Source organism: Gordonia namibiensis NBRC 108229, from assembly GCF_000298235.1.
Lineage (GTDB): Bacteria > Actinomycetota > Actinomycetes > Mycobacteriales > Mycobacteriaceae > Gordonia > Gordonia namibiensis.
Genome location: NZ_BAHE01000002.1, coordinates 230,686 through 287,717, shown reverse-complemented (window position 1 = coordinate 287,717; position 57,032 = coordinate 230,686). Strand labels below are relative to the sequence as shown.

Genomic DNA, 57,032 nt, shown 5'->3' with positions numbered 1-57,032 from the left:
GTACCGCCGTGTGACGACGAGTGGTCTCGTCGCGGCCTCGGTTGCCGCCGCGGTGACCGACGGGGTGCTCGAAGTCGCTGCGGCACAACGAGAGATGGACGCCCGCACACCGTCGGCCGCGGCCCGGAAGGCCTCGCTCGCGCAAGGTCGCGGAATGGTCCGGCTCGCCCGCCGGATGTTCCCCGACCACGACTGGTCGGCACACAAGCCGACGACGCATCTCCCGGTGATCAGCGGATCGATCGGCGCGGCGTCGTCGCTGTCGGGATTCCACACCGCACTGGTCCTCGTGTACACCACGATGAGCGGGTCGGCGACTGCCGGCCAACGCCTGCTCGCGCTCGACCCGGCGGATGTCTCGATCATGATCGCCGAACTCGGCGCCGAGTGTGAACGTGTCGCGGCCGAAGCGGCGGTGGGCCTCGCCGACCTGTCTGACCCGATCCTCGACGTGTTCGCCGAACGTCATGAGCGGCAACCGATGCCGCTCTTCATGTCCTGAAAATCAGGCAGGTACCTTCCTGCACGTCCCGATCAAGAGGAGTCAACGATGCCCCCGCATCTCATCGACGGGCAGCCCCACAGCCACGACCACGACCGGCCCCGGCGTAAACGTGAACCCGGTGAGGCGCTGCGCATCGGCGTCGGCGGTCCCGTCGGCTCCGGCAAGACCGCCCTGGTCGCCGCGCTCTGCCGCCAACTGCGTGACGAACTGTCGGTGGCCGTGCTGACCAACGACATCTACACCACCGAGGACGCGGACTTCCTGCGCCGCAACGCGGTTCTGCCCGACGAGCGGATCACCGCCGTGCAGACCGGCGGATGCCCGCACACCGCGATCCGCGACGACATCACCGCCAACCTCGACGCCATCGACGACCTCGTGGAGGCCAACCCGCCGCTCGACCTCATCCTCGTCGAGTCCGGTGGTGACAACCTCACCGCGACCTTCTCGACGGGTCTGATCGACGTCCAGATCTTCGTGATCGACGTGGCCGGCGGCGACAAGGTCCCGCGTAAGGGCGGTCCGGGCGTCACCTTCTCGGACCTGCTGGTGATCAACAAGACCGACCTGGCCGAGCGCGTCAACGCCGACCTCGGGGTCATGCGGCGCGATGCCGACAACGTCCGCGAGGGACGGCCGACGGCGATGATCTCGCTGACCGACGACCCGGCGGCCACCGACGTGCTCGCCTGGGTTCGCGAGCAGCTCGCCGCGCCCGTGACGACCGGGTAGCGATGCGCACCGACGTCGAGATCATCGCGACCGCCGACCGCGGTGTGCGGCACAGCGCGACCGGTGGTCTCGCCGTCCGGGTGACCTCACCCGGCCACGCCCAGCTGATCGGCACCGCGGCCACGCCGCTGGGTGGCGACGAGATCGTGGTTCGTATCCGGGTGGAGCCCGGTGCGCACCTGAGTATGGGAAGCGTCGCCGCGACGATCGCGCTGCCCGCGCGCGACCGGGCGGACTCCCGTGCGCGATGGGACATCGAGGTGGGTGCGGGTGGCCGCCTGCGCCTCGATCCGCAACCGACCGTGGTCGCCGGCGGCGCGGTCCACACCTCGAACATCGTCGCCGACCTCGACCCGACCGCGGTCCTCGATCTGTACGAACATGTGCAGATCGGCCGGTCGGTGCAGATCGACGGGGCGACCACCACGGATCTCGACCGGATCGAGCGCGACCGCACCGGAGCGTGGACCGGAGGCCTACGGGTCACGGTCGGCGGAGAGGTGTGGCTGGCCCATCGCGTCGCCCTGGGTGCGTCGACACCGGCCGCCGCGATCGGCCATCGTGCGATGAGCAGCGTCTTCCGCTACCCGGACGATCGGGGGGAGGAAGTGCACCCGAGCGAGTTCGCGGCCCGCCTGCGGTTGGCCGGCGAGGCGACCCTCACCAGTGCGCTCGGTTCGTCGGTGACGGCGACGCGCCGCCTCACCGACGCCCTCGACACAACAGCGCTGGTCCCCAACGGATAGGGGACCAGCGCTGTTGTAGGTCTGTCGGGGTCGGCGTCAGCTGGCCGCTTCGGACTCCTTGCCGACGGCGTCCTTGCCCTCGGTCGGTACCGATCCCGACGCGTCGGTGGCCTTCGAGTCGACCGTTCCGGAGTCGGTCTCGGCGGCCTCGGCGTCGGGCCCGCTGCCGTTGCCCTCCGCGGCCTGCTTCTCCAGCGCCGACAACTGTCCGATCGCGGTACGCGCGTACACCTGCTGTTCGGTGACGGCGAGCTGCGAGCGGCCCCGGGTGGTGAAGGCGAAGAACCAGTTGATCAGCGTGTTCAGTCGGTTGCGGAACCCGACGAGGTAGACGAGGTGCAGCGCGAGCCAGCCGAGCCACGCGAAGTATCCCTCGGTCTCGAACGGCTTCTTGAAGCCCGGAACCGGAACCTGCATCACCGCGGAGTACCGCGAGATGGTGGCCATCGACCCCTTGTCCCAGTAGCTGAACGGCTTGCGCTGGTCCGGCGTCTGGCCCTTGAGTTCGGCCTTGATCGCGTCCGCGGCGTACCGACCGCCCTGGATGGCGCCCTGGGCGACACCGGGCACGCCGTCGACGGCCATCATGTCGCCGACGACGAAGACCTCGGGATGACCCGGGATCGTCAGGTCCGGTCCGACCTTCACGCGTCCGGCGCGGTCGAGTTCGACTCCGGACTGTTCGGCGAGCTGCTGGCCGAGCGGGCTGGCCTGGACGCCGGCCGACCACACCTTGCACTGCGACTCGATGCGGCGGGTGGTGCCGTCCTTCTCCTTGACGACCAGGCCGTCGTAGTCGACGTCGACGACCATGGCGTTGAGCTGGATCTCCACGCCCATCTTCTCCAGGCGGGCTGCGGCCTTGCCGCCGAGCTTGGGGCCGAACGGCGGCAGCACTGCCGGCGCGGCGTCGAGGAGGATGACCCGCGCCTCGGTCGGATCGATGTTACGGAACGCACCCTTGAGGGTCTTGTCACTCATCTCGGCGATCTGGCCCGCGAGCTCGACACCCGTCGGACCCGCACCGACGACCACGAAGGTGAGCAGCTTGGCGCGCTCGGCGGGGTCGTGGGACAGCTCGGCCTGCTCGAAGGCGCCGAGGATGCGGCCGCGCAGTTCGAGGGCGTGGTCGATGGTCTTCATACCCGGCGCGTACTCGGCGAAGTGGTCGTTGCCGAAGTACGACTGGTCGGCACCGGCCGCGACGATCAGGTCGTCGTACGGGGTGACCGTGATGCGCTCGAGGAGCCGCGAGGAGACGGTCTTGGCCTCGAGGTCGATGTCGAAGACGTCGCCCATGAGGACCGAGGTGTTCTTCTGCTTGCGCAGGACGACGCGGGTCGCCGGGGCGATCTCACCCTCGGCGACGATGCCCGTCGCGACCTGGTAGAGCATCGGCTGGAAGAGATGGTGGGTGGTCTTGGCGATCAGCGTCACGTCGACGTCGGCCTTCGCCAGACGCTGGGCGGCGAACAATCCGCCGAAGCCGGAGCCGATGATGACCACTTTCCTGCGGTCGGTGGCTGCTACGGCGGGGGCCTGGGCGGCGGGGCTGCTCATCTCCAGACATCTCCTTCTCGCTCGATGGGGGACGGATCGTGCTTCGGTACCGTGCGGGTTCGTGTCGTCACGAGGCCGAACCGCGTGCGACGGGGATCGAGGCAAAACCGTGCTTGCCCACAACGGTAGTCAATGATGCGCGACCGGGCGCGACCAGGACGGCGTGGCGCGACGCCATAAGCGGGGTCACGGCCGGCCGGATGGTGCCGCTCCACGGTCAGGCGGTCAGATCGCTCGCCGATGACCAGCGCAGAGATCGTCGCTGCCATTCGGTCTTGAGGATCTGGTACTCCACCTCGTACCGATCGGGACCGAGATGGAGTGGGTGTGTCGGCATGCCTGTTCCAACGGTTTCGTCGCCCACGTGGATTCCCGACAGTGTCATGCCGAGTTTTTCCATGACCCGCCGCGAGGGCATGTTGCCCGCGACGGTGCTGGCGAAGACGCGTTCGGTGTCGAGATGGTCGAAGGCGAAGGCCATGAGTGCGAAGGCGGCCTCGGTGGCCAAGCCGCGGCCCCAGACCGTCCGACGGATGCGGTAGCTGAGCTCGAGTTCGGGGCGTCGGCTGTGACGCGGAGTCCGCAACGACGCCCAGCCGAGGAATGCTTCGGTGGCGGGATCGCAGAGCACCCAGGTGCCGGTCCCGTACATCCGGCGCTCGGACTCGGCCCGCGGGACCACCCAGTCCTCGATGACCGTTCGGGGGGTCGGGGTGCCGCCGCTGACGAAACGCATGACCTCGGGGTCGCTGTCGAGGTGGACGAGGTCGTCGATGTCCATCGCAGACACCGGGCGCAGACGTGCCCGTGCCGTGTCGATGTTCACCCGAGGCCCCTCACTGCCCGACTCGAGCCCGCGAATCGCGCGGGCACACCCTCTGGCGAGACGCACCCGCGGCGACTGCCTGCCTGCACATCTCTGCCGTTCCCCCGGGGGCGAGTCTACGGTCTCGACACGGTCGGTACCGCAGTACGCGGTGGGCGTGTCCCGCCGTTAAGGTTGCTGCCGTGGCTTCTGAACCCTCTGCACCGGATTACGTCCTCGAGATCCCCGTCCATCTCCGATGGGGTGACATGGACATCAACAATCACATCAACAACGTGCAGATCTCGCGCCTCTTCGAAGAGGCGCGCGTCCGTTCCTTCCACGAGTGGATCTCCGACGGGCCGCGGAACTTCTCCTTCCTCGTGGCGCGCCAGGACATCGAGTTCTCGGCGCCCGTCCACTACTCCACCCACCCGGTGATCATCCGTTCGTGCATCGGGCGGGTCGGTCGTTCGTCGTTCACGATGGCGCTGCGCCTGTTCGACAAGGAGGGTGTCCTCTGCGCGACGGCGGAGACGACGCTGGTGGTCGTCGACCCGGCTGTCGGTCGGCCGACGCCTATCCCGGATCAGCTGCGGGAGGTCCTCCTGAAAAGTCTGGGCGAACCGGTGAAGTTCCACTCGGCACGCGCGAACACCGCGGGCTGATCGCGCCTGGTGCTGATCCTTCATCGCGCCGAGCGCACCGACACCCTCGCCGAAGCGCTCGCCGAGGTCCTGGCCACGCCGCTCGACGACCCGATGCGTACCGAGATCATCTCGGTACCGGCGGCCGGTGTCGAACGCTGGCTCGCCCAGCACCTCGCCCGTCGGCTCGGTTCCGGACCCGCGCTGTCCGACGGCATCGCGGCCAACATCGACTTCACCGGCCCGGGACGGCTGGCGGACGCGATCTCGGCTGCGGTCCTCGCCGGGGACCGCTTCACGGGAGGCACCCCGCTGTCGGCGGTAAACCCCTGGCGCGCTGCCGAATTGACCTGGCCGGTGCTCCGGGTACTCGATGAACGGATCGACGACCCCGAACTGACGGTGATCGCGCGGCACATCGGTGCGGGCGACGACGCGTCACCCCGGATCGGCCGCCGCTACGCGACCGCGCGACATCTGGCCGAACTCTTCGAGCGATACGGACGATCGCGTCCGTCGATGATCGCAGGCTGGGCGGCAGGCGATGATCTCGACGGTGCGGGTGGACCGCTGCGGGACGACCTCGCCTGGCAGGCCGGGTTCTGGCGTGCGGTACGGGCGGAGATCGGACAACCCCATCCGGCGGAGGTCCTGGGCGAGGTGTGCGACCGGCTGCGTTCCGACCCCGGAGTCGCCGACCTTCCCGACCGCCTGTCGGTGTTCGGCCCGACCCGGATCACCGAGTCCTTCCGCAACATCATCTCCGCGGTGAGCGTTCATCACGACGTCCATCTGTTCGTCCCGCACGCGAGTCCCCGGCTGTGGGACGAACTCCGGGCCGCCTCCGGGGGTGAGTCCGCCGGGGGAGCGCCCGGTGTGAGCGTTCCGCCGCGCCGCCGCGACCGTCCGGTTCCCGAACTCCGCAATCCGTTGCTGGCCGGGCTGTCTCGCGACCTGCAGGAACTCCAGTTGCGGTTGGGCGACATCGTCGACCGCGACGTCCACCATCCGCCGCACACGCCACTGCCCGACACGCTGCTCGGTGCCCTCCAGGCGGGTATCCGCGACGACGCGGGGACCGTCAACGGCAGCGGTGCGGCACCGTCGGCCGAGTTCGCCGACGACGGGTCCGTCGAGGTGCACGCGTGCCACGGTCCCGAACGCCAGATCGAGGTGCTCCGCGACCGGTTGCTGCACCTCTTCGCCGACGACCCGACCCTTGAACCCCGCGACGTCCTGATCATGTGCCCCGACGTCGAGACCTTCGCTCCGCTCATCCGGGGTGCCTTCGGACAGGCCGGATTGCCGCACCCCGCCTTCGATCTGCGTGTGCGCCTCGCCGACCGCGGGGTCCGTCACGTCAACCCGGTCATCGACACCGTCGTCGGCGTGGTCGAACTCGCAGCCGGCCGGGTGACGGCGGGTGACGTGCTCGATCTGCTCGGGACCGAACCCGTCCGGACACGATTCGCGATGACCGACGACGACCTGGAGCTGGTCCGGGAATGGCTGGGCCACAGCAATGTCCGCTGGGGACTCGGGACGGCCGAACGCGCCCGGTTCGGTCTCGAGCGCTTCCGCCAGGGCACCTTCGACGCCGGTCTCGACCGCATCGCGCTCGGCGTGGTCGCCGAGGAGACCGACGACGAATGGCTCGGCACCGCACTGCCTCTCGCAGGTGTGGAGAGCACCGGTATCGACCTGGTCGGCCGGCTCGACGAGTTCCTCGATCGCCTGGGACGCGTCCTCGCCGAGCTGACCGCAACCGCACCCGCTCATCGTTGGGCGCAGACCCTCGTCGAGGCGGTCGGCTCGCTCACCGCGACCGCACCCGCAGACGACTGGCAACGCGCGCAGGCCATCCGGATGCTCGAGGACGCCTTCGGCGGCACCGAGGAGGTGCTGCGTCTCGCCGACGTCCGCGACCTGCTGTCCGCGCTGATCGCGGGTCGTCCGACCCGGTCGAACTTCCGGACCGGTGAGCTCACCGTGTGCACCATGGTCCCGATGCGGTCGGTGCCCCACCGCGTCATCGTGTTGCTCGGTATCGACGCCGAGGTGTTCCCGCGTGTGCAGCGTATCGACGGGGACGACGTACTCGGTGTCGATCCGCTGGTGGGAGAACGCAACCCGCGGGACGAGGACCGGCAGTGCTTCCTCGACGCGATCGGTGCCGCGCAGGACAACCTGCTCGTCTTCTACAGCGGCGCCGACCCGGTGTCGGGGCGGCACATCCCGCCCGCCGTGGTGGTCAGCGAACTGATCGACACCCTCGACGGGCTCACCGGGCCGGACCGGCCGACGATCGTGCGTCGACATTCCCTGCACGGCTTCGACGCCCGCAACTTCGTCGACGGCGGTGTCCCCGGCATCACCGGACCGTTCAGCCACGACGCATCGCTGCTCGCCGGTGCCGAGGCACTGCGCCGTCCGGCCGATCCGGTCGTCCCCGCGGCCCGGGAGACCCTTCCCGCACCCGAACCGACGCCCGAGCTCGCCGACATCGACCTCGCGTCGCTCATCGACTTCCACGTCGACCCGATCACCGCGTTCGTGCGACAACGGCTGGGCGCCCGCATCCCCGACGACGAGACACCGCACGACGATCAGCTCGACGTCGAGCTCGACCCGCTCGACAAGTGGGGGATCGGCGACCGTTTCCTCACCCGGATGCTGTCGGGCGTACCGATCGGCGACTGCGAGGCCGCCGAACTCCGACGGGGCACCCTGCCGCCCTTCGCTTTCGGCACCCGGGAGCTCCAGGCCATCTCGCGCGCGGTCACCCGCCTACACGGCGTCGTCGCACCGCTGCGCCCGGGATCGCCGGAGACCCTCGACATCCTCGTCACGCTGCCCGACGGTCGACGCGTGCACGGCACGGTCGGCGACGTCTTCACCGCCGACGACGGACAGGCCCGCCTCGTCCGCGCCACGTACTCGCGACTCAAGGCCAAACAGCAACTGAGCGCCTGGATCACGCTCCTCGCCGTCGCGGCGGCCGCGACCCAGGGCAATGCCGGCGCGGCCCGGGTCGGCTCCGCGGTGTCGGTGGGTCGCGCCGCCCGCGGGGGCGGCACCACCACGCTCACGCTCCGACGCCCGGAGGACCCGGTGCCGCTGCTCGATCAGCTCGTGAGGCTGCGGGACGAGGGTCTGCGCCGCCCGTTGCCGTTGCCCCTGGAACCGGCGTTCACCTTCGTCGACAACGACGGGCCCGGTCGCCGGAGCCACTGGGCCCTGAACAGTGCGCGCAAGGTCTTCGACGACACCTACGGTCCGCGCCACGACCGCTACCTCAAGCTGGCGTTCGGCGGCGATGTCCTGGCCGACGTCGAGTTCGACGTCCTGCTCGAACAGGCGGCACCTGCCGACCGCGTCCTCGGCGGCGTGGAACTCGCTCTGGCAGAGGGCGAACCGCTGTTCATCGGCCTGGCCCGTGCGGTCTGGGCTCCCGTCGGACAACACCGGGAGGGGACATGAGACGCCCGGAACCCTTCGACATCACCGCCGAACTGCCGCAGCACACCACCGTTCTGGAGGCGAGCGCCGGAACGGGTAAGACCTACGCGATCGTCGGGCTCGCGGCGCGATATCTCGCCGACGGGGTACCGATCTCGGAGATGCTGCTCGTAACCTTCAGCCGGGCGGCGACCGCCGAACTGCGGGAACGGATGCGCGCCCGTGTGCGTGAACTGCTCGACGCCCTGGCCGATCCCGCCGAGGTCCTGTCCGGGCCCGCGCAGGCCGATGACGACGCACTGCTGCGACAGCTGGCGAGCGGTACCCCGGAGGAGGTTCGCACGCGCCGGAGGAACCTCGCCCGCGCACTGAGCGACTTCGACGCCTCGACGATCGCCACCACCCACACGTTCTGCAACCGGATGCTGGAGGCACTGGGCTTCCTGGGCGAACGAGAACTCGTCTACTCCATCGTCGAAGAGGTCGACGAACTCACCGAGGAGGTCGCGCTCGACCTCTACCTGCGCGGCTTCTGGGCCAGTGACTCACCGGAGTTCAGCTTCGCCGAGGCGCGGGAGATCGCGCGCGACGCCGTCCGCCAGGCGTCGGTGCGACTCGCCCCGGACGAGAGCGCACTCGCCGACGGCTCACCCGCCGACCATGTCGCGGCCCGGCGGGTGAGCTTCGCCAAGGCCGTGCGGCAGCATGTCGAGACCCGCAAGCGGGACGCCCGGGTGCGCACCTATGACGACCTCCAGGAGATCCTGCACCGGATCGTCGGCGACGAGGTGGTCGGCGACCGTGCGTGCCAACGGATCCGCGACACCTTCTCGGTGGTGCTCGTCGACGAGTTCCAGGACACCGATCCGCTGCAGTGGGACATCCTTCGCCGCTGCTTCCACGGCCATCGCCGGATGATCCTCGTCGGCGACCCGAAGCAGTCGATCTACGGGTTCCGCGGGGCCGAGGTGCTCAGCTACCTCGCCGCGGTGTCGTCCGCCGACACCCTGAAAGCGCTCGATGTCAACCGTCGCTCCGACGGCGCACTCGTGCATGCCCTGGAGCACCTGTATGGCGAGGCGACGCTGGGACATCCCGACATCGTGGCGCGCCCGGTCCAGGCCGCCTTCGCCGGCAACCGGCTCGAAGGACGTCCGCCGTTCCGGCTACGGGCTTTTCTCCGCCGGGATTTCACCTCCCTCAACTCGTTCAACCTCCCCGGCGTCAAGGAGGTGCGGTCACGCATCGCCGCCGACGTCGCCGACGACATCGCGAGCGTCCTGGCCCGGGGCGACCGGATCGACCTGAACGGTGTCTCCCGGGCCGTCGATCCCGGCGACATCGCGATCCTGGTGCGGCTCAACAGCACCATCGAACCGCTGCAGCGAGAGCTCGCCGAGCGCGGCATCAACTCGGTGATCGGGTCGGGTGTCAACGTCTTCTCGACATCGGCTGCCCAGCATTGGCTGTGGGTGCTGCGTGCCGTCGAACAACCGTCACGCTCGGACCGGGTGCGCATCGCTGCCCTGACCACGCTCTTCGGGTGGTCCACCGAACGGGTGGCGACCGCCGCGGAGCCCGAGATCGCCGAACTCGGTGCCGAATTGTCCATGCTCGCGCGGGTTTTCGCACAGGGCGGATTCGCCGCGATGGCCCAGCGCCTGTTCGACGCGCATGAGGTGGCGGCACGGGTTCTCACCGTCGAGAACGGCGAACGCACCCTCACCGACCTCATTCAGGTGTCGGCGCTGTGCAACAAGCACGTCGTCGAAACCGGTGGGGGACTGAGCGCCCTCGTCGAGTGGCTGACCGAACGGGTCACCGACACCTCGTCGCGCCAGCGTTACGAGGACCAGAGCCGACGCCTCGACCGCGACACGCAGGCCGTGCAGATCATGACCGTGCACGCGAGCAAAGGGCTCCAGTTCCCGATCGTCTACGTGCCCTACGGGTGGGACGGCACCTGGATCAACGACCGCGGCAACATCACCTACCACGACGAGACGGGAAACCGCCGGCTCGACGTGGGCGGCCAGCAGGCACCGGACCGCGCCGCACGACGCCGTCGCTACGCCGACGAGGTGGCGGGCGAGGATCTTCGTCTGCTCTACGTCGCGCTCACCCGCGCCCAGTCGCAGGTCGTGGCCTGGTGGGCGCCGTCGCGGAACTCCACGACCGGGCCACTGCACCGGTTGATCTTCGGCCGCGACAATGCCGTTCGATCCTCGCCAGGGGACGCGGAATGGACGGTCGCCGGGGAGGTACCGATCCCTGAGGCCGATGCCGACTGCGTGAGTATCCTGCGCACCCTCACCGCGCGGGATCCGGCGATCTCGGTCGAACCGGCCGGTCGGCTCGACACAGACACCGTGGCTCCGGCCGCAGGTGACGCAGACAACCCTGCCGTGTTGGGTATTGCGCACTTCGACCGCCGGATCGACCAGGACTGGCGCCGCACCTCGTATTCGGCCCTCACCGCCGACGCCGCCCACGGCGCGCACGGTTCACCGGGTGGGCCGTCGACCTCGGTCGTCGAGACCGGCAGCGAACCCGACGACGAGGTGACCGACATCCTCGACGACGAACCCATCGCCCTTCCCGGCGACGTCGCAGAGGAAGCCGGAACCGACTCGGCCGCAACGCGTCCCGGGATGCCATCGCTGATGAACGGTCTGCCGTTCGGCGCCGCCTTCGGAACCCTTGTCCACGAGGTCCTCGAATACGTCGACACCTCGGCGCCGGACATCGACGCCCATGTACGAGAACTCTGTTCGCGAGCACTCGGCGCTCTCGCCGGCGACATCGACCCCGACCGGCTCGTCGCCGCCCTGATCGGCGTGCTCACCACGCCACTCGGATTCGGCGACCTGTGGAGCATCGACCCCCGTGATCGTCTGGCCGAACTCGACTTCGAACTGCCCCTCGGCCCCGCGGACGAGGCGCCATCAGGAGGCGGCACGACCCTGGGCCGTCTCGCCGACCTGATGGAAGAGCATCTGCCGGAGGCGGACCCGCTGCGGGCCTACGCCGACCACCTGCGCGCGGTGCCGGGCCGGCGCCTCCGTGGATTCCTCACCGGCAGTATCGACTCGGTGCTGCGGATCCCCGACGGACGCTACGTGATCGTCGACTACAAGACCAACCGCATCCGTCCAGGCGATCTCGTGGTCGAGGACTTCGATGTCGAGGCCATGGCCGGGGAGATGATCGCCGCCCACTATCCGCTGCAAGCCATGCTGTACTCGGTTGCGCTGCACCGTTATCTGCGCTGGCGGGTTCCGGACTACGACCCGGCTCGGCATCTCGGACCGGTGCAGTACCACTTCGTGCGCGGCATGGCCGGACCGGAAACCCCGCCCGGTTGCGGTGTCTTCGAATGGATGTTGCCCGTCGGGCTCGTCGTCGAACTGTCCGACGCGCTGGCCGGTGCGGATGCCGGTACCGGAGGGAGCGGTCGATGAGCACACCCGATGTTCAGCGCGTGGATTCGGCGACGGGAACGCTCGCCGACTGGAATGCCGCCGGCCTGCTCGCCGCCGCGGATCTGCACATCACCGACCGGCTCGTCCGGATGTGCGGTGAACCGGTGTCCGACGACGCCCGTCTCGGCGCCGCTCTCGCCGTTCGTGCGGTCCGCCTCGGCTCCACCTGCCTCGCTCTCGACCGCATCGGGGAGCTCGCGGCAGGGCAGGAATCCACGGAGGTCGAGATACCCTCGCCCCGTGATCTTCTCGATGCGTTGGCGGTGAGCCCGCTCGTCACCGGCAGTGACGCCGGACCGTTGCGGCCGCTCGTGGTCCGCGATTCGGTCGACGGCCCGCTGGTCTATCTGCAGAAGTACTTCCGGCAGGAGCAGACGATCCGGGAGATCCTCGACGGGCGGTCGCAGACCGCGCCCTCGGTGGACACCGCAGCACTCCGCGAAGCCGTTGCGGCGGTGTACTCCTCGCCCGACGACGGTGCCCTGCAGAAGCTGGCCGCCGCGGTCGCGGCGACCCGCTGGACGACGGTTCTCGCCGGTGGCCCGGGAACGGGCAAGACCTACACCGTCGCCCGCATCCTCGCCGTCCTCGACCGTCTCCAGGGGCCCGGCCTCCGCATCGGACTCTGCGCACCCACCGGGCGCGCTGCCGCACAGCTCCAGGCCTCCGTGGAGGCCGAGTCCACCCTGCCGGTCACCGCCCACGCGGTCACCCTGCACTCGCTGCTCGGCTGGCGCCCCGGCTCGAATCCGCGGTACGGACGGGGGCGCACCCTGCCGCACGACGTCATCGTCGTCGACGAGACGTCGATGCTGTCGATGACCGCCATGAGTCGTCTCCTCGATGCGGTCCGTCCCGACGCGCGGGTCGTGTTCGTCGGCGATCCGCACCAGTTGGCCTCGGTGGAGGCGGGCGCCGTCCTGGCCGACCTGGTCGAACGAACCGACCTCCCGGCAACCGATGGAACAGACGGTCCGCCGGCGACACTGACGCAGGCGTTCGACGCCGTGGGCCTCGACCCGGCCGCCGAGGATCTCGATCCCGACGACGTCGCACGCCTGGCCGACGGCGTCATCACGCTCCGTCGGCAGTTCCGGTTCGGAGGCGGAATCTCGAAGGTCGCGGCCGCCGTCAACGCCGGCGATCCCGAGGCGGTCCTCGAGCTGGTCACCTCACCGGACATCGACGATGTCGAACTGGTCGCCCCCGACGACCTCGACGGAGTGGCCGGCGACATCCTGTCGTGGGGACGCGATCTGCGCAGTGCGGCCCGCACGGGCAACGCGGCGGGAGCCCTGGATGCCCTCGACTCTCACCGGGTCCTGTGCGCGCACCGCGAGGGCTCGTGGGGTGTGCGTGGTTGGACGACGCGCATCACCGACTGGCTGGGCACGACCGAGGCCGAACACATGGGTTGGTATGTGGGACAACCCATCCTGGTGACTGCGAACGATCGCCAGACCGCGACCTTCAACGGCGACACCGGTGTCGTGATCGCCGACCCGGACGCGGATCCGCAGCCCGCGAACCGTCCCGGCTCGTCGGATGCGGTCCGGGTGGCGTTCCGGCGGGGCGGCGAGGTCCGCTTGCTGCACCCCACTCAGCTCGCCGACGTCGTGTCGGTCCACGCCATGACCATCCACCGCAGCCAGGGCAGCCAGTTCGATCAGGTGACCGTCGTCCTGCCGCCGGCCGGTTCCGAGCTGCTGACCCGTGAGCTTCTCTACACCGCGATCACCCGCGCCCGGAGCCGGGTACGCATCGTCGGGACCGCCGACGTGCTCGCCGCAGCCGTCAACCGACGCGTGCAGCGGGCCAGCGGGCTGCGGTCGACGCTCAGCGCGATCTGATTCCACGCTCCCTGAGGTGCGAGCGGAGCTACCCCGGTTCTCGCTCCCTGAGGTGCGAGCGGAGCTACCCCGGTTCTCGCTCCCTGAGGTGCGAGCGAAGCGAGCCTCGAAGGGTCAGACCAGTTCACACCCACCCGGCACGAGGTCGCGGCGTTGATAACACTCGACGCTGAGGAGTTTGTGCTGGATGTCGTCGGGCAGCGACATGAAGCCGGCGATCGCGCGGCTGCGGTCGACCTCCGACCGGTGTGCGGTGACCCCCGCCTTCTTGCGTGCCGCCAGGTCCGACACGTCGACGGTCACGTCGATCTCGGACTCCGGTGTGCCGGGCAGCTGTTCGCGGGGGACCTCGGGAAAGAGGCTGGGGGCGAGCAGGTCCATCATCCACTCGGGGATGGTCGCGAAATACAGCGAGCGGACCCGCCAGGCCGGCCCGGCACGGTGGTAGAGCTTCGTCGACGCGGCGGCGTCGGCCGCGGCACACGCCAACCGGTGAGCATGGATGTGGTCGGGGTGGCCGTAGATGCCGAGCGCGTCGTAGGTGACGACGATGTCGGGCTGGAGGTCGCGGATGTGGGCGGTCAGCGCCCGGACCTGCTCGTCGAACGACGCCGCGCAGAGTCGGGGTGCGTCCGGTGCCGATTCCGGCCGGCGGTCATCGGCGTACCCGAGCATGATCGGCGGTCGCGGCATGCCGAGGATGTCGACGGCGTCGGTCAGTTCCCGGTGGCGGATCGTTCCCTCGGCCCAGGTGCACATGACCAGGTCGGCCTCGCCGCCGGCGTCGACGTGACGGGCGGTGAGTCCGCCGGTCCACAGCGACTCGTCGTCGGGGTGTGCATGCACCAGCAGCAGTCGAGGCGTACCCATCCACCTGGCTTCCTGATCGTTCCCCGCGGGTGGTTCTTCTCGGGCACCATCCGCGACCGGGGTAGTCGGTCCCCGACCCAGGGTAGCCACACCGGCTCTCGGTAAAGTCGGTGTCCGTCACGACGTGTCGCGTCGAAGCTGCGTCCGGCAACGGGCCACGCCCCCGAAACGCCACGTCGACAACCGAACACGCGAGAACAGAACATACGAGAACAGAACATGGAGGTCTGCGATGAGCGCTCAGCCCGAAGTTCATGAGTTCCAGGCGGAGACCCGGCAGCTGCTGGATCTCATGGTGCATTCGATCTACTCCAACAAGGACAGCTTCCTGCGCGAGCTGATCTCGAACGCATCCGATGCGCTCGACAAGCTGCGTCTGGAGTCGTTGCTCGACAAGGACCTCGACGTCGACACCTCCGACCTGCACATCACCCTCATCCCCGATGCGGAGAAGCGCACCCTGGTCGTCGCCGACAACGGCATCGGCATGACCCGAGACGAGGTCGTCGGACTGATCGGCACGCTCGCCCGCTCGGGTACCGCCGAACTACGCCGGTCGCTGGCCGAGGCGCGTGAGAAGGGTGTCTCGGACGCCGCCGCCGAGGAACTGATCGGACAGTTCGGCATCGGCTTCTACTCGACGTTCATGGTCGCCGAGAAGGTCACCCTGGTCACGCGCAAGGCCGGCGAGACCACCGGTACCCGCTGGGAGTCGACCGGCGACGGCACCTACACGATCGACGACGTGCCGGACGCCCCGCAGGGCACCTCGGTCACCCTCGCGCTCAAGCCCGTCGACACCGAGGACCACCTGTACGACTACGCCGACAAGACCAAGCTCCGTCAGCTGGTCAAGCGCTACTCGGACTTCATCGCCTGGCCGATCCGCATGGACGTCGAGAAGACCGTCCCCGTCGAGAAGCCCGAATCGGAGTCCGACGAGGACACGGACAAGGCGCCCGAGACCAAGACGGTCGTCGAGGCCGAGACCATCAACTCGATGAAGGCCCTCTGGGCCAAGTCGCGGTCGGAGGTCTCCGAGGAGGAGTACCACGAGTTCTATCGGCATGTGTCCCATGCCTGGGACGCACCGCTGGAGACCATCACCCTGCAGGCCGAGGGCACCTTCGAGTACCAGGCGCTGCTGTTCATCCCGACGCAGCCGCCGTTCGACCTGTTCATGCGGGACAGCAAGGTCGGCATCCACCTCTACGTCAAGCGCGTGTTCATCATGGACGACTGCGCCGAGCTGATGCCGGAGTACCTGCGCTTCGTCAAGGGTGTCGTCGACGCCGCCGACCTCTCGCTCAACGTGTCCCGCGAGATCCTGCAGCAGGACCGGCAGATCCGCGCGATCCGTCGTCGACTCACCAAGAAGGTCATTTCGACGGTCACCGAGATGCGCGACAGCCGGCCCGACGACTACCGCACCTTCTGGGACGGTTTCGGCCGGGTCTTCAAGGAAGGCCTCGTCAACGACCCGGACAACCGCGACGCGCTGCTCAAGGCGTCGTCCTTCGCGAGCACCCACTCGGAGGAGGAACTCACGACGCTGGCCGACTACATCGGCCGGATGAAGAGCGGTCAGGACACGATCTACTACATGACCGGCGAGTCCCGGCAGCAGATCGTCAACTCCCCGCACATGGAGGCGTTCCGCGCCAAGGGGATCGAGGTCCTCGTCCTGTCCGACCCGGTCGACGAGATGTGGGTCTCGGCCGGTGCCGAGTTCGACGGCAAGACATTCCAGTCGATCGCCAAGGGCGCCGTCGATCTCGACGCCGACGACGAGGACTCCGACGACACGTCGAAGGACGACCAGGAGAAGGCCTACGCCGACCTGCTTTCGTGGCTGACCACCACGCTGTCCGACGATGTCAGCGAGACCCGGCTGTCGTCGCGCCTGACCGAGTCCCCGGCCTGCCTCGTGGGTGACACGTTCTCGATGTCACCGCAGCTGGAGAAGCTGTACCGGGCGTCGGGACAGCAGTTCCCGAAGTCCAAGCGGGCGCTCGAACTCAACCCCGACCACCCGCTGGTCGAGGCGCTGAACAAGGCCTACGCGAACGGCGACCACGACAAGCTGGTCCCGACCGCGAAGCTCGTCTACGGCATGGCCGTGATCGCTGAGGGGGGCGAGCTGGAGGATCCCGCCGAGTTCGCGAAGTTGCTCGCCGGCAGCCTCACCGAGTCGTTCGCGGCCGGATCGGATTCCTGATCGGCTTCGCAACGCCCCGGGCGGGTCGCCCGGAATGAGCCGGCGCAGGTGGACGATCACCGTCGGCGTCGGGGCGTTGATCCTGGCGGTCGTGCTGGTGTCCGCTCTCCTCGTGGGACTGTCCCGCGAGGACGGGCGGGCCCGCACGCCCGCCGACGCTGTCCGGACCTATCTCACCGCGCTCGCCGACGCCGACGCCTCGGCGGCCCTCGCCGTCGTCGCGCCGCGTCCGGACGCCCGGTTCCTCACCGACGGAGTCCTACGCCAGCAGCGCGCCGAGACGCCGATCTCCGACATCGAGGTCGACGATCCGGGAGAGTCCGCTCAGACGGTCCAGACGCGCTATCGACTCGGGTCTCGCGAGGTCGACATGCCCATCAGGGTGACGCGGGCCGGGGACGGCTGGGCCGTCGTCGACGGTGCGGTCAAGGTGCGTATCGAGTCGCTGCTGGTGCCGAGTCCGACGCTGTTCGGAGCCCAGGTGAAGGCCGGGGACACCGTCTTCCTCTTCCCGGGTCCGCAGCGATGGGGTTCGCGGGACCCCGATTTCGTCGGACGCCCGGCCGCTGAACCGCCGACCGGTCCGCGCGCGCCGATGACTGTTGAGGTGATGGCCGAGCTCAGCCCCACCGGGGTGGCAGCGGTCAGCGACGCCGTCTCGGCACAACTCACCCGATGCGCGGCATCGACCCGTGCCGACGCCGGAGCCGACGTGCCCGGCTGTACGCAGCGACTGTTCCGGTCCGCGGTCGAAGGCAGCGTGCGCTGGACCGCCCCCCGGAACCTGTCGGGTCTGCGGTACCTGCTCCGGCGGCCCGACGCCGGATCCGGTTCGACGCCGAGCGAGAAGGACCTCGGCACGGTCGACGTCGCGGGCGCGGTCGAATGGCGGGTGGCCTACACGCCGGACTACGACCGGGACGGACCCCGCGTCGAGACAACCGACATCCAATACCTCATCGGGGAGGTCGATCTCACCGCCGACAACCCGTCGTTCAGCGCCGAGCCGGTTACCTGACCTCGATACGGCCCTCGGGTAGCCCCTCGGACCTACTCGGCCGGCAGGGTCATCTGCTGGTTGCGTGGGCGGGGGTGGCTGCTGGTTGAGTAGGTGAGGAGCTTGCGACGAGCCGTATCGAAACCAGGCGGCCCCAGGCCTACCCGGCCGGCGGTGCGGGGCGGAGTCGGAACACCGGGATCCGGCGGTCGGTGCGCTTCTCGTACAGGTCGAAGTTCGGCCACACCGTGCGCAGCTTCTGCCACGCCGCGTCGCGATCGGCACCCTCGAGTTCGGTCGGGACCGCGACGGACACCACGCCGGCGACGACGATCTCGATCGTGTCGGCGGCTCGGATGTTGTACACCCACGCAGGCATCTTGGGGCCACCGAAATAGGAGCCGGCGATCAGCCAGTCGTCGCCGTCGGGAACCGCGAGGAGCTGGGTGGTCCGGATCGCGCCGGTCTTCCGACCCGCCACCCGGATGGTGATGTTCGGGAGATCGGCGATGTCGAGCAGGGTCATCCGTTGACCGGTGACGGTCTGAATGGCGTTGTCACCCACCACGATCTGTGGGAGAAAACGAGGCATCCAGGGGATCGATCCGATCTTGATCGCGAGGCTGCGCCGCACCTTCATCCGCCTAGTGTGACATGGCATCGTCGCCCCGTCGGCACGGCGCCGGATAGCGTGCACATCATGGGCGGTCACACGACGGGACACATCCTCATCGACGGCGGGCAGACGGGAACTCGGCTGCGCATCGAAACGCTGGCCGGCACCGACGACCGCGAGCTCGGACCGATCCGCACCGACCAGCCGGTGGTCGAACAAATCGCGCAGGCCCTCCACGACGCCGACATACCGGAGGCCTCGTGGTCGATGGCCGCGGGGGTCTCCGGACTGACACCTCAGGCCGCGCGCCCGTCGGCGTTGCTCGCCGCGGTCGCCGACCTCGGGGTGACCTCGGTTGCGCTGGCACACGATTCGGTCACCGCCTACCTCGCCGCGAACCGGGACCGGTTCGGCGTGGTCACCGCGGTCGGAACCGGTGTCGTGACCCTCGGCGTCGGGCCCGCCGGGATCCACCGGGTAGACGGCTGGGGGCATCTGTTCGGTGACGCGGGCAGCGCCTACTGGATCGGCCGCGCCGGGATCGGCGCCGCGCTGCGTGACTTCGACGGACGCGGCACCGCGACGGTTCTACGAGATCGGGCCGCCGAGGCCTTCGGCCCGCTCGACGAGTTGTACATGGTGGTGCAGGGAGATCCGGACCGCGTGGCGCGGGTGGCCGGATTCGCCCGCGCCGTCGACGCGGCCGCCCGGGATGGTGACGCGGTCGCGCAACAGATCGTCGACGCTGCCGCGGACGAACTCGCCGGATCGGCGCTGACCGCACTGGAACGCAGTGGTCACCGACCCGGCGAAGAGGCGCGGATCAGTTGGATGGGCACGGTGATGGCGGCCAACGACCGACTCCGCGGGCGCTTCGTCGACCTGGTCGGGGAAGCCGTGCCCGGCGTCGACATCGGGGCGCCCCACGGGCAACCTCTCGACGGTGTGCGGTTGCTGGCCGGGCTCGACGAAGCTCACCCGCTGAGCGCTGAGGTCCACCGCAGCGGACGGTGAGGTCAGCGCCCCTTGAACTCCGGCTTGCGCTTCTCGAAGACCGCGGTGACGGCCTCGGACAGGTCTTCGCTGGGAAGGAATGCCGAGTTCCAGGCCGCCACGTAGCGCAGGCTGTCGTGCACGGCGGCGCTGCGGGAGTGGTCGAGGACGTCCTTGATGCCGTGGACCACGAGCGGCGGATTGTCGGCGATCTCCCGGGCGGTCGCGCGAGCGAGGGCGAGCACGGCTTCCTGATCGTCGGCGACGTCGTTGACCAGCCCGATCTTCTCGGCGCGTGCAGCGTCGATGTCCTTGCCCGTCAATGCCAGTTCACGCATGTGGCCGTCGCCGATGATGTACGGCAGGCGGGCGAGAGTGCCCACGTCGGCGACCATGCCGACCTTGACCTCGCGGACGCTGAACTTGGCGTCGGCGCTCGCGTAGCGCACGTCGGCGGCACAGATCAGGTCGACGCCGCCTCCGATGCACCACCCCGAGATCGCGGCGACGACCGGCTTGCGGCAGTCCGCGACCGCGGTGATCCCGGCCTGCAGCTTGCGCAGCGACTCCAGGAACTCGGTGCGCGCGGCGGCCTTGGCGTTGTCGGCCAAGACGCCGGCCAGGGTGCCGCCCATCGCGACGAGGTCGAGTCCGAAGGAGAAGTGCTTGCCGGCGCCGGTCAACACGACGGCGCGCACCTCGGGATCGGTGTCGATGTGCCCGAAGAGCTCGGGAAGTTCGCGCCAGAAGTCAGGGCCCATCGCGTTGCCCTTACCGGGGCCGGTGAGCGCTACCTCGGCTATGCGGTCGGCAACGGTGACGTCGAACGCGCTCCAGTCGCGTTCATTCCAGGCTTGCTCTGTCATGCGAGGGAGCTTACTCGGCAGTCAGGACGTCCGATGGGCGGACTGCCGGTGGCGCACTGTTAGATGAAACCCATGAGCGGATACATCCAGGAGGACATCGACCCCGAGGAGCTCGCGTATCGTTCCGAGCTCGCGTCGTCGATCGCCGGGAGCGTGCGCGAACTGATCGACGCAACCGTGCGCACCGAGGTCGGCGAGACCGACATCGCCGAGGCACGCCGGCTCATCGAGACCGCCACCGACATCCTCCGCAAAGACCAGTTGCCCGGTGCCTACGGCATCCGGTTCAACTCCGACGGCACCAAGCGTTCATGGGGCAATGCCGTTCTGGGGCGGCGCAATCCGATCGCACCACCCGTTGAGCTGCACCACGAGCCTGAGTTCACCTGGACCGAGGTCGAACTCGGGGCCGCCTACGAGGGCCCGGCAGGACTCGTCCACGGAGGTGTCCTGGCCCTCATCCTCGATCAGTTGCTCGGCTCGACCGCCGAGTTCCAGGGCGTGCCGGGTATGACCGGCACCCTCAACGTCCGGTATCGCAGCGCGACCCCGCTCGGCAGGATCCGCGGTGAGGCGCGGGTCGACCGGGTCGTAGGTGTGAAAACCTTTGTCACCGGGACGATCACGCGCAACGGCAAGGTGAGCGCCGAGGCGGAGGGGATCTTCATCCTGCCCAAGTGGGCCCGCGGTGAGGTCTCCGATGTGCTGCGAAAGTCGGTGGGAGAGGGCTGATTGCCCTGGTGCTCGGGGAAGATCAGATCTTCGCGAGCGGCTTGCGCGCACCGACGAATGAGTAACGCGCGCAGAGGAATGCCCCGTTGCGGGCGAACTCCTGCAGTTCGAGGTCGTAGCGTCGCGGAAAGAGGGGGCGTCCGGACCCGAGGGTGACCGGCGCGATCGAGACGATCATGTCGTCGAGCATCCCGGCCTCGGCGAACTGGGCGGCGAGATCACCTCCGCCGACGACCCATACGTCCTTGCCGCCTGCTGCTTCCGTCAGCCGGTCGCGGTGGTCGGCGGGGTTCCCGTCGATGACGGAGATGGAGTCGGCCACCGGGGTGATCGTGCGATGTGTGAACACGAAGGACGGGATCTCGTAGGGCCATGGTTTGCCGTCGGCGAGTTCGTTGTCGAGGAGCCACTGGTAGGTGGTGTATCCCATGACCGCGGCCCCGATCCCGGCATAGAAGTCGTTGTAGTTCATCGGCCCGCCTTCTTCGAGTGGCTGGGTCAGAAGCCAGTCGAGGCTGTCGTGGTCGTCGGCGAGGAAGCCGTCGAGGGTGGTCGCGGTGTAGTAGCGGAATGGCATCTAGAAACCTCCGGAGTGCTTGCGGTGCCACATGATCGGGTCGGGGTCGAGCGCGGCCGCCCCGACGTCGACCCCGGTGTCGCGCAGCATCCACCGCGCGAGTTGACGACGATGGGCGGAGAAGGTCAGTACGTGCGCGACGATCTGGGAGAGCAGGAACGACTCGGGTGGATCGCACAGGGCGTCGATGACGCGGTCCTGCCAGGCGTTGCGGCGGTCGATGTCGCGGACCAGGGCCAGCCAGCGGGGTGTCAGATCGCGGTGGAGTTCGACGAGGGCGGGCAGATCCGATGGCGGGTCGGGCGGCATGTCGGCGCCCTCGATGGTCGCCAGCCAGGGTTGTTTGTCGACGACGAGATGCGACATGACCTGCGAGAGCGACTCTTCCGGGCCGTTCCAGTGCAGCGGTTCGTGCCCGGGAAGTCGTCTCCGGGTCCAGTCGTCGTCGTCGACCCCCTTGGCGGCGTCGAGCAGGACCTCGACGTCGTCGAGGTCGTGCCGCACCATGAGCATCAGGACGTCGCCGGCGCTCTCCGTGGTCGGGGTGCCGTTGTCGACGTAGAGCACGGTGGGTGAGTGGAAGTGGATGCCGTTGGGTGCGGGCAGCCAGTGGCTGTGCTCGGCCGGTGTGGCGGTCGACGCTGCGCGTCCGGGACTGTGTCCGAAGGCGCGCGTGAAAGCGCGGGCGAACCCGTCGACGGACTCGTAGCCGGAGTCGAAGGCGACCTCGGTGACCGTTCGGCCGTGTTGCAGCAACCAGGCGGCACGCTCGAGGAGGACCCGTCGACGCAGCGCCACCGGCGACTCGCCTGCACCTCGGCTCACCTGCCGGGAGAAGTGGAACGGGGACGAGAACGCGCCGGTCGCCATCTCGTCCAGGTTCGAGTGATCGTCGGCCAGTACGGCGTCGAGCAACTCGCGCAGACGATCACGTTCGCCGGGAGGCCGATTGCTCGGCGTCGGCTCGTCCGCGGGTCGATCACCAGGTGTGGGGGTCACGCTTCGAGTATGGAACGCCGGGCGCCGATTCGACCCGACCGTTCTTGCTCCGGCCGGGGCCCGGCGTTCAGTCGCGATTCAACAGCGGGATGAGCTCCTCGGTCTTCTCTGGGGTCCAGCCCGGAGGCTGCAGGATCTCGGCCCACGCTGCCGGGATCGCGGCCAGGTAGAAGTGGCCGTGGCCGTCGGGAACCCCGGTCGACACTGCCATGTCTGCACTGACCTGGAGAAAGGTCACGAACGGGATCCAGCTCATCGCCGGGAGGACGTCACGTCCGTTCTGCTCCTTCAGCCAATCGGGCTCGCGCAGGATCAGTCGCGGTGACCACCAGGAGATCGGGTCGGAGGCGTGCTGCAGGTACACCGCACGGCCGGGCACCCACTCGGCCGTGGCGGTGTAGAGATCCGGGGCATCGGCGATGAAGCGGACCTGACGTCCGTCCTCGTAGATCGGCTGCCACTCGGGTGTGCCGTCGTCGCGGTTGCCGGTCGTGTCGACCCACAGCGAGTTGTTGAAGGTCGGACCGACGAACAGCGCACCGTCGGTCCGGGCGTTGAGCGACGGGATCGTGCCGAATGCCGATTCGGCGGCGAACGATCCGAGGCTCTCACCGAAGACCACCAGTTTGGGCCGCTCGGCCTCCGGGATCGCACGAACCTTCTCGGACACGGCCTCGAACAGCGCCTGACCGGCTTTGCGGGCACGCTCCTTGTCGACGAGGAACGACAGCCAACTGGGCAGGTAGGAGTACTGCATGCTCACCGTGGCGGTGTCGCCGTTGTACATGTACTCCAGGGAGTCGACGGTCGCCTGGTTGATCCACCCGGTGCCGGTGGTCGACGCCACGGCAACGACCTCCCGTTGCAGTCCACCGGTGCGTTCGAGTTCTTCGGCGGCGAGTTTCGCGTTGGCGCGCAGGTCGTCTCCCGAACCGAGTCCCACGTAGGCGCGGATCGGCTCCATCGCAGGAGTGCCGTTGAACGCCGACAGTTCCTCGACGGTCGGGCCCACCGAGACGAAGATCCGGCCCTGCCGTCCGAGCGAATCCCAGGTCACCAGCGAACCCGGACCACCGGATCGCAGCGGGGAGGTCGGCGGTGTGGAATCGGCCGTGGTCTCGTCGTTGACCGCGGCGAACGTCGAGTTCAGGGCCTGCATACCGTAGTTCGCGACCACGCCGTTGAGCACGAAGACCGTCACGAGCACGGCGACGGCGATCGCCGCGACCGCGGAGATGCGTGGTGGCGCAACGCGATCGATCTTGCGGACCAGCCAGACAACGCCGTCGCCCCACGCCTGGCCGATCAGGATGAGCAGGAAGAAGACCACGATACAGATGACGGCGATCTGCGGGTAGGCGGTCCAGGACAGCAGATCGACGTCCATCATGGTGCGGATCTGATCCTGCCACCGCTGGAACATCACGAGCATGACGACGGTGCCGGCGATCGCGGCGAGGCCGAGCGCCACCCACACCCGGTGCATCGGGGCGGGCCAGGGCTTGTCGCGCGAGATCATGAAGCGGATCAGCCACGAGAAGAACACTCCGAGTGAGTATCCGAGCGCCGCCGACGCACCGCTGACTATGCCCTGGAACAGAGCGCCGCGGGGGAGCAGCGACGGTGTCATGGACAGCCACAGGAACACGAGCGCAACGCTCAGCCCCACGCAGGAGAAGCGGTCGAGGCGGCGCCGCCACCACGCCGGACGGGCGTCATCGGCAATGTCTTCGGTGGTGTTCGGCGACTCCGCAACCGACCCCGCGGCCTCCTCTGAAGGTTCTGCAGGTTCGGCTGCGGGCTCGATGCCCGGTCCGGTGGCAGGGGTCGACGACGACACGTGGGTTCCTCTTTTCTCGAGAGCCCGGCAAACCTAGCAGCGGATGCCGGTCTGCGACATGGTCTGTGCCCACTTCGGCCCGATACTGCTCCCACACGGTTACCGCCGGCGATTCCGTGTCGCCGGCGGTTGGTCCTGCGTGCCCGATTCGGTCGGGATGTCCTACTTCACCTCGGACCGCATCACGCGGACCAGACCGATGCCGAGGGGGAGCGCGATCCAGATGACGCCGGACACCAGCAGCCGCGCCCACTCGCCGCCGGTGGCCCACTCCCCGGACTGGAAAGGCATGTTGGTCAGCGTCGTGTCGACCCACTGGCCGAGGTTGTCCTTGAACCAGGGGACCAGTTCGCTGACCACCGACAAGGCGGTCGGGAGTGCGAAGTAGGCGACGATGGCTCCCGGGGTGTTGAGGATCAGGGCGGCGAAACCGAATCCGAGCAGCAGTCCGAACGCCTGGATGACAAAGGAATTGACGAATCCGGCCACGCTCAACCCCCAGGCGCCGGCCGGGTCGGCGAAGGCGACGGCGGCGATGCTGTTCCCGATGATCCCGAGGACCAGTGCCACCGCGACCGCGGCCACCGCGGTGATCATCGACGCGACCAGTTTCGCGCCGATGATTCGTTCCCGGCGGGGTTCGAGGGTGAAGGTCGTGAGCGCGGTGCGTTGGCTCCACTCGCCGGTGACCAGCAGGATCGCGAGGATCGGGAGGATGATGGCGGTGGGGATGTTCATCATCCCGAAGAACTCGCCGAGGTTGAGGTTGCCGGGATCGTTCCGGTTGGCGATGAGCATCGCGACCATGATGACCGCGGCGATGACGCCGATCGATGCGGTCAGCCAGAAGCCGGCCCGCGTGTCGACGAGTTTGCGGAGTTCGACCCTGACCAGGCGCGCGAACGGGATTCCGGGACGATCGACGTCGATCCCGCCGCAGGTCGGGAGAGGTGCGCGGAAGTCGGCGACGGTCATCAGAGGGCTCCTTCGAGAGTGGGCTGCTCGCGCTGCGTGTCGGAGGTCAGCTGCAAGAACATGGCTTCGAGTTGTGCACCATCGGCGGGACGCAACTCGGTGAGGACCACGCCGACCGCCGCCGCGGCGCGGCCGACCTCCACCGGGTCCGCGTCGACGTCGAGTCCTCCGGATGCATTGGGGCGAGCCACGATCTGGGCCGCGGTGAGTGCCTGCAGCAGGGTTTCGTCGTCGAGCGAGCGGACGCGCGACCCCGCGCCGGCGAGCAGTTCGGCCTTGGTTCCCTGGGCGACGATCCGGCCGTTGCCGATGACGACGATGTCGTCGGCGATGATCTCGATCTCGTGGAGCAGATGCGAGGACAGCAGAACCGTGCCACCACGATCGGCGTAGTTGCGCAACAGAGTTCGCATCCAGTGGATACCCGCGGGATCGAGGCCGTTGGCCGGTTCGTCGAGGATGAGGATCTTCGGATCGCCGAGCAGCGCGGCGGCGATACCGAGACGCTGGCGCATGCCGAGGGAATAGTTGCGCACCCGACGCCCGGCCTCCTCCGGTGTGAGGCTGACCATCTCGAGCATCTCGTCGACCCGGTCTCCGTTGATCCCCATCGTCATCGCGGCCAATCGGAGGACCTCGGCACCGGTCCGTCCGGCGTGCTGCGCCGACGCGTCGAGCAGGACGCCGACCTGCGTCGCCGGGTTCGGGATGGTCCGGTAGTCGACGCTGTAGAGGTGCGCGACCCCGGAGGTCGCCGGGGTGAGCCCGGCGATGATCCGCATGGTCGTCGACTTGCCGGCGCCGTTCGGACCGAGGAAGCCCGTGACCTGCCCCGGTCGGCAGGTGAAGGACACGTCGTCGACCGCTACGTGGTCGCCATACCTTTTCGTGAGGTTCTGCACAGTGATCATGCGTTCCATGGTCGTCGGAGCAGGTCGTCGTCCACATCGGTCGCCGGTCCACAGGTGCATCAGCCGAAAGTCGTAGACGCGCCGTATCCGATGGTCGGAGGTCACGCATGCACAGTCCGACTAGCGTGAACGGGTGTGAAACCCGAGCAGTACCAACCCCCGCTCACCTGGGCAGGTCACGCGTGGCGACTCGCGCTCATGCTGCTGGTGTCCGCGGCCGTGTTCAGCACTCGTGCCGGATACCTGTGGAATGAGGTGCGCTGGTGGTTCTTCGCCGACCTCGCACTCGGCGTGGCGTCATACGCGGCGGTCTGGTGGCGGCGTCGGTATCCCGTTGCGGTGACCGTGTTCACCAACCTCGCGGGGATCGTGTCGACGACGTCGCTCGGGCCGGCGACTCTCGCTCTGGTGTCGATGGCGACCCGCCGGCGGTGGGTCGAGATCATCCCGCTGTCATTGTTGTGCGTGGTCGCGAATGTGGTTGCGGCACTGTTCTTCTCCACCCCCGCCGAGGAGAACGATCCGGCGATCGTGGTGTACGCCGTCGTCGTCGCCATCACTGCGGCGATGGTGTCCTGGGGCATGTACATCGGCTCGCGGCGCGAACTCCTCGCGAGCTGGCGGGCGAGGGCGCTCGCGTCGGAAGCCGAGCAACAGGCCAAGGTGCAGCAGGCGCGATCGTTGGAACGTGCGCGGATCGCGCGCGAGATGCACGACATTCTCGCCCACCGGATCTCGGCGATGAGCATGTCGGCCGGGGCACTGGCCTACCGGACGGATCTGACCGGTGAGCAGGTGCGCGAGACGGCACGCACGATCCAGGAGACCTCACACCTCGCGCTCACCGAATTACGCGAAGTTCTCGGTGTCCTACGGGAGGGCCCGGGCGACGCCGCGCCGGAGGAGCCGCAGAACACACCCGACCTGATGGCGCTCGTCGACGAGGCGCAGCGGCTGGGGATGCGGGTCGATGCCAGATGTGAGATCGACGTCGCCGCACTGTCTCCGGCGATTGCGCGCACGCTCTATCGATGCGTGCAGGAGGCCCTGACCAACGCCCGCCGTCACTCTCCGAACGCGCCGGTCTCCATGCACATCCGTGGTGGCCCCGACCACGGCGTGGATCTTCTCGTCGAGAACCCGTTGCCGCTCGCGTCCGGATCCGCCCCACCCGCGCCGGGTTACGGCCTGGTCGGGCTCGCCGAGCGCGTCGGCCTCCACGGCGGGCGGCAGTCGGCGACTGTCAGCGACGACAAGAGATTCCTGCTGCACGTCTGGCTACCGTGGCAGTCATGACCGCACGCATCATGATCGTCGACGACGACCCGCTCGTCCGGTCGGGACTCCGGCTCCTCCTCGGGGGTGACGCCGGGCTCGACATCGTCGCCGAGGCAGGCAACGGGCAGGAAGCACTCGACATCCATTGCGACGATCCGGTCGACCTGATCCTGATGGACCTGCGCATGCCCGTTCTCGACGGCATCGAGGCCACCGGACGATTCAAATCACTGCCCTCGCCACCGGCGGTGATCGTGCTGACGACCTTCGACGCCGACGACTTCGTGGTTCGCGCGCTCGCGATGGGTGCCGACGGCTTTCTTCTCAAGGACACCGTGCCCGACCAGATCGTCGCCGCCATCCACAACGTGCTCGCCGGGCAACCCGCGCTGAGTCCGTCGGTCACCGCCGCGTTGATCAAACAGGTCGTCGACGGCGGGGGAGCCCGATCCGCTTCGGCGGTGAGTCGGATCGAATCATTGACGGCGCGTGAGCACGATGTCGCGGTCGAACTCGCCCGCGGGGCGTCGAACGCAGAGATCGCCGACCGGCTCTACATGAGCCTCGCCACGGTCAAGGCGCATATCTCGCACATCTTCACCAAGCTCGACGCCTCGAACCGCGTCCAGGTGGCGATCCTCATGCACGACGCCGGGAAGGTCTGAGACCCCGCAGACGTACCGCACGGGTGAACACCCAGACGAGGATCACCATCCCGATCAGCTCGACGAGCGTCTGGGTGATCACCGTCGCCGCGGCGAGTTCGGCACCGACCGGGAGTGCCAGCGCCAGCGGGAGCACCACGAGCGAGTTGCGGGTGACGCCGGAGAACACGACGGCCGTGCCCGACTCCGCCGAGAATCGGAGGGCACGGGCGACGCCGAGTCCGACGATCGTCATCACGGCCAGGAACAGTGCATAGACCGGTACGACACCGGCGATGTCGTCGAACCGCGAATCGATACGCGGGACCTGGGATCCGACCGCCGCGAACAACACCGCCATCATCAGCGGCACCATCGTCGTCGACACCACGTCACCGGCACGACGCCCCACATCGCTGCGCGCCGCCCATGCCTGCGTGATCCAGGCAGACGCCAGCGGAAGGGCGATGAGAACCGCGAACGCCAACAGGAACGGCTCCGGATCGATCACGTCACGGCCGTCGCCGAGCAGCAACGTCAGATACACGGGGACGACGAGCATCTGGGCGAGCAACAGCAGCGGCGTCGCCGCGAGCAGCCGCTGCCTGTCGCCCCCGGCCAGGCCTGCGAAGACGACGACGTAGTCCACGCACGGACACAACAAGACCAGCAGGGCGCCCACCCGGATCGCGTCGTCGGCCGGCAACAGGGGCGACAACGCGGCGACGACGAGCGGCACGCAGACGAAGTTCACCGCCAGGACCACCGACAGGAATTTCCGGTCACGCAGGGAGGCAACCAGGTCGGTTGCTCTGACCTGGAGGAAGGTGACGTACAGCAGCGCGGCGAGCAGCGGTGTGACCGCCACATCCATGGACTCGGCCGCCGACGGCACCGTCAGCCCGAAGGCCAGTCCCGCACCGATCGCGAGCAGGTACAGCGCTACCTGATGCTGTTCGAGACGTTCGGGGACGTTGACGGTGTCGGGCACTGCACCATTCTGGGTCACCGCGTGGCGTTCGGCGCCAAGGGTCGCGGCACTGCGCGACACTCGACGGGTGACCGCACCGTCCCGACGCCACGACGCGGTGCTGCTCGTAGTGGTCGTCGTGGCCCTGATCGCGGCCAACATCACGGCGCACCGCTCGACCGGCGTGCTTGCGGTGCTGATCATCCCGGTGGCGGCGATCCTGTTGCTGCTCATCGCGCGGCTCGGCGGCCTCGACTGCCGTGAACTGGGACTGAGCCGCACAGAACTGCGCGCGGGTGTCCCGTTCGCCGTCGCCTCGGTGATCGTCGTGGCCGCGATCGTGTCGACCGCCGTCGCGATACCCGCGACCCGCGAGTTCTTCCTCTCGGACCGCTACGACGACACGTCCGAAGCGTTGCTGGCCGCGTTCGTGGTCATTCCGCTGCAGACCGCCCTCCCCGAGGAACTGATGTTCCGCGGCGTCCTGCAGGGAACCCTCGGCCGGTTGTGCAGCCCGACCGCGACCCTGGTCTACGGTGCCGTCGCTTTCGGGCTGTGGCACGTCCTGTCCTCGACCGGCCTCACCGAGGGAAACGAAGGACTCAGTGACACTCTCGGGTCGGGCACCGTCGCGCAGGTCGCGGGCATCGCGGGTGCAGTGGTCGCGACCGGCGTCGCGGGTTTCGTCCTCGGTTGGCTACGGCAGCGCACCACGAGCCTCCTCGCACCCATCGCCCTGCACTGTGCTCTCAACGCCACCGGCGCGATCGGCGCCGCGGTGGCCTGGCAGGTGTCTTAGGTCTGCTTCACGCCGTCCCGAACACCCGATCACCGACGTCGCCCAAGCCGGGCCGGACGAATCCGTTGGCGTCGAGTTCGCGGTCGACCCCGGCTGTGTAGATCGGGACCTCCGGATGGGCCTCGTGCAGGACGTCGATGCCTTCGGGGCAGGCGACGAGGCACACGAACTTGATCGACCGCGGCGAGTACTCCTTGATCCGATCGATCGCCGCGACGGCCGAGAAACCGGTTGCGAGCAGCGGATCGACGATCACCACGTCGCGCTCGTGCAGATCCGAGGGCATCTTGAAGTAGTACTCGACGACCACCATCGTCTTGGGGTCGCGATACAGACCGATGTGGCCGACACGTGCGCCCGGCACCACGCCGAGCATGCCGTCGGCGATCCCGGCGCCGGCACGCAGGACTGCAGCGAACACCAGTTTCTTGCCGTCGATCACGCTCGCCGTGGTGGTCTCCAGGGGTGTGTCGATGGTGACCTCGTGCATGGGGATGTCGCGTAGCACGTCGTAGGCCATGAGGGTGGAGATCTCGTTCAGCAGGCGTCGGAAGTCGTTGGTGGACGTGTCTTTCCGCCGCATCAGGGTGAGCTTGTGCTGTACCAGCGGATGATCGATGACGGAGACGGTGCCCATGGGTTCCCCTATCGTGGTTCTCAGAAGACGGTTCCGGTGCTGCGGATCGACAAGGGCGGCAACCCGTTCCGCAACCGGCCGGCTAGCACCCGACCGGCCGCCCAGGTTCCGCCCTCGAGGACGCAGGCCAACGGCATCGTCGCCGCGTCGGTCCCGAGCCGATCGCGGACGAGTTCGGCGATCTCATCGAGCAGGGCGACGGTGAGGGCGCGCCATTCGATGACGATCTGGTCGCCGACCTCCCATTCGACGTCGGCCCAGTCCGGATCCCGAAGTACGAGCACGCCCGTGTCGAGGAAGAGTCCACCGTTGCGGTATTCGGGGAGACCGGTGAGCTCGTCGAGGCCGGTGACCTCGATCCCGGCCCAGAGGAGCGGTTCGAGCAGCGAGTAGGTCAACCACTGCGACAGCTTGTGGAACGGAACCCATCCGGCGGTGAGGCCTGGTCCGGTCACCGCGCGGTGAGCCCAGCAGTCACCCAGCGGCACGCCGCCGATCCTGTTGTCCGACGGCCAGATCGGGCCGAGGTGGGTCAATACGGCGCTGAGGATCTCGGCGGCGCTCACCGTCGCCCGACCACCCGCTGTCAGGTGATCGAACAGTGCGCCGGGTCGGCCGTCGGGTCCGAACACCGTCGGCTCGTCGGCGAGAACGTCGCCGAGGCGACGGAGCAGTTCGACGCGACCCTCGAGTCCGGTGAGCGCATTGGTGGGGGAGACCTGGAAGGCGCTGCCCAGACTCTCGACCGTCACCGCACGGAGGCCGGCCGCGTCGACCCGAAGTGGTTGCGCCGCATCGTCGGAGAACAACCCGGCGGTGAAGGCTGCCCAACTGGCGACGCCGAGGCCTTCCGAACGGGTGAGGACCTGCCCGGTCGACTCCTCCCGGTAGGACCACTCGGGACCGGCCCCGGCATCCAGCAGCACGCTGACCAGGACGACGTCGATGAGGGCGCGGGTGTGGTCGGGGGAGTCCGCCGGCGGCAGCGCGTCTCGAAGCGATCCGAGCCGATCGACCCCGCCGGCCTCGAAATGGCGCCAGCGGCTGTGGAACGGGATCGCGCCGTCGGGATAGCGACCGCGGGTGGTTTCCACGACGACGTCCGCGGCAGCACCGAGAGCGTCGTAGTGGACCGTGAACCAGGCGGACCGACCGTCGCGGGCGCGGTGGAGGAGCTGGCGCGAACGCTCGCGTACCGCGGTGCTCGTCCGCAGCAGCGCGGCGGCGGCGACGTCGGTGTCGGGTGTCTCGGTGGACCGGTCGGCGGTGTCGTCCCGCGCAGGGCCGTTCACTCGAGCCCCCGGCCCTTGACCTTTCGCAACGCCTCGGCGTCGGGAACCGGCCCGGGCGTGAAGTAGCCGGCGGCCATCTTGGCGTCGATCTCCACGCGCGCATCGGCCGGCACCAGCTCGTCGGGGATGTTGACCCGCTCGCCGACCTCGATACCCGAGCCGGTGATCGCGTCGTACTTCATGTTGCTCATCGAGACGAGCCGGTGGATCTTGGTGATCCCGAACCAGTGCAGCACATCGGGCATGAGTTCCTGGAAGCGCATGTCCTGAACTCCGGCAACACATTCCGTGCGGGCGAAGTACTGGTCGGCGGTGTCACCGCCTTCCTGGCGCTTGCGGGCGTTGTAGACGAGGAACTTCGTCACCTCGCCCAGAGCCCGGCCCTCCTTGCGGGAGTACGCGACCAGGCCCACGCCACCGCGCTGGGTACCGCGGATGCACTCCTCGATCGCGTGCGTGAGGTATGGACGACACGTGCAGATGTCCGAACCGAACACGTCCGACCCGTTGCATTCGTCGTGGACGCGGGCGGTCAGCTCGACCGACGGGTCGGCGAGATCACGTGCGTCGCCGAAGACGTAGACGGTCTGCCCGCCGATCGGCGGCAGGAAGACCTCCAGGTCCGATCGCGTGACGAGCTCGGGATACATGCCCCCGGTCTCCTCGAACAGCACCCGCCGGAGTTCGGCCTCGGAACAGCCGAAGCGTTCGGCGACACCGGGCAGATGCCAGACGGGTTCGACCGCCGCCTTCGTCACCAGGGCGGCGCCGCTCGGGAGCAGCAGCTTGCCGTCGGGGACGAGCCGCCCCTTCTCGATGGCCTCGGCGATCTCGGGGAGGATGACGTGCGCCTTGGTGACCGCGATGGTCGGTCGGATGTCGTAGCCGGCGGCGATCTTGTCGGGGAAGCTCTCCGCGACCGTCGCTCCCCAGGGGTCGAGCGAGACGATCGCCTTCGGGTCTCCCCATTGCGGGTACGGACCGATGTGGTCGGTCGGGGAGGTGTTGGTCAGATCGGCGCGATGGTCGCGGGCCAACGCCCCGGCGGCCACCGCCAGCGCTCGGTAGACGCTGTACGACCCGCTGTGGGTACCGATCACGTTGCGGTGAGCGCGAACTCCGGTCGTCCCGATGACGGGACCGCGCTCGGCCGCGGTGGGTGCACCCCAGTGGATGGGCGGGGCGTCGACTCCGCCGCTGTGCGAGGTCAGCCGGATGTGCCCCAGGGACTTGTGCTCGCCGGACATCGCGATCTCCTTCTGCCACGACGGTCATCCGCCACCTCGAGGAAAGCGCCAGCATAGTTCCGAAATCGCGATCCTGCCGGGCAGAACGAGATCCGTCACCGCAGACGACGATGCGGCGGCACCCGAGGGGTACCGCCGCATCGTGCCCGGCTGAAACTGATCAGCTGCCGTGGGTGATCAGATGTCGAACCGGTCTGAGTTCATGACCTTGTCCCACGCCGCGACGAAGTCCTTGACGAACTTCTCCTTGGCGTCATCGGAGGCATACACCTCCGCCAGGGCGCGCAGCTGGGAGTTCGAGCTGAACGCCAGGTCGACGCGGCTGCCGGTCCAGGTCTGCTCGCCGGTCGCGCGGTCGGTGCCGACGAAGACGTTCTCGTCGTCGGTCTTGGACCACTTGGTGGACATGTCGAGCAGGTTGACGAAGTAATCGTTCGTCAGCACGCCCGGCCTGTCGGTGAGTACTCCCAGTGCCGAGTTCTGGTAGTTCGCACCGAGCACGCGCAGGCCGCCGATGAGGGCGGTCATCTCCGGTGCGCTCACGGTGAGCAGGTTCGCCCGGTCGAGCAGCTTGAATTCGGCGGGCTGAGCGAGGCCCTCACCGACGTAGTTGCGGAAACCGTCGGCGGTGGGCTCGAGGTAGCCGAACGACTCGACGTCGACGTCATCCTGCGCCACGTCGGTGCGGCCCGGCGTGAACGGTACGGAGACCTCGACTCCCGCATCGCGAGCGGCCTTCTCGATGGCGGCGACGCCACCGAGCACGACGAGGTCGGCGAAGGAGATCTTCGCGCCGGCCTCGCCGGTGAACGACTCGGCGATGTGCTCCAGCTTCGCGACGATGTCGGCGAGTTCGGCGGGCTCGTTGGCCTCCCAGCTCGCCTGTGGCTGCAGACGAAGGCGACCACCGTTGGCGCCACCGCGGAAGTCGCTGCCGCGGAACGACGATGCGGCAGCCCATGCGGTCTTCACCAGCTGCGAGACCGAGAGACCCGACTCCAGCAGAGAAGTCTTCAGGGCAGCGATGTCGGCATCGGAGACAAGCGGTCCCTCGTGCACCGGCACGTTGTCCTGCCAGTCGTAGGTGACCTCGGGAACCAGCGGGCCGCGGTAACGGATCGCGGGGCCCATGTCGCGGTGGAGCAGCTTGAACCAGGCCTTGGCGAACTCCTCGGCCAGCTCCTCCGGGTGATCCAGCCAGCGACGGGTGATCTTCCCGTACTCGGGGTCGAAACGAAGTGCGAGATCGCTGGTGAGCATCGACGGGTGGGTCTTGCCGTCACCGAAGGCCAACGGCACGGTGCCGTTGCCGGCGCCGTCCTTGGGACGCCACTGGTTGGCACCCGCAGGGCTCTTGTACAGCTCCCACTCGTAGCCGTAGAGGGTCTCCAGGAAGGCGTTGTCCCACTGGGTCGGGGTCGGGTTCCAGGTGACCTCGAGACCACTCGTGATGGTGTCGGCACCCTTCCCCTCGCCGTGCGAGCTGCGCCAGCCGAGACCGGCGTCCTCGAGAGCGGCGGCCTCCGGCTCGGGGCCGACCTGGCTCGCATCCCCGGCGCCGTGTGTCTTGCCGAAGGTGTGGCCACCGACGATCAATGCCGCGGTCTCGACGTCGTTCATCGCCATCCGGGCGAAGGTGTCCCGGATGTCGGCAGCCGAACCCAGGACGTCCGGATTACCCTCGGGCCCTTCGGGATTGACGTAGATGAGGCCCATCTGCACAGCGGCCAGCGGGTTCTCGAGTTCGCGGTCACCGGAGTACCGCTGATCGGCCAGCCACTCGAGCTCGGGACCCCAGTAGACGTCATCGGGCTCCCACTCGTCGACGCGGCCGAAGGCGAAGCCGGCGGTCTCGAAGCCCATCGACTCGAGCGCGACGTTTCCGGCGAAGACCAGCAGGTCTGCCCACGAGATGGCCTGGCCGTACTTCTTCTTGATCGGCCACAGCAGACGACGCGCCTTGTCGAGGTTGGCGTTGTCCGGCCAGCTGTTCAGGGGTGCGAAGCGCTGCATGCCGGCTCCGGCGCCGCCGCGCCCGTCCTGGACGCGGTAGGTACCCGCCGCGTGCCACGACATGCGCACCATCAGGCCGCCGTAGTGGCCGAAGTCGGCGGGCCACCAGTCCTGCGAATCGGTCATCAGGGCGGTCAGGTCCGCCTTGAGGGCCTCGACGTCGAGGTCCTTGAGTGCCTCGTCGTAGTCGAAGTCGGCGTCGAGGGGATTCACGACATCCGGATTGTGCTGCAGGATCTTGAGATTCATCTGGTTCGGCCACCAGTCACGGTTTCCGCCGCCCTCGGTGGGTTGCTTGGCCTTGCCGTGCATGACCGGGCAGCCGCCGGCGGTGGGTTCGGTGTTGGCCTCGGCGATCGGCGGGTGTTCTTGCGCCATGTCATTCCTTTCGGGAAATGGTGATGGAGGCTGAGCACAGCCGTGATCCCGCCCGGTCCACAGGTGTGGGCCGGCCGGTCAGGTGTGTTCGGATCTTCGGTGGTTCAGGCCTTGCAGTCGGGGCAGAGGCCCCAGTACACGACCTCGGCCTCGTCGATGACGAAACCGTGGTCGTTTGATGCGGTCAGGCACGGGGCTGCGCCGACTGCGCAGTCGACGTCCCCGATCGCACCGCATGAGCGGCAGACCACATGGTGGTGGTTGTCGCCGATACGGGACTCGTAGCGGGCCACGTGTCCCGACGGCTGGATCCGCCGGATGAGACCGGCAGATGTCAACGCGGCCAACACGTCATAGACCGTCTGCTGGGAGACGTCGGCGAGTTCGGCTCTCGTCGAACCGAGCACGGTGTCGGTGTCGGCGTGGGGGTGTGCATGCACCGCGCGCATGACCGCGACCCGCGGACGGGTGACGCGGAGTCGAGCTGCGCGCAGCTGGGTGGCGCAGTCGTCGTCGGTGAGCATGTGGACGAGTATGCACCCTTTTTTGGAATGGTTCAAGTTTAGGCCCAGCTAGGTGCCGGATGGCGGGACGTCGGAGACGTAGGATCGGCTCATGTGGAACCGACATCCTGCCGGTCGCGGGTGATGTGATGTCCCGCTACGACGAGATCGTCGACGAACTCTACGGCCTGACGCCGGACGTGTTCGTGAAGCGGCGAAACGAGATCGCCAAGGAGGTCAAAGCCGACGGTGAAACCTCTCTGGCAAAGGACATCTCGAAATTGCGCAGGCCGACGCAGGCCGCGTGGGCGATCAATCAGTGGGTGCGCGCGAATCCCGATGACTGCGACCAGGTGACCGCGCTGGCCGCGGACCTGTCTGCGGCGCAACGACGTTCGGCGGCCGACACGATGCGTGAGCTGTCCCGCCGCCGCCAGGAGTTGATCAACTCCTCCGTCGACGGGGTGGCCGGCACTGCGTCCTCGCTCGGAGTCGGGCTGTCCGACAGCGCGGTTCGCGAGGTCGCGACGACGCTGCGCGCCGCGATCGCCGACGCCGAGATCCTGACCGACCTCCGACACGGACGCCTCGTCACCTCAGCCGAGTACAGCGGGTTCGGTCCCGCAGGGGTCTTCGTCGTGCCCGACCCGCCGGACGAGTCGAAACGCAAGGACAGTCACGACCACGATGCCGACCCGGAGAACGTCGACACGGATTCGGCCGACGAGAGCGAGGACAGTGACGAGGACGCCGAGGTCAGGCGTGAACTCGAGGCGCGGATCGCCCGGGCCGAGGACGATGAGCAGTCCGCGCGTAAGAGCCTCGGCGACGCGTCTTCGGCGGTGGACGAGGCGTCCTCGGAGGTCGACGAACTCGTCGCCGAGGCACGGGACCTTCGCGAGCAGTTGTCCCGCGTCGAGGACTCACTGCGCTTCGCACGTCAGCGATTGTCGACCGCCGAGGAGGGTCGCTCGGAGGCCAAGGTCGCCCTTCGTGATGCGGTCGCCGAGGCGAACAAGCTGAGAGCGGCGCTCGCCGATCTCTGAGTGTCTAGATCAGCCGCAGCGAGTCATCGCGTCGCAGCACGAAGAAGTACGGTGCCGGTGAGCCCTTGAGATCCATGGCGCCGAGGACCGAATCGTCGGACAGTCGGTGGAAGACATCGTTGATCGGCAGCTGGTCGTAGACCATGGTCGCGGTGTCGGTGCCGCGATAACGCGTGGTGCGCAGCCGTGCGCGTGCCTTCCGGGTCTGGCTGAGCAAGCGGGTGGCGGCGATCGGTGTCGCGAAGGACATCGCCTTCACCTGGGGTGTCTTCTCTGCGACTGAGAGACCACTGAAGGCTATCGCCGGGTTCATCGCCCAGAGCGCGGTGTGGTCGCGGGTGGGGAAGAGGAGCGGGTGGACGGTCTCGGCGTCGACGAACTGCTTGCCCCACCAGCCGCTGGCGGCGAGAAATCCATCGAGGGGATGACCGGTCGGCAGTTCCGCTCCGCGCCAGGTGCCGATCATGAACTCCGGGTCGATCGCGTCGCACGAGTCGAACAGATCGAGTGCCTCGGCGGTGTCGGTGGGGATGGTGGTCAGGATCTCGCGCACGTCCATGGCGCCGATCCTACGGCCAAAGACACAAATAGAGAAGAATGTCGCAATGTCAGGAGGTCGAACCTGCGGGAACTCCGCGCGGGGCGTCGTTGCCGTCGGGTTGGGAGGTGAGCCACGCGACCGCGAAGGCTCCCGCTATCGCCCCGGCGAAACCGACGTAGGCGAGCCACCCGAGTCCGTCGACGGCGCGGTCGCCGAGGAACAGCACGCCGATCACCGACGGAATCCCGACCTCGCCCACCACGAGCACCGCGGTGACGGCGTTGACGGGACCGAGTTGGAGCGCGACGGTCTGCACGTAGAACGCGAGTGCGCCGGCGAGGGCGATGGTCCAGGCCGCCGGGTCGGTCAGCAGGGCTGCGGGGTCGAACGGGTGCACGCCGTCGAGGACGCGCACCGCCACCGCGAGGGCGCCGTACATCGCGCCGGCGAGCGCTCCCGCGAGGATCGCGCCGCGCCGTCCGAGTAGGCGGACGACGATCAGGCCGACGACCGCGACCACCGTCGACACGATGAAGAGAGCCCAGTGAAAGGTCATGTCGTGGGCGGTTCTGGCCTCGTGTGACGCCGACGCGCCGAGCATGCAGAGCGATGCCACGACGACGCCCATCGCGCCCAGGTCTCGGCCTCGGAGCTTCGTACCGAGGAGCGCGCTGCCGAGAAGCGCGGTGACGATCAGATTCCCGGCGACGATCGTCTGCGCCAGGAAGAGTGGGAGCAGTCGGGCGGCGACGGCCCCGCCGGCGAAACCGAGGACCACCATGAGGGTGCCGACGAGGAAGGCGGGGTCGCGGAAGGTGTCGAGAGTCGAGCGCAACGACGGCCCGCCCTCGGCCGTGACCCCTGCGGTATCCGGCCCGGCGGCGTTCCGGGCGCCGAGCGCGCGAAGGACCGTCGACAGTCCGTAGGCCACCGCGGCAAGCGATGCCGCCACTATTCCGATCGTGAACACCGTATGAAGGTATAGGTCCTCGTGGCCCGATGCCCGGTTTCCGCGCCCGGTCCGGTGCGGCCGCCGCGCCGGAATAGTCGCTGACCGCGGGCAGTTGCCCAGATCATGACCACCTCTGAGTACGACCCGCGCGACCTTCTCGCCGAAGCACGTCTCGGCGTTCTCGCCACCATCAAGTCCTCCGGCCTTCCGCAACTGTCGCCGGTGACCCCGTTCTACGACCGCGACGCGGACACCATCTACGTGTCGATGACCGAGGGGCGCGCCAAGACGGTCAACCTACGCCGTGATCCGCGCGCGGCGCTCGAGGTGACCGGGCCCGACCGGTACACCTGGGCGACCGCAGAAGGGGACGTCACGCTGATCGGTCCGAGCGCCGATCCCCGCGGCCCCGAGGTGGAGGCACTCGTCGACTACTACCGGAAGGCCGCCGGCGAGCACCCGGACTGGGACGAGTACCGCAGCGTGATGGTGTCGGATCGTCGCGTGCTGATGGTGATGGCGGTCAGACGCGTGTACGGCGAACGGCTTCGCTGACCGCCGCAGAGTTTCTTTGCGATGAGGACCGTGGCTGTCCTCATCGAGGGCCACAGTGGAGGTATGAGCAGAGAGATCCAGGTGACGTTCGACTGTGCTGATCCCGCGGCCCTCGCCGCGTTCTGGGCCGAGGTGCTCGGCTACCGGATCCAGGCGCCGCCCGCAGGATTCGACACCTGGGACGCTGCGCTGGAGGCGATGGGCGTACCGGAGGAACGCCGGAACGATGCGTCGGCGGTGGTCGACCCCGACGGTCGCGGTCCGCGGATCTTCTTCCAGCGCGTGCCGGAGGGCAAGACCGCGAAGAACCGGGTACACCTCGACATCCGGGCGGCTCCGGGCCTCGCCGGTGACGACCGCATGGCTTCCCACGAGGCCGAGGCGGCACGACTCGTCGCGCTGGGAGCGAGACGGGTCCGGCGCGTCGAGCCCGCACCTCCGCTCGGCGCCGGGCACATCGTCATGCTGGACCCCGAGGGCAACGAATTCTGCTTGGACTGACCGCATTTCGTAGAGAACGACGGCGCTATGTCCCCACGTTCTCTACCGATTCCCGGCCCGTCAGCGGCAGGTCGCTCGCCAGACGAAGGGTGCCGTTCAGATCGGGCTGCTCGAAGGTGACCCGCGCGTCCCGGCCGTCGACGATCAGGGACGCGATGGTGTTGCCGAACAGCGGGCCCACCTCGCTGTGCCATCGGACCGGGAGCTTCGGTGAACCGCGGAAGCTCGCCCAGCGTCGGACGACCCGCGCGATGCGCGGCGACCAGCCGAGGCGGAACACAGATTTCATGTACGGGGGAATGGCGTTGTGCACCGGCGAGCACACCAGTTGGAACACGGTCGCGCTCGTGGGTTCGTCGAATTCGGCTCGTGCGGCGTAGCTGTGGTGGACGTCGCCCGACAAGACACTGACCGTCGCCGGTCCGGTCGTCTCGGTGCCGAGCCGGGCGACATCGCTGATGATCCGACTCAATCGGGTGAAGGAATCGAAGAAGGCCGGCCAGTGTTCCAGATCGGCGCCCTGCCGGACCTTCTCGGCCAGTGTGCCGACCCAGCCGTCGTGCCGGGCCCCGATCTCGTCGAGGGTCTCGACGTCGCTCAGGACGGGCGGGAGCAACCACGGCAACGACGACCCGAGCACCAGGTGGTCCACCGACTCGATGTCGTCGTTCACCTGACGCTCGACCCAGTCGAATTCGTCGTCGCTCACCATCTTTCGTGCGCCGCCGGCGAGGATGCGGCCGTTGCGGGAGTCGATCATCGTCAGTCTGCTCGCACCGAGGTCCCAGCGAAAGCTGAACCGGATCCCCTTGACCCCGTCGGTTTCGGCGTCGGCACGGTCGGCGAGGTCGACCAGATACGGCCAGCAATCCCCGTCGATGTCCTTCACTGCGCGGTAGTCCTCGTAGGCGGCCAGCTCGGCAGGCGACAGGTTGCCCAGGTGCTGGTACACCCAGTACGACGCGAGTCCGGCCCGGATCCGGTCCCGCCACCACGGTTCGCTCTCCATCTCGCGGCGCCAGGTGTCCGAGGTGTTCCAGTCGTCGCGGATGTCGTGATCGTCGAAGATCATCGCGGTGGGGACGGTGGACAGAATCCAACGGATCTCCGGGTCGCCCCAGGTGTGCCGGTAGAGACCTTCGTACTCCTGAAAGCTCACCACCTCGTCGGACGGGCCGTTGGTCGCGGTTCTGGTCGCCTCGAGTTTCTCCTTGACCTGTGGGGTCAGCTCGTCGGCATAGACCTGATCGCCGAGCAGTATGAGCGTGTCCGGCCACGCCGCGACCGGCAGACGGCGCATGCGGACGGCGTAGCAATCCAACGCGTCGACGCCGAGTTTCCGGTCGATCCTGGGGTCCTCGGCCCGGGGGTATCGACAGGACCCGAAGACGAACCGGTGATGATGGGCGGACGCCGGACCCCGGGTGCGGATGACGCTGGGCGGGAAGGTCGAACTCGGCAGGGGCCACGCCCGGGAACCGTCGACGGTCACCGTGTACTCGATCGTCGTGTCCGGAATGAGTCCGGTGATCTCGACCAGGGCGTAGTGGTTTCCGAGCACCTCGAAGGTGCGCGCCCGGCTCCCGAGGATCTCGACCTCGGCCGGGGCCTCGGTCTGGACCCATACCAGCGCAGATGTCTCGTCGACGTGCCGCAGAATCGGTCCGAGTACCAAGGCCATTGCCCCAGCGTATGCCGCGCGGCCCTCGATCGTGGCGGTCTCCGCTGACGTGGACCGGGATCAGGTCCTGAGTGGGCGTCGTAGGCTGACGAACGGACGTACCGGGGCGAGGACGAGGTGGAGATCGATGACGAGCGGTACCGACCTGGATGCGACTGTCGCAGAGGTACTCGCCGAGCTGGCCGAGCTCGAGGACCCGAGGATTCGTGCGGTCAACGAAAAACACGGGGACGACCACGGGGTGAACCTGACCAAGCTGCGGGCTGTCGCCAAGCGACTCAAGACCCAGCACGATCTGGCACTCGCGCTGTGGGCCACCGGCGACACCGCGGCCCGGCTGGTCGCGCTGCTGATCTGTCGACCGAAGGCCTTCGATGCCGCGCAGCTCGACACGATGGTCCGCGAAGCCGCACGCCCCAAGGTGCACGACTGGCTGGTCAACTACGTGGTGAAGAAGAACGGGCACAAGGAGGAGCTGCGCCTCGCGTGGATGGACGACGCCGACGAGGCGGCGCTGAGCGCCGGATGGGCCCTCACGACCGAGCGGGTGGCCAAGAATCCCGACGGTCTCGACCTCGCCGAGCTGCTCGACACCATTGAGGCCGGCATGAAGGACGCCCCCGCACGCCTGCAGTGGGCGATGAACACCTGCCTGGCGACGATCGGCATCGAGCATCCCGAACACCGCACTCGCGCAATCGGAATCGGCGAGCGACTAAGGGTGCTCGAGGACTACCCGACATCGCCGGGATGCATCTCGCCGTACGCGCCGGTCTGGATCACGGAGATGGTCGCACGGCAGGAGGCCTGAGGCGTGCTCAGGCGGTCTGAGGACCACGCGGGTCGGTATGCAGTGCTCTATCCCGCCATCGCGGAGGTTGCCCGGCGCCTCGACGCCGAGTACCTCGGCCTGATCGACGTCGGACGGCCCCTCGGACTCAATCTCATCGTCGACCGTGTGGGGATCTCCTACGGCGGCGACCAGCATCTGGGCGATGCATCGTCGCCGGTGCAGGTGGACTGCTCGGTGGTGGGTGACGGTCGAGTACCGAGGACACCGCTGCCGGAGGTCGATGTACGAATGATCCTCGACCGTGCGCCGCTCGACGTTCGAGACCCCGGCGGCCGTGACCGGATTCGGCGGGCCGTCGCGGACGGGTCTGTTCTCGACGCCGAGATCGATCTGGCGAAAGTGATTTCGCCGGAACGTATCTCGGGAGATCCGATTTCCGTACTTCCGGAGGCGGTCACGAGTGTCCCGGATCGTGCTCTGCCCGTCATCCTCACGACGTGGTCGCTGTCGCGGTTCCCGCCGGAGAGGCGACGCCGCTTCGTTCATGCGATGGGGGAGACCTCCGCCGCACGGAAAGTTGCGTGGGTGTCCGTAGAGGGAGTCGGCGTCGCACCCACCATTCCGACTCTCGGGGACCGTCCGGCGTCGGGGCACAGCATCATCGGCGTCACCGTCTTCGAACCGTCAACGACACGGCTGCACTCCGAGGTCGCCGGCGACGCGCTCGGTCGGTGCTGGTCCCGCGGAAAGCTGTTGTCCTGGTTCGTCTGACGGCGCGCGCCCCGGCTCGACCATCGCATCCGCCTCCTCGGCATCTGCTCGGCGGACTGTCCGTTCGAGAGTCGACACGGCGATCGACAGCGCCGCGATCGCCGCGGCCACCACGAATGCGACGGCGTAACTCGCAGCGGTGATGATCGCGCCGAGGGCGGTGGCACCCACGGCCTGCCCGAACATCAACGCGATGAACAACAGTGCGGTGCCTGCTGCGGACCGAGTGGCGTCGATGGCCGAGGTCCAGGCGATGAGTGCCGACGTCGACGAGGTGAATCCCCACCCGAAGAACAGGCATCCGACGAGCGCGACCACCATCTGTCCCGGAGCCGTAGCGACGAGGAGGATGCCGACCGTCATCGTCGAGCAGCTGAGGATCCACGCGCACGTCGCGGTCCACTTCGCCAGCGGGATCGCGGATCCGGCCACGGCTGCGCCGCCGACCCCGATCATGATCCACGCGACGATCGTGCCGCGCTGCGACGAGCCGCCGGTGTCGACGAGGATCGCGCGGCCGTAGGTCCACATGGCGCTCGACGCCACACCCAACAGGACCGCGGCGGTCAGAGCCGTTCGGTGACGACGGACCCAGTCGACGGACAGGGCATCTCGTTGCTCATCCCGATCGGCCGAACCGGGCCGGTCGGCCGTCAGGAGAGCGATCGTGATGAACACGGTGATCCCGCCGATGACCGCCCAGGTCAGCCGCCACCCGGGAAGGAAGAGCAGGGCCAGCAGGCCGGCGCCGACGAGGCCGGGGCCGGTGCCGGAGTTGACCATGGACTGGCCCCGGTCGATACGTTCGGCGGGGAGATTGCGCCTGACGACACTCACCATCGCCGGTGACGCCAGTCCGGCCCCCACCGAGGCGATCACGGCGGAGATGCCGAAGACGACCAGATTCGCGGCCGCGGCCATGCCCCAGACGCCGCCGGCCGCAGTCGCCGTGGCGACGACGATCAACATACGTGGGCACCGTCGCCCGAACAGGAAACCGCACAGCGCGGCAAGGCAATAGACCAGTGACGACCCTGCGGAAATGTATCCCGCCCGGGCCGAGTCGAGGGCCAGATCTGTCTGGATGTCGGGCAGGAACAGCCCGTACGCGAGGCGCACGAGTCCGTAGGTCGCCGCGATGAACGCTATGCCGGTCACCACGACCAACCCCTCGCGCTCCGAACCAAACGAAAACGTGCGTTTCATATTTTCGATACTAGGCTGACGACCATGGGGATGCGCAAGAGCTCAGAGGAAAAACTGCTCGACGCAGTTGATGACCTGGTGTTCTCGCGCGGCATCGAGACGACGCCGGTCGACGCCATCCTCGCGCGTGCGGGCGTGTCGGCCGCGACGCTGTACCGGGGCTACCGCAGCAAGGAGGCGCTCGTCGCCGCCTCGCTCGAACGACGCCACGCACGGTGGCGCGAGGCATGGGGGAATGCGATCGCCGCCGCGACCGACGACGAGGGCCGGCTCCTCGCCATCTTCGACGCCATCGACGAGTTCGCCGCACGACCGGACGGCGCGCGATGGTGCGCGTTCCTCGGCACCGCGGCCGAGATGTCCGACCCGCCTGCCGAGATCGCCGAGGCCGTCACACGAGACACCGACTACATGCGGGACACCTTGCGCGACCTCGCCGCTCGTTTGCCGTGCCCGGACCCGGACCACCTCGCCGAACAGGTCCTTGTCGTCGTCACCGGCGAACTCGCGATGCGACTGCGGGACAACCCGTTACGTAAGTCGGCCCTAGGTCGGGAGATCGCCGGAACGCTCGTCACGATCGCGTGCACACCTGCCACGGACTGACTACCTATCGTCGTACCGCGACTCTCGTACGGGCGTGTGATTCACCGGAAGTACGAGGCGTACTTGCTGTAAGGCACCTGGCCGTTGGGGCTCGCCTTGATCGCGGCGGCCACCGGCGGCGGGATGGGAGCCCAGTAGGCGGGCATCGCGGCCGCGAGTGAGGGCTTGACGATGTAGAGCAGTGCAAAGTTCACGATCCAGAGCGGGGGAGCCATCGACATCCCGACGGTGCTTGTCGCTCCCGCCTTGGTGTTCGTCACCAACTGCGCGGTTCCCGACATCTGTTGCGCGACAAATCCGAACGGGACTTCGACGGTGTACGCCGACCGATAGAGTGCGGCCAGTGTGTCGAGCGCTCCGTTGTTCCGCAGCCAGGTGCCGACGTAGCCGCCGGGGGCGATCAGTGAATTGACCTGTCGCGTCGGCGCACTCGCATTCGCCGGACTCTGCAGCATGCCCTGCTTGTTCACGTACAGGCCGTAGCTGCCGACGACGGAGTCGCTGAACATCGGGCGACCCCTGGTGTTGGTCAGGATGAGCAGGCAGGCGTCGATGATCTTCGCGGCATCACGGCTGCCGCCGACCCCGCCGCCGGTCAGCAGTGCACGGTACTGCTGTTCGGACAGAGCGTCTTTCGGCGACAAGCCGATGGCGGCGGCCACCCGATTGGCGGCCGCGAGACCGAGTGGCTGGTTCAGTTGCGCCGGGTTGGTGAGCTTGGGTGGCGCGACGCGCTCGAAGGCCGGGGCGCCCGAGAACGGGAGATCGAAACCGGTTGGACTCGCCGGGGCCGCCGCTGCTCTCGGAGCGATCCCGACTGTGAGAACAACCGCCGCAACCACTGCGAGGACCACGGCAACGGGTCCGGATCGCAGCGGCACGCCCGGGTGACGGGGAGAGACCTCGATATCCATGGGGACCTGCCAATCGCGCGGACCTGTGAGAGTTGGCTCAGTGAAACCCGTGGTCACCGAGGTGTCAATAGTCCGCGCGGCCGACAGCGTCGACGAAAAAGGCCGCCGGTTCGCGGGTGAGCTCGCGAACCGGCGGCCGATCCGGGGTCAGATCAAGCCGAGAGCCAGCATCGCGTCGGCGACCTGGGTGAAGCCCGCGATGTTCGCGCCCATCACATAGTTGCCGGGAACGCCGTACTCCTCGGCGGTGTGCAGGCAGTGATCGTGAATGGAGGTCATGATCTCGGAGAGGCGCTCCTCGGTGTAACCGAAGCTCCACGAGTCGCGAGATGCGTTCTGCTGCATCTCGAGTGCGCTCGTCGCCACGCCGCCGGCGTTCGCCGCCTTACCGGGCGCGAAGCTGACGCCCGCTTCGCCGAAGATGCGCACTGCCTCGGGGGTGCAGGGCATGTTGGCGCCCTCGGCGACGACGCGGACACCGTTCTTGACGAGCTGTGCGGCATCGGCGCCGTTCAGCTCGTTCTGCGTTGCGCACGGGATCGCGATGTCCGTGGGCACGTTCCACAGCGAGCCGTTTGTGACCAGCCGCGCCGAGGAACGGGCGTTCACATAGTCACCGATGCGCCCCCGCTGGACGTTCTTGATCTCCTTGAGGAGTTCGAGGTCGATGCCGGCTTCGTCGACGACGTACCCGCTCGAATCCGAGCAGGCGACGACGCGGCCACCGAGTTGTTGGATCTTCTCGATGGCGAAGATGGCGACGTTGCCCGAACCGGAGACGACGACCGTCTTGCCGTCGAGCTTGTCGTCGGCTGCGGCGAGCATGTCGCGGACGAAGAAGACCGCGCCGTACCCGGTGGCCTCGGTGCGCACCTGCGAACCGCCCCAGGCGAGCCCCTTGCCGGTCAGGACGCCGGATTCGTACCGGTTGGTGATGCGCTTGTACTGGCCGAACAGGTAACCGATCTCGCGGCCGCCCACGCCGATGTCGCCCGCGGGTACGTCGGTGTACTCACCGATGTGGCGGTAGAGCTCGGTCATGAAGGACTGGCAGAACCGCATGATCTCGAGATCCGACTTGCCCTTGGGGTCGAAGTCGGAACCGCCCTTGCCGCCACCGATCGGCAGCCCGGTCAGTGCGTTCTTGAAGATCTGCTCGAAGCCGAGGAACTTGACCACACCGAGGTAGACGCTGGGGTGGAAGCGCAGGCCGCCCTTGTAGGGGCCGAGTGCCGAGTTGAACTCGACGCGGAATCCGCGGTTGACCTGTACCTGGTTCTGGTCGTCGATCCACGGCACGCGGAAGATGATCTGCCGCTCGGGTTCGGTCAGACGCTTGATGATGCCGGCGTCGGCGTAGTGCGGGTGCTTGGCCAGGACGGGTCCGAGGCTGTCGAAGACCTCACGAACGGCCTGGTGGAACTCGGCCTCTCCGGGGTTGCGCGCAACCACCTGTTCGTACAGATCGCTGATCTTCTCGTCGAGCACGGCCACGGCGGCCACCACTTCCTTGTTCGATTCGTGCGGAACGCCGGTGCACCCCGAATCGGGTCACCGCCAACCCGCAGCCTATCGAGCGACAGGAAACATGTGTGAATCAGTCCGACGCCGCGCCCAGGCGACGATCGCCGTGAGATTCCTGGCAGATCGCTCCGACGTGCTCATCACGAGATAGAAAGTGGAGGTCAGAGCGTTTCCGTTGACGGCTGCCTCGTAGCCGGCGACGCGTGCGACGTGCCGGGCACGTTCTCGTGCGATCTCGGTCTCATCGGGTCTCGATGCTTCGGCGACCACCAGCAATCCGAGCCTGCGGGCGTTCGACGCGGCGATCGACACCGCGTCTATCAGTTCGTCCTCCTGTCGTCGTTCGAGTCGACGGCCCCGCCAGTCCCACCACCTGCGCCGCGGCCGAGGTGCGCGACCCAGCACGGCGATACACGACCTCGCCCCGGCCGTCATCCGTCGCTCCGGGACGGTGTCGCGGACCCTCGGCCCACCAAACCCGGGGTCCACGATCTCGATGTTCAGCCCTCGGTTCCGGAGGGTTCGGCACAGCCTGGTGGTCAGCGCGCCCGGTCGGGCGATGACGACCACCTCGGCTGTCGCAGTCGGGTTACGAGCCGGCGGCTGCGGCCGGCTCGTCCGGACCTCGGCCGACCCGACGACGGCTCTCACCGGGGCACCGCCGGACGACCGCGACCCCGGATGCACCGCCACGTTGCGTCAGAGAAGCTCGATCCGGTGGTCTTTCACCGCGACCGTGCTCTTCTGCCCGTTCGGCAGCAGATAGGTCCGGACATCGCCGACGTCGGCGCCCAGCACCGCACGCCCGAGCGGTGAGTCGGGCGAACACACGTCCATACCCACCAGGGCGTACTGCTCCGGAGCTCCCACCAGAAAGGTGGTGACGTCGGCTGGATCGTGATCGAAGACAACGGTGACGACCGAACCGACCTGGACGGTGCCGTCTGCTGACGGTTCGGCATCTGCCGTGGACAGCGCGGCGTACAGCTGCGCCAGACGCCGGTCGAGCGATTCGAGACGCTCAAGGGCGCGATGGTAGGCGTCGTTGTTGTCCAGATCGCCGGCGGCGCGATGATCGAGGACCTCGGCACTGACGACGGCTCGATCGCGAATCTCCGCGGCCAGCTGACGCTCGAGCACATCGCGGGTCAGGGGCGTTGTCGGGACAGGTGCTGCGGTGGTCATCGTTGCTTCCTCTACTAGGTGGCGAGATGTCGGCGTCAGGACGTCGCGATCAGGGACCTTGCGCGGAGCTCGAGCATCGGGTGGCGAGCCGCGATCTCTGCGCGTGAGATGTGGTCCGGGTCGGTGCTGAGGGTGAGAATCCAGGGCACCGATTCCGCAGCTCCTCCCGGCGGCGAATCGACTCCCGAATCCGAGTCCCAGGGGTCGAGCTCGAGGTCGGCGAGAATGTCCCGCGACAGGCTCTCCAGCTTCGACTCCGTCAGCCGGCCCGAAGGATCCGCGAAGGCGAAGCAGATGTCCTTGCCCACCGGCACGCCGAAGTCGTCGACGTCGTTTTCTCGATGCCACTGCCGACGCAGGAGCCGGGAGTCGGAATCCTCGACGACAAGCGAATACTTCACCGTTTTCGGAAAAGCGTTGAATGCGCGTGAAGACGCTTGATCGAGAAACTTCCTCACCCGACTCTTCGATGCGCAGACCCGGATACGACACTCCATGACAACCGCTTGCACGGCGACTCTTCCTTCCACTGAAAACCGGCCGGTCGGGCCGGTGACACGGACTCTAGCCGAAAAAAATATAAAAGCCAGTCGGCTTCCTTCCTGGGCCTGCTCTACTTCGAAAGCAACTGCGGTGCAGGTTATTAAGTGACACCCAGTGCTGCGGAGCGGTAGAGACGAGCCGCGATGGGCGGCGACTGGACTTTTATTTTTTCTGGGCTATGGTCACGGAGGTGAGTGGGTCTCCAACCTCACTTCATCATTCATGTCAGCGAGGAATCATGGCAGAAAAGAATTCCAGTTCGAAAAAACGGCGCCAAGAATTGAAATTGAGGCGCGAGAAGAAGCGTGCGAGCGAAGACAGCTCGATCATCCGAAAACGGAAGAATGTGGGATGACGTGGAACAGAACACGCATCTCGCAGAGGTCCTCACCTATCTCCACGACCGTTTCTCGACGCTGGCCGCGGTCGAGCGGCCGCAGTCCGAGCTGCTTCGGGGATTCCGGGCAGGCATGACATTCGCTCGCGTCTGCGTCCTCGACGAGATCACGACCGAGTCTCTCCGTCCCGACGCGTTCGTCGGCGCAGCTGTGGTCTCAGGGGGTCTGCGCCGGGACTTCGACATCATCCAGGGACTCCTGGATCGTCTCGATCGGGAGGGGCGGTGGGCCGCCGACGCCGACGACAGCGAGTTCCGGGTCGGTTACCACGCCGCGTTGGGAATAGCCCGCCATCACCTCCAGGTGGCTCGCCGGACACTCGACCTCCGGCAGGCACCGGCCGGAGTGCATCGGCCGGTCCGCAGCCGATCCCGACGAGCTGCGCTCACCGCCGGATAGTCACACCTGTGCGTGGGACCGGGCGCGACGCGCCCGGTCCCACGCACAGTTCTGGGCAGACCCTGTCAGCGTGGAACGCCGAGTCCCCTGGCGATGGTCGGCCACGCACGGTGTAGGTCTTCGTTCCAGTAGCCCCAGGAGTGCAGTCCGGATCTGAAGTCGTAGGTGACCTTGACGCCTGCGGCATCGGCCCGGCGCTTGAAACTCTGTGTGCACTGGAGAACAACACCTTCGAGTACACCGCCCACCGGGGAGGCGAGGCCGGCGATTCCCAGCGACGGATCGGGCAGGCCGTTGCCGACGGCGACGTAGACCGGCTTGCCCTTCAGCGCGTCCACGTGAGCGGCCGGATTGTGGTCGTCCCACGTCGAGTGGCCCACCGGGCCCCACATGTTGTCGGGGTTGCCGCCTCGGGTCGACACCGACGCGGCCGTGGCCTGACGGTACTCGGGAGCGCCCTGGTCGAGGCAGCCGCTGAACGCTGCCACACCGCGATAGAGGTCGGGGTGACGGACGGCGATCGACATCGCGCCCAACGCGCCCATCGACAGCCCCCCGATGACATTCCGGCCGTTGCCGTTGAAGCGTTTGTCGATCAGCGGGGGCAGCTCCTTGGTCAGGAACGTCTCCCATTTGTTCCGTCCCAGAACAGGATCCGGTTTCTGCCAATCGGTGTAGTAGGCGGCCATCCCGCCGATGGGCATGACCACGTTGACCGGTTTGTCCGCCATGAACTTCACGATGTCGGTCTGGAACGTCCAACCGCTCTGCGTGTAGTTGGTGTAGATGCCGCCGTCGATCCCGTCGAGGAGGTACAGAGTCGGGCGGGGCTTCTCACGGTCTCGGGGGAGTAGCACGCTGACACGGACGGGTCGCTCCATCGCGGCCGAATAGACCGTCACGGTCGAACGCGTCGGCGTCGTCGGCGACACGGACAGCACGCGTGACACCTCACGACTCGACCCATCGCTCGGCGCAGCGGCGACCGACCCCCCGACGGTCAGACTTCCGGTCACGGCGACGACACCCGCGCATGCGAGGACGACGGCTCTCTGCCAGATCGACATTTCTCCCCCTACTGCTTTCCGACGGTGCGCCCCCACGCTCCGCGTCGGCGATATCCGCTCAATCATGTACTAGACGTCGCCGACCCGCCGAGGTTTGGGACGAGTGTCCGCGTGTTCGCGACCTGGGTTTCACCGAGTTTCGTCCGAACGGAGGAGCGCGGCGTGGCGAGCGGGCCCGCGGTGTTCGTGTTTGCGCCGAGGTCGCGCGGGTACCCGTTCGAGACTCGGGCTGCGCCCCATCGTGTGGGCCCATCAACGCAGCCGACCAGAACCACCGACATCGGAAGGACGGTTCTCTGTGAGCACCTACGTCACCGCGAATCCCACCACAGGCGTCACGGATCGGGAGTTCCCCGGACTCGCCGACAACGAGATCGACGGACTCGCGGCACGATCGCTCGAAGCCTTCGAGAGCTGGCGACGCACCGACGTCGCGGAGCGTGCGGCCATCCTGTCCCGGACCGCGGACCTGTACGAGAAGCGGGCCGACGAACTGGCATCGACGATCACGACCGAGATGGGCAAGCCGGCCAAGGAGGCGGCAGGTGAGGTGCAGCTCGCCGCCGACATCTACCGCTGGTACGCCGAACACGGCCCGGATCTCCTGGTCAGCGAGGAACTGGATCCCCAGGGCGCCGAGTCGTCGATCGTCCAGACGGCGCCGATCGGACCGCTGGTCGGTGTGATGCCGTGGAACTACCCCTACTACCAGGTGGCCCGATTCGCTGCTCCGAACCTGTTGGCCGGTAACACCGTCATCCTCAAGCACGCATCGATCTGCGCGGCATCGTCGGCGCTGATGGCCGAGATCCTGCACGATGCCGGGGTGCCGGACGATGTCTATGCGAACGTGTACGCGAGCAGCGGCCAGGTCGCGGAGCTTCTGGCGCATCCAGCCATCCGCGGGGTGTCGCTGACCGGCAGCGAGGGAGCCGGCGCAGCCGTGGCCAAGGTCGCCGCCGAGAACCTCAAGAAGTCGGTCCTCGAGCTGGGCGGCTCGGACCCGTTCATCCTGCTCGACTCCGCCGACATGGACCGAACCACCACGATCGCCGCGCGGGCCCGCCTGTCGAATGCGGGACAGGCCTGCAACTCGCCCAAGCGGTTCATCGTGCTCGAGGAGCTCTACGACGACTTCGTGCAAGGACTCGTCGAGAAGTTCGAGGCGACGAAGGTGGGGGACCCGGGTGACTCGTCCACGCGTATGGGGCCGCTGTCATCGATCTCGGCGCGCGACACCGTCGCCGACCAGGTCAAGACCGCGGTCGACCAGGGTGCGACGCTACGGACCGGCGGCGCTGTGATCGATCGCGACGGCGCTTTCTTCCAGCCGACCGTGCTGACCGACATCACGCCCGACATGGACGCATACTCCGAGGAGATCTTCGGCCCGGTGGCCATGGTGTACAAGGTGTCCTCGGCGGAGGAGGCCGTGGCGTTGGCCAATGATGTGGAGTTCGGTCTGAGTGGGTCGGTGTGGAGCACCGACACCGCGAAGGCCGAGGAGGTCGCCGACCGGCTCGAGGTGGGCATGGCCTACGTGAACGAGCACGGCACCACCCTGCCGGGCCTGCCGTTCGGCGGCGTCAAGCGTTCGGGTTACGGCCGTGAACTCGGACGCTGGGGCCTGGGCGAATTCGTCAACACCAAGCTGCGGCGCACGGCAGCGAAGTAGGTCGCCGGGCCCGCGGAAGTTTGGACAAGACCGGGGGTTCCTGTAAGCGTCCCGGCCTCTGGTTCAACAAGCGGGTTACAGCACCGCGTGAACGTGAGCCCGAGACTATCAGGTGGATCCGTCTTGCGACGAATCCGTGACCGGGCGCTCAGCGCACCGAGCGGTTGACCCTCACCTCGACATCCTCGGGGTCGAGGGTCTTCTGCTCGCCCGTCACCACCCCGACCCGAACCGGACTGTGGGACGCGTCGGTGACCGTTAGCGGTGCGCCGTCGGGCTGGAGATGGTCATTGCCCCACTGCCAGAGCGACATGACAACCGGGAAGAGATCCCGGCCCATGGCGGTGAGCAGATACTCGTAACGGACCCGCTGGCCAGGCTCTTGATAGGGCACCTTCGTGAAGACACCCGCCTCGGTGAGCTCCTTCAACCGGGCCGACGCGACCGCATCGGTGATGCCGACACGGCGGGCGAACTGGTCGAACCGGGTCGCGCCGTAGAACGCCTCGCGCAGGATCAGGATCGCCGATCGGGTGCCGACCAGCTCGACCGCCTTGGCGATCGAGCAGTGCGTCGCCTCCCACCGGTCACGTTCCGCGAGCGGTCCCACCAACTTCATCATGTGATCCATCCTACCCTGGCTTGACAGAACCATAGTCAGGGCGTAGATCTCTGACTATGGCCGACAAAAGTCAGCCACCTGCGGATCGTCGGCGACGATCCACCTAGATGGAGGTCAGACATGGCAACTGCAGTCATCGTGGACGCGGTGCGCACTCCGATCGGGAAAGGGAAGCCCTCGGGTGGGCTGCACGACATCCATCCGGTCGACCTTCTCGCACACAGTCTCCGGGCGATCGTCGACCGCACAGGCATCGATCCCGCGGAGATCGACGACGTCATCACCGGAGTCGTCAGTCAAGTGGGTGAGCAGAGCTTCAACATCGCACGGCGTGCCCTGCTGGCGGCGGGCTATCCGGAGTCGGTACCCGGTGTGTCGATCGACCGCCAGTGCGGCAGCGGACAGCAGGCGATCGCGTTCGCCGCCCAGGGGGTCATCGCGGGCACCTACGACGTGGTCGTGGCCGCGGGAGTCGAATCGATGTCTCGGGTGCCGATGGGCTCGGCCGCGGTGGGGGCGTCGGACCTGAACGGTGTCGCGTTCGACGACCGCTACCCGGATGGACTTGTCGGGCAGGGCATCTCCGCCGAACTGATCGCCGCGCGATGGGACATCTCCCGCACCGCGATCGACGAGTTCTCCCTGCGCGCACACGAACTGGCGGCGCAGGCGACCAAGAACGGGTTGTTCGACGCCGAGCTCGCACCGATCGCCGGGTTGACCGCCGACGAGGGGATTCGGGTGGGCAGCACCCTCGAGAGTCTGGGTGGCCTCCGACCCGCGTACTACGACGAGGCGATCGCGCAGCGGTTCCCCGAGATCGACTGGAAGATCACCGCCGCCAGTGCCAGCCAGATCAGCGACGGGTCGGCCGCCGTCCTCGTCATGAGCGAGGAGAAGGCGGCGGAGTTGGGACTGCGCCCGCGGGCACGGGTCCACACGATCGCGGTGGCCGGCGACGATCCGCTCCTGATGCTCACCGCCATCATCCCGGCGACCCGGAAGGTGCTCGCGCGCAGCGGACTCGACCTGGACGACATCGACCTGTTCGAGGTCAACGAGGCCTTCGCGCCGGTCGTACTGGCCTGGGCCCAGGAGCTCGGCGTCGACCTGGACAAGGTGAACGTCAACGGCGGGGCGATCGCCCTCGGTCACCCGCTGGGAGCCAGCGGAGCCCGACTTGCCACCACCGGCCTGAACGCCCTCGAGCAACGGGGTGGGCGGTACCTGCTTCAGACGATGTGTGAGGCAGGCGGTCTCGCGAACGCGACGATCTACGAACGTCTCGACTGAGTAGGGCGGACCGACCGGTGTCAGCTGTCGGTGTGGCGGGCGCGCTCCACGGCCGCCGCCACACCGTGGTGCCACGGGACGCCGTGCCCGGGCAGGACGGACTTCGCGCCGGTGCTCGCGAGGGCGTCGAGCGATGCTCGGTTCCGCTCTAGGTCGGCGGTCGCGGACCCGGCGATCAACCGGGGCCCGTGTGCCCCGGTGTAGGGGTCGAGGGTGACCAGTGCGTCGCCGGAGATCACCGCGTCGCGGTCGGGGAAGTGCAGGGAGACGTGGCCGAAGGTGTGTCCAGGGGTCGGCACCACCGTGGCCTTCCCCGGGAGTTCGGCGGCTTCGCCGAAGGTGGACACCTGGGCCTCGTCGACTCCGCGGACCTGGAAGGCTCCGGCTGAAGCCATGCGGCCGAGCAGTTTCCACGATGGCGGGTTGCGCAGCGGAACCCCGAACCGGGTGGCGTTCTGGTGCGCGTACCGATAGGGATGAGCTGCGAGCCACGCGTCGTCGTGATGGATGTGCACCGGTATGCGCCAGTGTTTGGCCAGGCGCCGTGCGGTGCCCACGTGATCGAAGTGCCCATGGGTGATGATCAGCGCGGACACCGCATCGACGTCGCGACCCAGGTGATGGATCGCGTCGACCAGGGGCCCGTACGAGCGGGGCAGTCCGGCGTCGACGAGCACCAGTCGGTCGCCGTCCTCGACCAGGTACTGGTTGGTGTACGCGTGTTCGAGGCGATGGATTCCGGGTGCGACATCGCGTTGGAAGACCATGTCTCAGCGTAACCCCGTTGACCGGCCTCCAAACCCGCCATCACCAGGGGAGGATTCCGTTCTCGTCCTGCAGGGTTCCGGTCGGTCCGTCGGGGCCGATCGTCGCCAGGCGCACGACGGTACGTGCACTGTCCTCGGCGGGCCGTCCGCCGGTCATTCCGGTCGAGGCCGTCATGTCGGTCGCGGTGAAGCCGGGTTCGACCGCGTTGAACTTGATCGCCGGTTCGGCCTTCGAATACTGGAGCGTGAGCATCGTCGCCGCGGATTTCGACGCCGCGTACAGCGTGGCGGTCAAACCGTGTTCGGGACGATCGGGGTTCGTCACCGCCCAGAACGATCCGGCACTGCTGGACACCGTGACGACCCGTGGGTGATCGGATTCGCGGAGCAGTGGAAGTGCCGCCTCGGTGACCCGGACGATGCCCACGGCGTTGGTGTCGAAGACCCGCGCGGCGGTCGGACCGTCGACGATCCAGTCCCCGGAGATTCCGGCATTGTGCACCAGTACGTCGAGGCGTCCCTCGAGAGCGTCGATCCGGGCGAGCGCGCCGGCGACCGACGAATCGTCGGTGACGTCGAGTTGCACGAACCGCGCACCGGCTTCGGCGGCGGCCTTCTCACCCCGCTCGGTGTCGCGCGCGCCGATGTAGACGGTGTGTCCGAGCCGGGTCAGCCGGCGGGCCGTCTCGAAACCGATTCCCTTGTTGGCCCCGGTGATGAGCGTGACTGTCATGAGTGGATCCCTTCCGTCTGTGCCCGAGGTGGGCCGTGTCGTCGACGCTATGGATGCGCCGCGCGATTCGGCAGTGCTCCGGCTGTCCCAGGGTGTGGCAGGACCCCCTTTCATCCGCGCGGCTCGACCTAGGCTGAATGGCATGACCAACCGGCCCAACACGCTCGGCGAGTATCTGAAGGCTCGCCGCGGGCTCGTGACACCGGAAGAGGCGGGCATCCCCGACATGGGGGTGCGACGCGTGCCGGGTCTGCGACGCGAGGAGGTCGCGATGCTCGCGGGGATCAGCGCGGACTATTACCTGCGCCTGGAGCGCGGCCGCGACCGGAACCCGTCGACGCAGGTCCTCGAGTCGCTGGCGCGGGTCCTTCAGCTCAACGACGACCACGTCGCCTATCTGCTGTCGTTGGTCGGTGATCAACCCCGACGACCCCGCCGACGTGCTCGCAAAGAGGTTGTGCCGGTGGGCGTTCAGAAACTGGTGGAGAGCCTCGGTCAGCCCGCGTACGTCGAGGGCCGCTACTTCGACATCCTGGTCGCCAACGCCTCGGCGACGGCGCTGTCGCCGCGGTTCGCAGTGGGGCGGAACCAACTTCGGGACATGTTCCTGGAACCCGCCGATCAAGCCCTGTACCCGGACTGGCGGAACTCGACGCGATGCTTGATCGGCAACCTGCGTCGAGCGGTCGGCACCGACGTCGACGACCCGCGGTTCGTCGAGCTGGTGGGCGAGTTGTCCCTTGCGAGTCCGTGGTTCCGCGAACTCTGGGCACGGCACGACGTCAAGGCCCAGTTCGGCGCCCCGATGCAGTTCGATCATCCGACGGTCGGGGAGATGACGCTGTACCGGGAGCGGATGAGCATCGACGGGACACCGGGGCTCGAACTCGTCATCTTCCATCCGGAACCGGGTAGCGCAGACGCCGAGAAGCTGGCTCTGCTGTCGTCGGCGACTTTGCCGGTGTCGAGTCGAGAACCGAAGGTGGACCGACCAGATCGCTCAAATCTCACCTAGTGAAACGGGTGCAATTTTGTCCGGCCGGTGGCACAAACTGCCTTGAAATCACCCGGGGACGGCCTGCGTCGCTGGGCGGCCCCGGTTCTCGGCCGTCCCGCGAT

53 protein-coding genes (2 of these 53 only partly in view) are annotated in these 57,032 nt (G+C 67.9%); 24 read left to right on the top strand and 29 right to left on the bottom strand.

From position 1 onward, the window contains the following. The 3 genes in view from GONAM_RS01535 to GONAM_RS01525 are tightly spaced (at most 48 nt apart) and all read left to right on the top strand, a layout consistent with a single transcriptional unit that may run on beyond the window. Positions 1 to 502: the 3' portion of an urease accessory protein UreF gene (locus tag GONAM_RS01535; protein WP_006865013.1), read on the top strand. The gene continues 170 nt to the left of window position 1, outside the view; only the last 502 of its 672 coding nucleotides appear in the window; its start codon lies beyond the left edge, outside the window; its stop codon occupies positions 500 to 502. Between the two features lie 48 nt (positions 503 to 550). Continuing rightward, positions 551 to 1,237, top strand: a complete 687-nt coding sequence (gene ureG / locus GONAM_RS01530; RefSeq protein WP_006865012.1) for an urease accessory protein UreG — start codon at positions 551 to 553, stop codon at positions 1,235 to 1,237. A gap of 2 nt (positions 1,238 to 1,239) precedes the next feature. Beyond that, positions 1,240 to 1,983 carry an urease accessory protein UreD gene (locus GONAM_RS01525; RefSeq protein ID WP_006865011.1) on the top strand — a complete coding sequence of 248 codons (744 nt, stop codon included), beginning with the start codon at positions 1,240 to 1,242 and terminating at the stop codon, positions 1,981 to 1,983. Positions 1,984 to 2,019: 36 nt separating this feature from the next. On the opposite strand, the gene GONAM_RS01520 is transcribed toward GONAM_RS01525, so the two are convergent. Continuing rightward, entirely contained in the window at positions 2,020 to 3,543 is a 1,524-nt protein-coding gene (locus tag GONAM_RS01520) for an NAD(P)/FAD-dependent oxidoreductase (RefSeq protein ID WP_006865010.1), read from the bottom strand. A gap of 217 nt (positions 3,544 to 3,760) precedes the next feature. Further along, positions 3,761 to 4,369 (bottom strand): GNAT family N-acetyltransferase, encoded by a 609-nt coding sequence (locus tag GONAM_RS01515; RefSeq protein ID WP_006865009.1) that lies wholly within the window; start codon positions 4,367 to 4,369, stop codon positions 3,761 to 3,763. 182 nt (positions 4,370 to 4,551) lie between these two features. Between GONAM_RS01515 and GONAM_RS01510 the strand changes: the two genes are divergently transcribed. From GONAM_RS01510 to recD, 4 genes are read left to right on the top strand one after another with little or no spacing between them, the layout of a single operon-like run. After that, positions 4,552 to 5,016 (top strand): acyl-CoA thioesterase, encoded by a 465-nt coding sequence (locus GONAM_RS01510; protein WP_006865008.1) that lies wholly within the window; start codon positions 4,552 to 4,554, stop codon positions 5,014 to 5,016. Positions 5,017 to 5,025: 9 nt separating this feature from the next. After that, positions 5,026 to 8,475 carry an exodeoxyribonuclease V subunit gamma gene (gene recC, locus GONAM_RS01505; protein ID WP_006865007.1) on the top strand — a complete coding sequence of 1,150 codons (3,450 nt, stop codon included), beginning with the start codon at positions 5,026 to 5,028 and terminating at the stop codon, positions 8,473 to 8,475. Continuing rightward, positions 8,472 to 11,915 (top strand): UvrD-helicase domain-containing protein, encoded by a 3,444-nt coding sequence (locus tag GONAM_RS01500; RefSeq protein WP_006865006.1) that lies wholly within the window; start codon positions 8,472 to 8,474, stop codon positions 11,913 to 11,915. The genes recC and GONAM_RS01500 overlap by 4 nt, the downstream gene beginning before the upstream one ends. Continuing rightward, entirely contained in the window at positions 11,912 to 13,786 is a 1,875-nt protein-coding gene (gene recD, locus GONAM_RS01495; protein ID WP_006865005.1) for an exodeoxyribonuclease V subunit alpha, read from the top strand. Before GONAM_RS01500 ends, recD begins: the two co-directional genes overlap by 4 nt. Before the next feature lie 114 nt (positions 13,787 to 13,900). On the opposite strand, the gene GONAM_RS01490 is transcribed toward recD, so the two are convergent. Continuing rightward, positions 13,901 to 14,656: a PIG-L family deacetylase gene (locus GONAM_RS01490; protein ID WP_006865004.1), complete on the bottom strand. Its 756-nt coding sequence runs from the start codon at positions 14,654 to 14,656 to the stop codon at positions 13,901 to 13,903. A gap of 232 nt (positions 14,657 to 14,888) precedes the next feature. Between GONAM_RS01490 and htpG the strand changes: the two genes are divergently transcribed. After that, positions 14,889 to 16,874: a molecular chaperone HtpG gene (gene htpG, locus GONAM_RS01485; RefSeq protein WP_006865003.1), complete on the top strand. Its 1,986-nt coding sequence runs from the start codon at positions 14,889 to 14,891 to the stop codon at positions 16,872 to 16,874. A gap of 34 nt (positions 16,875 to 16,908) precedes the next feature. Beyond that, positions 16,909 to 17,892, top strand: coding sequence for a hypothetical protein (locus GONAM_RS01480; protein ID WP_006865002.1), 984 nt, complete (start codon positions 16,909 to 16,911; stop codon positions 17,890 to 17,892). A gap of 139 nt (positions 17,893 to 18,031) precedes the next feature. Here GONAM_RS01480 and GONAM_RS01475 read toward each other — a convergent pair whose 3' ends face one another. Next, positions 18,032 to 18,511, bottom strand: coding sequence for a nitroreductase family deazaflavin-dependent oxidoreductase (locus GONAM_RS01475; protein ID WP_005198266.1), 480 nt, complete (start codon positions 18,509 to 18,511; stop codon positions 18,032 to 18,034). A 60-nt stretch (positions 18,512 to 18,571) separates the two neighbouring features. Between GONAM_RS01475 and GONAM_RS01470 the strand changes: the two genes are divergently transcribed. After that, positions 18,572 to 19,501, top strand: a complete 930-nt coding sequence (locus tag GONAM_RS01470; RefSeq protein ID WP_006865001.1) for an N-acetylglucosamine kinase — start codon at positions 18,572 to 18,574, stop codon at positions 19,499 to 19,501. Positions 19,502 to 19,503: 2 nt separating this feature from the next. Here the strand turns inward: GONAM_RS01470 and GONAM_RS01465 are convergent, their stop codons facing one another. Next, the gene (locus GONAM_RS01465; protein WP_006865000.1) at positions 19,504 to 20,346 is read right to left on the bottom strand and encodes a crotonase/enoyl-CoA hydratase family protein; all 843 of its coding nucleotides are present in this window, start codon (positions 20,344 to 20,346) and stop codon (positions 19,504 to 19,506) included. Between the two features lie 72 nt (positions 20,347 to 20,418). Between GONAM_RS01465 and GONAM_RS01460 the strand changes: the two genes are divergently transcribed. Next, positions 20,419 to 21,078: a PaaI family thioesterase gene (locus GONAM_RS01460; RefSeq protein ID WP_006864999.1), complete on the top strand. Its 660-nt coding sequence runs from the start codon at positions 20,419 to 20,421 to the stop codon at positions 21,076 to 21,078. 22 nt (positions 21,079 to 21,100) lie between these two features. Here the strand turns inward: GONAM_RS01460 and GONAM_RS01455 are convergent, their stop codons facing one another. From GONAM_RS01455 to GONAM_RS01435, 5 genes are all read right to left on the bottom strand, one after another. After that, positions 21,101 to 21,655, bottom strand: a complete 555-nt coding sequence (locus GONAM_RS01455) for a dihydrofolate reductase family protein (protein ID WP_006864998.1) — start codon at positions 21,653 to 21,655, stop codon at positions 21,101 to 21,103. Then, positions 21,656 to 22,570 carry a helix-turn-helix domain-containing protein gene (locus GONAM_RS01450; RefSeq protein ID WP_006864997.1) on the bottom strand — a complete coding sequence of 305 codons (915 nt, stop codon included), beginning with the start codon at positions 22,568 to 22,570 and terminating at the stop codon, positions 21,656 to 21,658. Positions 22,571 to 22,721: 151 nt separating this feature from the next. After that, positions 22,722 to 24,494, bottom strand: coding sequence for an alpha/beta hydrolase (locus tag GONAM_RS01445; protein ID WP_006864996.1), 1,773 nt, complete (start codon positions 24,492 to 24,494; stop codon positions 22,722 to 22,724). 162 nt (positions 24,495 to 24,656) lie between these two features. Beyond that, a complete protein-coding gene (locus GONAM_RS01440) occupies positions 24,657 to 25,469 on the bottom strand; it encodes an ABC transporter permease (RefSeq protein ID WP_006864995.1) in 813 nt (270 codons plus the stop codon). Next, a complete protein-coding gene (locus GONAM_RS01435) occupies positions 25,469 to 26,380 on the bottom strand; it encodes an ABC transporter ATP-binding protein (RefSeq protein ID WP_006864994.1) in 912 nt (303 codons plus the stop codon). Before GONAM_RS01435 ends, GONAM_RS01440 begins: the two co-directional genes overlap by 1 nt. Positions 26,381 to 26,515: 135 nt before the next feature. On the opposite strand from GONAM_RS01435, the gene GONAM_RS01430 reads away from it, so the two are divergent. Together GONAM_RS01430 and GONAM_RS01425 are read left to right on the top strand one after the other, a co-directional pair. Further along, complete coding sequence (locus GONAM_RS01430) at positions 26,516 to 27,676, top strand: sensor histidine kinase (protein ID WP_006864993.1); 1,161 nt, start codon at positions 26,516 to 26,518, stop codon at positions 27,674 to 27,676. Then, the gene (locus GONAM_RS01425) at positions 27,673 to 28,323 is read left to right on the top strand and encodes a response regulator (RefSeq protein WP_006864992.1); all 651 of its coding nucleotides are present in this window, start codon (positions 27,673 to 27,675) and stop codon (positions 28,321 to 28,323) included. Before GONAM_RS01430 ends, GONAM_RS01425 begins: the two co-directional genes overlap by 4 nt. On the opposite strand, the gene GONAM_RS01420 is transcribed toward GONAM_RS01425, so the two are convergent. Further along, the gene (locus tag GONAM_RS01420; protein ID WP_006864991.1) at positions 28,298 to 29,293 is read right to left on the bottom strand and encodes an arsenic resistance protein; all 996 of its coding nucleotides are present in this window, start codon (positions 29,291 to 29,293) and stop codon (positions 28,298 to 28,300) included. The two genes, GONAM_RS01425 and GONAM_RS01420, sit on opposite strands and share 26 nt — an antisense overlap. Before the next feature lie 67 nt (positions 29,294 to 29,360). Between GONAM_RS01420 and GONAM_RS01415 the strand changes: the two genes are divergently transcribed. Then, a complete protein-coding gene (locus tag GONAM_RS01415; RefSeq protein ID WP_051992437.1) occupies positions 29,361 to 30,071 on the top strand; it encodes a CPBP family intramembrane glutamic endopeptidase in 711 nt (236 codons plus the stop codon). A 7-nt stretch (positions 30,072 to 30,078) separates the two neighbouring features. On the opposite strand, the gene upp is transcribed toward GONAM_RS01415, so the two are convergent. The 5 genes from upp to GONAM_RS01390 form a co-directional block, all read right to left on the bottom strand. Next, the gene (upp, locus tag GONAM_RS01410) at positions 30,079 to 30,708 is read right to left on the bottom strand and encodes a uracil phosphoribosyltransferase (protein ID WP_006864989.1); all 630 of its coding nucleotides are present in this window, start codon (positions 30,706 to 30,708) and stop codon (positions 30,079 to 30,081) included. A gap of 20 nt (positions 30,709 to 30,728) precedes the next feature. Beyond that, positions 30,729 to 32,000, bottom strand: coding sequence for a URC4/urg3 family protein (locus GONAM_RS01405; RefSeq protein ID WP_006864988.1), 1,272 nt, complete (start codon positions 31,998 to 32,000; stop codon positions 30,729 to 30,731). Then, positions 31,997 to 33,247, bottom strand: a complete 1,251-nt coding sequence (locus GONAM_RS01400) for a GTP cyclohydrolase II (RefSeq protein WP_006864987.1) — start codon at positions 33,245 to 33,247, stop codon at positions 31,997 to 31,999. The genes GONAM_RS01405 and GONAM_RS01400 overlap by 4 nt, the downstream gene beginning before the upstream one ends. Before the next feature lie 177 nt (positions 33,248 to 33,424). Then, a complete protein-coding gene (gene katG / locus GONAM_RS01395) occupies positions 33,425 to 35,638 on the bottom strand; it encodes a catalase/peroxidase HPI (RefSeq protein ID WP_006864986.1) in 2,214 nt (737 codons plus the stop codon). A 104-nt stretch (positions 35,639 to 35,742) separates the two neighbouring features. Then, positions 35,743 to 36,162 carry a Fur family transcriptional regulator gene (locus GONAM_RS01390; protein WP_006864985.1) on the bottom strand — a complete coding sequence of 140 codons (420 nt, stop codon included), beginning with the start codon at positions 36,160 to 36,162 and terminating at the stop codon, positions 35,743 to 35,745. Positions 36,163 to 36,290: 128 nt separating this feature from the next. Here GONAM_RS01390 and GONAM_RS01385 point away from each other — a divergent pair, with 128 nt between their 5' ends. Beyond that, on the top strand, positions 36,291 to 37,187 hold the full coding sequence (locus GONAM_RS01385) for a hypothetical protein (protein ID WP_006864984.1): 897 nt from the start codon (positions 36,291 to 36,293) through the stop codon (positions 37,185 to 37,187). 4 nt (positions 37,188 to 37,191) lie between these two features. Here the strand turns inward: GONAM_RS01385 and GONAM_RS01380 are convergent, their stop codons facing one another. Together GONAM_RS01380 and GONAM_RS01375 are read right to left on the bottom strand one after the other, a co-directional pair. Further along, a complete protein-coding gene (locus tag GONAM_RS01380; RefSeq protein WP_006864983.1) occupies positions 37,192 to 37,746 on the bottom strand; it encodes a DUF4334 domain-containing protein in 555 nt (184 codons plus the stop codon). 49 nt (positions 37,747 to 37,795) lie between these two features. After that, positions 37,796 to 38,698 carry a DMT family transporter gene (locus GONAM_RS01375; protein WP_040534943.1) on the bottom strand — a complete coding sequence of 301 codons (903 nt, stop codon included), beginning with the start codon at positions 38,696 to 38,698 and terminating at the stop codon, positions 37,796 to 37,798. Between the two features lie 105 nt (positions 38,699 to 38,803). On the opposite strand from GONAM_RS01375, the gene GONAM_RS01370 reads away from it, so the two are divergent. Then, positions 38,804 to 39,235, top strand: coding sequence for a PPOX class F420-dependent oxidoreductase (locus GONAM_RS01370; protein ID WP_006864981.1), 432 nt, complete (start codon positions 38,804 to 38,806; stop codon positions 39,233 to 39,235). Between the two features lie 63 nt (positions 39,236 to 39,298). Next, a complete protein-coding gene (locus GONAM_RS01365; protein WP_040535047.1) occupies positions 39,299 to 39,736 on the top strand; it encodes a VOC family protein in 438 nt (145 codons plus the stop codon). Positions 39,737 to 39,761: 25 nt separating this feature from the next. Here GONAM_RS01365 and GONAM_RS01360 read toward each other — a convergent pair whose 3' ends face one another. After that, complete coding sequence (locus tag GONAM_RS01360; RefSeq protein WP_006864979.1) at positions 39,762 to 41,417, bottom strand: alkaline phosphatase D family protein; 1,656 nt, start codon at positions 41,415 to 41,417, stop codon at positions 39,762 to 39,764. 127 nt (positions 41,418 to 41,544) lie between these two features. On the opposite strand from GONAM_RS01360, the gene GONAM_RS01355 reads away from it, so the two are divergent. Beyond that, positions 41,545 to 42,228 (top strand): DNA alkylation repair protein, encoded by a 684-nt coding sequence (locus GONAM_RS01355; RefSeq protein WP_006864978.1) that lies wholly within the window; start codon positions 41,545 to 41,547, stop codon positions 42,226 to 42,228. A gap of 3 nt (positions 42,229 to 42,231) precedes the next feature. Beyond that, positions 42,232 to 42,981: a DUF2332 family protein gene (locus GONAM_RS01350; RefSeq protein ID WP_006864977.1), complete on the top strand. Its 750-nt coding sequence runs from the start codon at positions 42,232 to 42,234 to the stop codon at positions 42,979 to 42,981. Here GONAM_RS01350 and GONAM_RS01345 read toward each other — a convergent pair. Then, the gene (locus GONAM_RS01345; RefSeq protein ID WP_006864976.1) at positions 42,895 to 44,187 is read right to left on the bottom strand and encodes an MFS transporter; all 1,293 of its coding nucleotides are present in this window, start codon (positions 44,185 to 44,187) and stop codon (positions 42,895 to 42,897) included. The two genes, GONAM_RS01350 and GONAM_RS01345, sit on opposite strands and share 87 nt — an antisense overlap. A 24-nt stretch (positions 44,188 to 44,211) precedes the next feature. Between GONAM_RS01345 and GONAM_RS01340 the strand changes: the two genes are divergently transcribed. Next, the gene (locus tag GONAM_RS01340) at positions 44,212 to 44,793 is read left to right on the top strand and encodes a TetR/AcrR family transcriptional regulator (RefSeq protein WP_006864975.1); all 582 of its coding nucleotides are present in this window, start codon (positions 44,212 to 44,214) and stop codon (positions 44,791 to 44,793) included. Between the two features lie 41 nt (positions 44,794 to 44,834). Here GONAM_RS01340 and GONAM_RS01335 read toward each other — a convergent pair whose 3' ends face one another. The 4 genes from GONAM_RS01335 to GONAM_RS01315 all read right to left on the bottom strand — a co-directional run bounded on the left by GONAM_RS01335 (position 44,835) and on the right by GONAM_RS01315 (position 48,817). Beyond that, complete coding sequence (locus tag GONAM_RS01335) at positions 44,835 to 45,707, bottom strand: hypothetical protein (RefSeq protein ID WP_006864974.1); 873 nt, start codon at positions 45,705 to 45,707, stop codon at positions 44,835 to 44,837. Positions 45,708 to 45,854: 147 nt separating this feature from the next. Next, positions 45,855 to 47,213, bottom strand: a complete 1,359-nt coding sequence (gene gdhA / locus GONAM_RS01330) for an NADP-specific glutamate dehydrogenase (protein WP_006864973.1) — start codon at positions 47,211 to 47,213, stop codon at positions 45,855 to 45,857. A 717-nt stretch (positions 47,214 to 47,930) separates the two neighbouring features. After that, a complete protein-coding gene (locus GONAM_RS01320; protein WP_006864971.1) occupies positions 47,931 to 48,416 on the bottom strand; it encodes a GreA/GreB family elongation factor in 486 nt (161 codons plus the stop codon). Positions 48,417 to 48,451: 35 nt separating this feature from the next. Then, positions 48,452 to 48,817 carry a hypothetical protein gene (locus GONAM_RS01315; RefSeq protein ID WP_167330262.1) on the bottom strand — a complete coding sequence of 122 codons (366 nt, stop codon included), beginning with the start codon at positions 48,815 to 48,817 and terminating at the stop codon, positions 48,452 to 48,454. A gap of 498 nt (positions 48,818 to 49,315) precedes the next feature. Between GONAM_RS01315 and GONAM_RS01310 the strand changes: the two genes are divergently transcribed. Beyond that, positions 49,316 to 49,756, top strand: coding sequence for a hypothetical protein (locus GONAM_RS01310; protein WP_245548548.1), 441 nt, complete (start codon positions 49,316 to 49,318; stop codon positions 49,754 to 49,756). A 65-nt stretch (positions 49,757 to 49,821) separates the two neighbouring features. On the opposite strand, the gene GONAM_RS01305 is transcribed toward GONAM_RS01310, so the two are convergent. Then, complete coding sequence (locus GONAM_RS01305) at positions 49,822 to 50,823, bottom strand: alpha/beta hydrolase (protein WP_006864968.1); 1,002 nt, start codon at positions 50,821 to 50,823, stop codon at positions 49,822 to 49,824. Positions 50,824 to 51,121: 298 nt separating this feature from the next. Between GONAM_RS01305 and GONAM_RS01300 the strand changes: the two genes are divergently transcribed. After that, positions 51,122 to 52,498, top strand: a complete 1,377-nt coding sequence (locus GONAM_RS01300; RefSeq protein ID WP_006864967.1) for an NAD-dependent succinate-semialdehyde dehydrogenase — start codon at positions 51,122 to 51,124, stop codon at positions 52,496 to 52,498. A gap of 148 nt (positions 52,499 to 52,646) precedes the next feature. On the opposite strand, the gene GONAM_RS01295 is transcribed toward GONAM_RS01300, so the two are convergent. Continuing rightward, positions 52,647 to 53,120 carry a winged helix-turn-helix transcriptional regulator gene (locus GONAM_RS01295; RefSeq protein ID WP_006864966.1) on the bottom strand — a complete coding sequence of 158 codons (474 nt, stop codon included), beginning with the start codon at positions 53,118 to 53,120 and terminating at the stop codon, positions 52,647 to 52,649. Between the two features lie 120 nt (positions 53,121 to 53,240). On the opposite strand from GONAM_RS01295, the gene GONAM_RS01290 reads away from it, so the two are divergent. Continuing rightward, positions 53,241 to 54,413, top strand: a complete 1,173-nt coding sequence (locus tag GONAM_RS01290; protein WP_006864965.1) for an acetyl-CoA C-acyltransferase — start codon at positions 53,241 to 53,243, stop codon at positions 54,411 to 54,413. Between the two features lie 20 nt (positions 54,414 to 54,433). Here GONAM_RS01290 and GONAM_RS01285 read toward each other — a convergent pair whose 3' ends face one another. Both GONAM_RS01285 and GONAM_RS01280 read right to left on the bottom strand, forming a co-directional pair. Beyond that, a complete protein-coding gene (locus GONAM_RS01285; protein ID WP_006864964.1) occupies positions 54,434 to 55,180 on the bottom strand; it encodes an MBL fold metallo-hydrolase in 747 nt (248 codons plus the stop codon). A gap of 40 nt (positions 55,181 to 55,220) precedes the next feature. Next, the gene (locus GONAM_RS01280) at positions 55,221 to 55,913 is read right to left on the bottom strand and encodes an SDR family NAD(P)-dependent oxidoreductase (RefSeq protein WP_006864963.1); all 693 of its coding nucleotides are present in this window, start codon (positions 55,911 to 55,913) and stop codon (positions 55,221 to 55,223) included. 142 nt (positions 55,914 to 56,055) lie between these two features. Here GONAM_RS01280 and GONAM_RS01275 point away from each other — a divergent pair, with 142 nt between their 5' ends. After that, on the top strand, positions 56,056 to 56,928 hold the full coding sequence (locus tag GONAM_RS01275; RefSeq protein WP_040534939.1) for a helix-turn-helix domain-containing protein: 873 nt from the start codon (positions 56,056 to 56,058) through the stop codon (positions 56,926 to 56,928). Between the two features lie 48 nt (positions 56,929 to 56,976). On the opposite strand, the gene GONAM_RS01270 is transcribed toward GONAM_RS01275, so the two are convergent. Continuing rightward, positions 56,977 to 57,032, bottom strand: the final stretch of a protein-coding gene (locus tag GONAM_RS01270) for a cytochrome c oxidase assembly protein (RefSeq protein ID WP_245548547.1). The gene runs 820 nt beyond the window's last position; the window shows 56 of its 876 coding nt (coding positions 821-876); the start codon falls outside the window, past its right edge — the gene reads right to left on this strand; the stop codon is at positions 56,977 to 56,979.

Bases quoted from the DNA above. Each gene is read 5' to 3' on its own strand.
- GONAM_RS01435 (WP_006864994.1), bottom strand. From the start codon at position 26,380: ATGATCACTGTGCAGAACCTCACGAAAAGGTATGGCGACCACGTAGCG.
- katG (WP_006864986.1), bottom strand. From the start codon at position 35,638: ATGGCGCAAGAACACCCGCCGATCGCCGAGGCCAACACCGAACCCACC.
- GONAM_RS01340 (WP_006864975.1), top strand. From the start codon at position 44,212: ATGGGGATGCGCAAGAGCTCAGAGGAAAAACTGCTCGACGCAGTTGAT.
- GONAM_RS01360 (WP_006864979.1), bottom strand. From the start codon at position 41,417: ATGGCCTTGGTACTCGGACCGATTCTGCGGCACGTCGACGAGACATCT.
- GONAM_RS01335 (WP_006864974.1), bottom strand. From the start codon at position 45,707: ATGGATATCGAGGTCTCTCCCCGTCACCCGGGCGTGCCGCTGCGATCC.
- GONAM_RS01380 (WP_006864983.1), bottom strand. From the start codon at position 37,746: ATGGACGTGCGCGAGATCCTGACCACCATCCCCACCGACACCGCCGAG.
- recD (WP_006865005.1), top strand. From the start codon at position 11,912: ATGAGCACACCCGATGTTCAGCGCGTGGATTCGGCGACGGGAACGCTC.
- GONAM_RS01355 (WP_006864978.1), top strand. From the start codon at position 41,545: ATGACGAGCGGTACCGACCTGGATGCGACTGTCGCAGAGGTACTCGCC.
- GONAM_RS01465 (WP_006865000.1), bottom strand. From the start codon at position 20,346: ATGACAGAGCAAGCCTGGAATGAACGCGACTGGAGCGCGTTCGACGTC.
- GONAM_RS01480 (WP_006865002.1), top strand. From the start codon at position 16,909: ATGAGCCGGCGCAGGTGGACGATCACCGTCGGCGTCGGGGCGTTGATC.
- GONAM_RS01520 (WP_006865010.1), bottom strand. From the start codon at position 3,543: ATGAGCAGCCCCGCCGCCCAGGCCCCCGCCGTAGCAGCCACCGACCGC.
- GONAM_RS01490 (WP_006865004.1), bottom strand. From the start codon at position 14,656: ATGGGTACGCCTCGACTGCTGCTGGTGCATGCACACCCCGACGACGAG.
- GONAM_RS01365 (WP_040535047.1), top strand. From the start codon at position 39,299: ATGAGCAGAGAGATCCAGGTGACGTTCGACTGTGCTGATCCCGCGGCC.
- GONAM_RS01295 (WP_006864966.1), bottom strand. From the start codon at position 53,120: ATGATGAAGTTGGTGGGACCGCTCGCGGAACGTGACCGGTGGGAGGCG.
- GONAM_RS01280 (WP_006864963.1), bottom strand. From the start codon at position 55,913: ATGACAGTCACGCTCATCACCGGGGCCAACAAGGGAATCGGTTTCGAG.
- GONAM_RS01525 (WP_006865011.1), top strand. From the start codon at position 1,240: ATGCGCACCGACGTCGAGATCATCGCGACCGCCGACCGCGGTGTGCGG.
- GONAM_RS01440 (WP_006864995.1), bottom strand. From the start codon at position 25,469: ATGACCGTCGCCGACTTCCGCGCACCTCTCCCGACCTGCGGCGGGATC.
- GONAM_RS01500 (WP_006865006.1), top strand. From the start codon at position 8,472: ATGAGACGCCCGGAACCCTTCGACATCACCGCCGAACTGCCGCAGCAC.
- GONAM_RS01470 (WP_006865001.1), top strand. From the start codon at position 18,572: ATGGGCGGTCACACGACGGGACACATCCTCATCGACGGCGGGCAGACG.
- ureG (WP_006865012.1), top strand. From the start codon at position 551: ATGCCCCCGCATCTCATCGACGGGCAGCCCCACAGCCACGACCACGAC.
- htpG (WP_006865003.1), top strand. From the start codon at position 14,889: ATGAGCGCTCAGCCCGAAGTTCATGAGTTCCAGGCGGAGACCCGGCAG.
- GONAM_RS01385 (WP_006864984.1), top strand. From the start codon at position 36,291: ATGTCCCGCTACGACGAGATCGTCGACGAACTCTACGGCCTGACGCCG.
- GONAM_RS01390 (WP_006864985.1), bottom strand. From the start codon at position 36,162: ATGCTCACCGACGACGACTGCGCCACCCAGCTGCGCGCAGCTCGACTC.
- GONAM_RS01460 (WP_006864999.1), top strand. From the start codon at position 20,419: ATGAGCGGATACATCCAGGAGGACATCGACCCCGAGGAGCTCGCGTAT.
- GONAM_RS01370 (WP_006864981.1), top strand. From the start codon at position 38,804: ATGACCACCTCTGAGTACGACCCGCGCGACCTTCTCGCCGAAGCACGT.
- GONAM_RS01475 (WP_005198266.1), bottom strand. From the start codon at position 18,511: ATGAAGGTGCGGCGCAGCCTCGCGATCAAGATCGGATCGATCCCCTGG.
- GONAM_RS01345 (WP_006864976.1), bottom strand. From the start codon at position 44,187: ATGAAACGCACGTTTTCGTTTGGTTCGGAGCGCGAGGGGTTGGTCGTG.
- GONAM_RS01400 (WP_006864987.1), bottom strand. From the start codon at position 33,247: ATGTCCGGCGAGCACAAGTCCCTGGGGCACATCCGGCTGACCTCGCAC.
- GONAM_RS01275 (WP_040534939.1), top strand. From the start codon at position 56,056: ATGACCAACCGGCCCAACACGCTCGGCGAGTATCTGAAGGCTCGCCGC.
- upp (WP_006864989.1), bottom strand. From the start codon at position 30,708: ATGGGCACCGTCTCCGTCATCGATCATCCGCTGGTACAGCACAAGCTC.
- GONAM_RS01290 (WP_006864965.1), top strand. From the start codon at position 53,241: ATGGCAACTGCAGTCATCGTGGACGCGGTGCGCACTCCGATCGGGAAA.
- GONAM_RS01425 (WP_006864992.1), top strand. From the start codon at position 27,673: ATGACCGCACGCATCATGATCGTCGACGACGACCCGCTCGTCCGGTCG.
- GONAM_RS01455 (WP_006864998.1), bottom strand. From the start codon at position 21,655: ATGCCATTCCGCTACTACACCGCGACCACCCTCGACGGCTTCCTCGCC.
- GONAM_RS01320 (WP_006864971.1), bottom strand. From the start codon at position 48,416: ATGACCACCGCAGCACCTGTCCCGACAACGCCCCTGACCCGCGATGTG.
- GONAM_RS01305 (WP_006864968.1), bottom strand. From the start codon at position 50,823: ATGTCGATCTGGCAGAGAGCCGTCGTCCTCGCATGCGCGGGTGTCGTC.
- GONAM_RS01285 (WP_006864964.1), bottom strand. From the start codon at position 55,180: ATGGTCTTCCAACGCGATGTCGCACCCGGAATCCATCGCCTCGAACAC.